Origin of the sequence: Pseudomonas hefeiensis (genome assembly GCF_030687835.1) — a bacterium.
GTDB lineage: Bacteria > Pseudomonadota > Gammaproteobacteria > Pseudomonadales > Pseudomonadaceae > Aquipseudomonas > Aquipseudomonas hefeiensis.
The window spans coordinates 4,418,930-4,476,600 of the sequence record NZ_CP117449.1; the positions used below are offsets into that span (position 1 = coordinate 4,418,930).

The window sequence follows — 57,671 nt, forward strand, 5'->3', positions numbered from 1 at the left end:
CCATGTTGCCGATCCTGGCCGGGGTGGTGGTGGGCAGCGGCGCGGGGCCGCGGCGTGGATTGGCATTGGCCATCAGCTACGTGATCAGCATGGCCCTGGTGTATGCCGCCATGGGCGTAATCGCCGCGCTGCTGGGGGCCAACCTTCAAGCGCTGCTGCAGCAACCGTGGCTGCTGGGTACTTTCGCGGCGATATTCGTCGTGCTGGCGCTACCCATGTTCGGCTTCTTCGAACTGCAACTGCCCGCCGCCCTGCGCGACCGCCTGGAAAGCGCCGGACGCCAGCGCCGCGGCGGCAGTCTGGTGGGCGCCGGCATTCTCGGAGCGCTGTCCGGCCTGTTGGTGGGCCCGTGCATGACCGCCCCGCTGGCCGGTGCGCTGCTGTACATCGCCCAGAGTGGCAATGCGGTGCACGGCGGGCTGATCCTGTTCGCCATGGGCATCGGCATTGGCCTGCCGCTGTTGCTATTGGTGACCGTGGGCAATCGTTTCCTGCCCAAACCTGGCGCCTGGATGAATGTGCTCAAGGGCGTGTTCGGTTTCCTGTTCCTGGGCACCGCGATTCTGATGATTCGCCCGGTCATTGACGGCTCGCTGTGGATCGCTCTGTGGGGCACGCTGCTGCTAATTGCCGCCTATAGCGCCTGGCGTCAGACCGAAGGTTTCGGTCGCACAGCCTATGTGTGCGGCAGCGCGTCGCTGCTGTTCGGCGTGTGGGGCAGCCTGCTGGTGATCGGCGCGGCGGGCGGTGGCGATGATTTCTTCCAGCCCCTGAAGGTCTATGCCGGCACCTCGGAAAGCTCGGCCGTCAGCGCCCACGATGCCTTTATCACGGTCAGCGAGCCTGCCGCGCTGCAACGGGAACTGGATGCGGCCAAGGCCCAGGGCCAATGGGTCCTGCTGGATTACTACGCCGACTGGTGCGTGTCCTGCAAGATCATGGAAAAACAGGTGTTCGGCCGCGCCGAAGTGCTGGACGCCTTGAAAGACGTACGTCTGGTGCGTCTGGATGTCACCGCCGACAATGCCGCCAGTCGTGAACTGCTGGGCCGCTATCAAGTGCCGGGACCACCCAGCCTGCTGTGGATTGGCGCCGACGGTCAGGAGCGGCGCAGCCAGCGGATCACCGGGGAAGTCAATGCCAAGGAATTCCTGGAGCGCTGGAACATCACCCGGGATGCGCGCTGATGCTGACGTTCACCCTGGGCACTTTTGCCATTGCGCTTAACCATCTGTTGCTGATCAGCGCGCTGGCCCTGGCCACCTTTGTCGGCTGGCGAGTAGCCAAGCGCGGGGGCGAGAACCCCGAATCGGTACTGTTCGTACTGTTCTTGCTAGGGATTCTGGCCGCGCGGATCGGGTTTGTCGCCGCCTATTGGAATCATTACCAGGATGACCTGTGGCAGATCGTCGACCTGCGCGACGGCGGTTTCCTGGCCTGGCCGGGTATCGTCGCGCTGGTGATTGGCGCGTTGCTGTGGACCCGGCACCGACCGGCCTTGCGTCGGCCGTTGGGTTTCGGCGTTGGCAGCGGCCTGCTGTTCTGGCTGGTGGCGACGATGTCATTGACGATCTATGAACAAGGCACCCGAATGCCGGAAATCAACCTGCGCAACGCCGACGGCGAGACGGTGAAACTCACCGACTACCAGGGCGGCCCTCTGGTGATCAACCTCTGGGCCACCTGGTGCCCGCCCTGCCGGCGCGAAATGCCCGTACTGGAAGAGGCCCAGCAGCAGCGCCCGGACCTGACGTTCCTGTTCGTCAACCAGGCCGAAAGCATGCAAAGCGTCAGCACTTTCCTCGCCACCCAGGGTTTGAGCCTGGACAACGTACTGTTTGATGGCAGTGGTCGCCTCGGTCAAGCCGTTGGTTCAATGGCCCTGCCCACGACGCTGTTCTACAGTGCAGACGGCCGCCTGCTGGGCAGTCACCTGGGCGAATTGTCGGAAGCGAGCCTGGCCCGCGCCCTGGAAAACTTTGAAACGCCGGGTTCGACCACGGCGTCCCACCCCGCCACAAGGAAATCGCCATGTCCCGCCTCCGCCACCTGCTGACCCTGGCCGTCGTCGCCGCGCTGTCGCAGGCACCGTTGCTGCAGGCCGAAGAACTGCCTGCGGCCATCAAGAAGATCGAAGCGAAAGGCGCGAAAATCGTCGGCACGTTCGAAGCCCCGGACGGGTTGCGTGGTTATGCGGCGCAATACCAGAACCGTGGGATGGCGCTGTACCTGACACCCGATGGCCAGCACGTTTTACTGGGCAACCTGTACGACGCCGACGGCAAGGACCTGAGCGCCGAACCGCTGCAAAAGCTGGTCTATGCACCGATGGCCAAAGCCATCTGGGGGAAGATGGAAACAAGTAACTGGATCGCCGACGGCAGCAAGGACGCGCCGCGCACCGTCTACCTGTTCAGTGACCCGAACTGCCCGTACTGCAACATGTTCTGGGAACAGGCACGGCCATGGGTCAAGGCCGGCAAGGTGCAGTTGCGCCACATCATGGTGGGCATCATTCGCGAAGACAGCCCAGGAAAATCCGCCGCCTTACTGGCGGCCAAGGACCCTGAGAAAGCCTTGGAAAACCACGAGAAGGCCGGCAAGGGCAGCGCGCTCAAACCCCTCAAAAACATACCGCCGGCCATCCAGACAAAACTGGACGCCAACCTGCAGTTGATGGAAGAGCTGGAACTGTCCGCCACCCCGGCGATTTTCTACCTGGATGACAAGGGCGAACTGCAACAGCAGCAAGGCGCACCGTCGCCGGACAAGCTGGTGAAGATTCTCGGGCCGAAGTGACTGGCCCCCACAACAGGTCCCCCTGTGGGAGCGGGCTTGCTCGCGAATGCGCAGGACCAGTTAATACAGCTGTAACTGACCCACCGCATTCGCGAGCAAGCCCGCTCCCACCGTTTTAGGTCAGTTGCGCAGAAACTCCAGCAAGGCCCGGGTGACGAATTCCGGGTTTTCCAGGTTGGAAATATGCCCCGCCTCTGGAATCAGCAGATGCGGGCACCCGATCAGCTCAGCCATTTCCAGTGCCTCGGACGGTGGTCGCGGTTTGTCCTGGTCGCCGCACATCACCAGCGTGCGCCTGGCATTGAGCTCAGGCAGGCGCGGCAGGATATCGTCCCGACCAAAAATGATTCGCCCCAACGGCACGATGCTGTCGCGCAGCCGCTCGGCCGGCAGTGCGGCCAGTGTGGCGCGAAACTGCTGGTAGAGCGGTGACTGCGGGTCAATGCCCGGCCGGAAAAAAATCGGCACGACAATGTCCAGCAACGGCTCGGGGATGCTGCCGCTGGCTTGGATTGTGTCGAACAACGAGAAGTAATACTGGCGAGTCGGCTCAGGCTCGACCCCCACGTAAGTGTCCATCAGCACCAACGCCTCGAGCCGCTTGGGCGCCATCAGCGCCAGCCGTGCGCCCCACATCCCGCCCACCGAAAGCCCAACCAGACTGAAGCAATCGACCTCCAGATGATCCATCAACGCCAGTGCCTGGCGGGCCAGGTCGTCCAGGGACGTCATGCCCTCAGGCAAACGCCCGGACTGGCCGTGGCCCCACAAATCCAGGGCGATCACCCGGTAATGCCGGGACAATGCCTCGATCTGCGGCGCCCACATGGTGTGATCCCACAGGTAGCTGCTGCCCAGCAGCACCACCGGGCCCTGGCCTTGGTCCAGATAGTGGAAGGGTTGTCCGTCAAGGGTTACAAAAGGCATTGGCGACCTCTTTGATTGAGTGGGAAAAAAAGCCTTGGGGAGACTGAGCCGTGCAGGGCGAGGCGTCAATCTTGGGCTTTGCGGTGTTTAGTAATGACGCCATCGCGGGCAAGCCTTGCTCCCACAGGTTTTTTGCTCTTGCACAGATGCGCTGTTCATAGCTGATCCCTGTGGGAGCAAGGCTTGCCCGCGATGAGGCCTCTTATAGACGCCGCAGAACTACAATCCTTCCAACTGCGCCATCAAATCATTCAACCGATCCACCTTCTCCTCGGTGATTTCACTCGCCGCCAGCCCGTCGATGTAGTCGGCCAGCTCCTGCACCGTGCTGCACTCGAACATCGCCCGCAGCGGCACGTTGCGTTGCAGGACCTTTTGCACCCGTGAGGCGATTTGCGTCGCCAGTAACGAGTGGCCGCCCAGTTCGAAGAAATTGTCGCGCACCCCCACTCGCTCGACCTTGAGTACCTGAGCCCAGATGTCCGCCAGGGTCTGCTCCAGCTCATTGCCTGGCGCCTGGTAGTCCTGGCTTTGCAATTGACCAATTTCCAGGGCCGGCAAGGCCTTGCGGTCGAGTTTGCCGTTGGCATTGAGGGGTAAGCGGTCTAGCCACAGCCAATGCAGCGGCACCATGTACTCCGGCAGTTCGGCCCGCAGGCGTTGCTTGATGCGCTCCAGGCGCTCGGTCGGCTTCAGTACCGAGTCGGCCGCGACCAGATAACCCACCAGATGCTTGCCGTTGGCGCCTTCCTGCACCCCAACCGCCCCATCGCGCACCTCGGGCTGTTCATGCAACCGCGCTTCGATTTCCCCCAGTTCGATGCGATAACCACGAATCTTCACCTGATGATCGATGCGTCCGACGTACTCCAGCACGCCGTCGCGGCGACGCCGCGCCAGGTCGCCAGTGCGGTACAAGCGCTCCCCTGACGCACCAAACGGGTTGGGCACAAATACCGGAGCTGTGCGCAAGGGGTCACTGACATAACCGCGCCCTACCCCGGTGCCCGCCACGCACAGTTCCCCCACGGCCCCCAGCGGCACCAGGTCCAGCGCACCATCGAGCAAGTACAAACGGTTGTTGTCGGTGGGCGTACCAATCGGCAGGTAGCTGCCACCGGTCGAGGCCATGTCGACCCGGAAGAACGCCACGTCATCGGAGCATTCGGCCGGGCCATAGGCATTTACCAGGCCAATGTCCGGGTAACGCAATAACCATTGGTGCGCCAGCTGCGGTGGCATCGCTTCACCGGTGGGCAGCATCCAGCGCAGGCCGTCCAGGCCGATGCGTTCCTGGGCGAGCATGCCCTGGATCAGTGACGGCACGCTTTCCAGTACCGTGATTGCCTGGCGTTGCACATGCTCGAGCAGCCCTTGCGGGTCGTGGGCGATGCCGTTGGGCACGATGTCCACCCGAGCGCCGAACAACGGCGCGGCGAGGAACTGCCACACGGAAATGTCGAAACTCTGGGAGGCGGTCTGGGCGATCACGTCAGTCTCACTCAAGGCCAGGTACGGCACCTTGCTAAGCTGGTTGTTGAGCATGCCGCGTTGTTCCACCATGACGCCTTTGGGCAACCCGGTGGAGCCCGAGGTGTAGATCACGTACGCCAGGTTGTCCGGGGCGCTGTAGATGCCGGGGTTGTGCAGCGAAACATCGCTGGCCTGGATGCTTTCCCACACCAGCAACTTCGGCCGCCCGGAACAGGCGAACTCGTCCAGCAGCGCCAGCGCCTGGGCATGACAGGCCTGGGTGCAGACCAGCAGCGGCGTGCGGCTCAGCTCAATGATGCGGCTCAGACGCTGCCTCGGCAGCCCCGGGTCCAGCGGCAGGTAACCGGCACCGGCCTTGAAGCTGCCGATGATCATGCCCAGCAGGTCCAGGTCGCGCTCGGCCAGCAACGCCACCGGTTGATCGAGGCCGACGCCGGAGGCGATCAAGGCATGGCCGAGGCGGTTGCTGCATGCATTCAACTCGGCATAGCTGTACGTCCTGTCCAGGCAGGTGGCGGCCACCCGTTGCGGATGGGCTGCGACCCGGGCCTCGAACAGCTCGACGTAACTTTGCTCCAGCGCATGAGCACGCTCACTCTGGTTGCAACCTTCGGTCAGGAAGCCCTGTTCCTCGGCCCCCAGCAGCGGCAGCTCGGCCATGTCACCGTGCAGACCTTCCATCAGCGCCAACAGCAAGCGCTTGAACTCACCCAGCAAGCCCTGAACGGTGGATTCATCGAAGTAGCGCTGGTCGTAGGACAGATGCAGCCCCAGGTCATCCCCCGGGTAGCAGACCGCCGTGAGCGGGAAGTTGGTGTGGGTGCGGCCCGAGTCCGAGGTGGCGTTGAGGCTTTGGGCGCGATCGAGCACCGAAACTTCCACCGGCGCGTTCTCAAACACGAACAGACTGTCGAACAACGGTTGGCCCTTGGGCAGTTCGCTGACTTCCTGGAGGCTCACCAACGGCAGGTATTCGTACTCGCGCAGTTGCATGTTGCTGTCGAGCAATTCACTGAGCCATTGGCGCACACTGCAACGCTGATGATCGTCGGGCATCCGCACTCGCAAGGCGATGCTGTTGATGAACAGGCCAACGGTACGTTGCATTTGCGGCAGTTCCACCGGGCGCCCGGCCACGGTAACGCCGAACAGCACGTCCCGATCGCCGCTCACCCGCCGCAGCACCAGCGCCCATGCGGCCTGGGCGAAGGTGTTGACCGTCAGTTGATGAGCCTGGGCCAGTTCCCGCAGCCGGGCACCGTCGCGAACATCGAGGCGGGTGTAGCAGTCGCCGACAATCATGCCGCCGCTGTCACCGGCGTGTTCACGCAGCAACGGCCGGTCGGCGGGAATCGGCGTGGTCCGTTCGAAACCTTGCAGGTTGCGCGTCCACCACTGCCGCGCTTCGGCCAGGCTCTGGTGTTGCAACCAGCCGATGTAGTCGCGATAGCGCGGCGGCACGGCCAGTCGCGGTTCGCGGTGTTCGCCAAGGGCGGTGTAGATCTCGAAGAAATCCTCCATCAGCAACGAACGGCACCAGGCATCGATCAGGATGTGGTGGTTGCTCATCATGAACCAGTAACGCGCCGTGCCAACCCGGATCAGCCGCAAGTGGAACGGGGCCTGGTTCAACAGATCGAAACCGGCCTCGCGCTCGTGCTTGAGCAACCCCTGGAGTTTGGCGTCCTGCTGGTCTTCGGGCACTTCACACCAGTCCAGATAATCCACTGGCGTGCTGCCTGGCTTGTGGATGATTTGCAGCATCTCTTCGCCGACATTCCAGCAGAACGACGCGCGCAAGGCTTCGTGACGCGCGATCACGGCTTGCCAGGCTTGAGCGAAACGTTGCGGATCCAGTTCACTGTTGATGCGGTAGCGGTCCTGCATGTAGTACAGGCCCGTGCCCGGCTCCAGCAATGTGTGCAGCAGCATGCCCTCCTGCATCGGCGTCAGCGGGTAGACGTCTTCGATCTGCGCGGCCGGCACCGGCAAGCTGTCGAGCTGGGCCTGGGTCAGTTTCGCCAAGGGGAAGTCCGAGGGCGTCAGGCCGCCCGCCGTGTCCGTCAGGCAATGTTCGATCAGGCCCTGCAGCTCATCGAGGTAGGCATCGGCCAGCGCAGCGATGGCCTGGCGGTCGTGCCGCTCACTGCTGAACGTCCAGCGCAGCACCAACTCACCGCCGCTGACCTGACTGTCGACACTCAGCTCATTGGGCAGCGGCGCGTCGGGGTCGTGGATCGCGCCCAGGGCAGCGTCCAGCGGCTGGAACAGCGCGTCGTGGCCCAGGGTCTGATCGAGCTGCCCCAGGTAGTTGAAAGTGATGGCCGCTTGCGGCAGGTCAGCCATCGCCTGACGCGTCGCGGCGTCAGCCAGGTAGCGCAGCACGCCGTAACCGAGGCCCTTGTGGGGCACCGCGCGCAGTTGCTCCTTGATGGCCTTGATCGAGGAGCTGAAGTCCTCACCCGACGGGCTCAGGCGCAGCGGATAAACGCTGGTGAACCAACCCACCGTACGGGTCAGGTCGATGTCATCGAACAGCGCCTCGCGGCCGTGCCCTTCGAGCTGGATCAGCGCCGACGCATGGCCGCTCCAGCGACACAGCACCCGGACCAGGGCGGTGAGCAGCAGGTCGTTGACCTGGGTGCGGTACGCGCGCGGTGCCTGTTGCAGCAGTTGCCCGGTGCGCTCGGCATCCAGGCGCACGCTGACGGTTTCGGCGTGACGCTCCTCAAGCCCGCCGTCAGGACGGGCGCAGGGCAGCGCCACCTCCGGGCCGCCCAACCGCGCTTGCCACCAACTCAGTTCTTCGCGCAGGGACTCGCTGCCGGCGTAGGCTTGCAAGCGCGCGGCCCAATCCTGGAACGGACTGGTCTTGGCCGGCAGGTGTGCGGTTTGCCCGGCGCTGATCTGGCGGTAAACCGTTTGCAGGTCATCCATCAACACCCGCCACGACACGCCATCGACGACCAGATGATGGGTCACGATCAGCAGTCGTTGTCGGCCATCGGGCAACTGCGCCAGCACCGCGCGCAACAAAGGCCCGCTCGACAGATTCAGGCTGCGTTGCGTCTGGGCAAACACCGTTTCACAGGCCTGCTCACTCTCCACGTTCACCTGCCGTAACAGCGCCGCGCCGGACAATGGTCGGTGCTCGGCGCGCCAGTGCCCGGCGGTTTCGGCAAAGCCCAGGCGTAACGCATCGTGCTGCTGGAAAACGCTGCGCAGTGCCTGTTCCAGCGCTTGCGGTTGCAGGGTGATGGCCGGTTCCAGCAACAACGCCTGGTTCCAGTGGTGACGGTTGGCAATCTTGGTATCGAAGAACCAATGCTGGATCGGCGTCAGCGCCGACTCACCGTCGAGCAGCCCCTGCTCGGCGCTCACTGGCTGACTGTGGCTGGCAACACTGGCCAGAGCCTGCACGGTCTGGTGCTGGAACAGGTCGCGGGGCGTGAAGTGAATGCCCTGTTGCCGGGCACGGCTGACGACCTGGATGGACAGGATCGAGTCGCCACCCAGCTCGAAGAAGTTGTCGTTCAGGCCGACCTGCTTCACGTTGAGCACATCGCACCAGATCGCCGCCAGGCTCTGCTCCAGGGCACTGCTCGGTGCCAGGTAATGCTGGCGATTGAGTTCCGGATCCGGCATCGGCAAGGCACGCCGGTCGAGCTTGCCATTGGCGGTCAGCGGCATGCTCGCCAGCAGGATCAGTTGGGTGGGCACCATGTAGTCCGGCAGTTGGGCTTTGAGGTGACTCTTCAGCGCTTCGCGCAGGGTCGCTTGTTGCTGGGCGTCCTGTTCGACGACGTTGGTCACCAGATAGCCGGCCAGTTGCTTGCCGCCTGGCATATCGAGAGCCAGTACCACCGCCTCGCGCACGGCGTCATGTTCCAGCAGGCGGGTTTCGATTTCCCCCAGTTCGATGCGGAAACCGCGGACCTTCACCTGATGGTCGGCCCGTCCCAAATACTCCACCTGACCATCGACGCGCTGGCGCACCAGGTCGCCGGTGCGGTACAGCCGTCCGCCATCGACGGCAAACGGATCGGCGACGAAACGTTCGGCGGTCATGCCCGGACGCTGGTGATAGCCCTGGGCCAATCCCGCGCCGCCGACGTATAACTCCCCGGTGGCGCCTTGGGGCACCAGGGCCAGGTCGGCATCGAGAATGTAGGCCACCCGGGCGCCGATCACGCTGCCAATCGGCACACTGGCCGCACCCTCTTCCAGTTGCTCAGGGGCCAGGCTCGCCAACGGCATGACCACGGTTTCGGTCGGGCCATAGGCGTTGAAGAACAGACTCGGTTTGAACGCCGCCCGGATACGTTGCAAATGCTCGCCGGTCAGGGCTTCGCCACCGGTGATGCACATGCGCACCGGCAAGGTTTGCCCCTGGGTCGCCAGCCATTGCGCCAACTGGCTGCCGTAGCTGGGAGTGAGGCCGAGGATGTTGATGCGCTGCTCGCGAATCAGCCCGCAGATCTGTTCGGCGTCCCACTGCCCTTGTGCGCGCAGCACCACCCGGGCGCCGCTGAGCAGCGGCACCAGCAGGCGCTCGGTGGCGGCGTCGAAGTTGATGGAATAGAAATGCAGCTCGCAATCGTCCGGGCGCATGCCAAAACGCTGGATCACTGCCTGGCAGTGCATGGCGATTTCACCGTGGGACACCACCACACCCTTGGGCTTGCCGGTGGAGCCAGAGGTGTAGATCAGGTAGGCCTGATGCTGCGGCAGGTTGATCGGCGGCGGTGCCTGATCCGGGTAGCCGGCCAGGGCCGCGCTATCGTCTTCCAGGCACCAGCCCCACACACCGGCCGGCAATGGGCCCAAGGCCTGGAACATCGCCCGGTCGCTGAGCAGCAGACCGAGGCCACTGTCTTGGATCATGTAACGCAAACGGTCCAGCGGGTATTCCGGGTCCAGCGGCACGTAGGCGCCGCCGGCCTTGAGGATCGCCAACAGGCCAACGACCATCTCCAGCGACCGCTCCAGGGCCAGGCCCACCCGCACCTGCGGGCCGACGCCGCGCTCGCGCAGCATCCAGGCCAGGCGGTTGGCACGGCGTTCGAGTTCGGCGTAAGTCAGGGTCTGCCCGGCAAAGGTCAGGGCCGGTGCGCCGGGGCGGGCCAGAGCCTGTTCGCTGAACAGTTGATGGATGCATTGATCCAGGCGGTGTTCGCCAGGTTCGACGCCCAGGCTGTCGAGCATCTGTTGCTGCTCGCGGACATCCAGCAACGGCAACTCGCTTAGCCGCTGGGTCGGATCGGCCAGCAGTGCCTCCAGCAGATTGCGCCAGTGCCCGGCCATGCGGGCGATGCGCGGTTCGTCGAACAGGTCGGTGCTGTAGGTCAGGCAGCAACCCAGGCGATGGTCCAGGTCGGTGACTTCCAGATTCAGGTCGAACTTGGTGGCCCGGGCGTCGTTGGCCAGATATTCGACGCTCATCCCGGCCAGCGTGCGGCTCTGCTGGAACTCCCAGCGCTGCACATTGCACATCACCTGGAACAGCGGGTTGTACGCGGCACTGCGCGGTGGTTGCAGGGCTTCGACCAGATGATCGAACGGCAAGTCCTGATGGGACTGGCCTTCGATCACCGTATGACGCACCTGCTCAAACAACTCAGCCACTGACATTTGCCCGTCGAGCTGGCAGCGCAGTACCTGGGTATTGAGGAACGCACCGATCAACCCTTCGCTCTCCGGACGGATGCGGTTGGCCACTGGCGCGCCGATGCGCAGATCGGTCTGGCCGCTGTAGCGATAAAGCAGCACGGCCAGGGCGGCGGTCATGGTCATGAACAGGGTCAAGCCCTGTTGCGCGTTGAAGGTGCGGACCCGGGCGGCCAGCTCGTCACTGAGGTCGAATCGGAACAATTCACCGCGATGGCTTTGCACCGGCGGACGCGGACGGTCGCCCGGCATTTCCAGCAACGGGTGTTCGCGGCCCAGTTGCGCGGTCCAGTAGTCCAGTTGCCGTTGGCGCTCGCCAGACTCCAGCCACTGGCGCTGCCAGACGCTGTAGTCCAGGTATTGCACCGGCAAGGGTTCCAGTGGCGATTCGCGGTCGTCGATAAAAGCTTCGTACAGCGCGCTCAGTTCCCGGGCAAAAATATCCATTGCCCAGCCTTCGGTGACGATGTGGTGCAGGGTCAGCACCAGGTAATGTTCCTGCTCGGCGGTCTTGACCAGACAAACCCGCAGCAAAGGCCCGGTCTCCAGGTCGAAGGGTTTGTGGGCTTCGCTGTCGGCCAACTGCTGCACCCGCTGTTGGCGAATATCGACAGCCAGCCTTGAGAAATCTTGCCAGCCCATGCGCAGACCGGTGCAGGCATGCACCTGTTGCCGGGGCACGCCGTCGACACTGGGGAAGGTGGTGCGCAGGGTTTCATGACGCAGGACCAACGCCTGCAGTGCCGCTTCGAAACGCCCGACGTCCAGCACCCCGCGCAACCGCGCCATGCCGCCGACGTTGTAGGCCGGGCTGCCGGGCTCCATTTGCCAGAGGAACCACATACGCTGCTGGGAATAAGACAACGGCACCGGTTGGCTGCGATCGACTTTCTCGATCGGCGGTTGCCGGTTGGTCTGGCCGCTGGCCTTTATCAAGCGCACCTGTTCGGCGAACGTGCCCAGCTCACTGGCCTCGAACAAGGTGCGCAACGGCAGCTCGATGTCGCAGGCCTGGCGGGTGCGGGAAATGATCTGGGTCGCCAGCAGCGAATGGCCGCCCAGGGCAAAAAAATCGTCTCGCAGACCGATGCGGTCGAGCCCCAGCACGTCACGCCAGATGCCTGCGACCTGTTGCTCAAGGGCACTGACTGGCTCGATGTGTTCACGCACTTGCCATTGCGGTTCGGGCAAGGCACGACGGTCGAGTTTGCCGCTGGGGCTCAGCGGCATGGCGTCCAGGCGCAGCAACTGCGCGGGTACCATATAGTCCGGCAGTTCTGCGGCCAGGGCAGCGTGGAGTCGGGCGTTTTGGCGGTCCTGATCTTGCGCAACATCGCAAGCGGTGTAGTAGCCGATCAGTTGCGGGCCAGCCGAGGTCTCGCGTACCAGCACCGCCACTTGCGCCACGCCGTCCTGGGCCAGGAGCCGCGCTTCGATTTCCTGCGGTTCGACCCTGAAGCCGCGCAGCTTGATCTGTTGGTCGAGACGGCCGAGGTATTCGATCACGCCATCGGCGCTCCAGCGCGCCCGGTCACCGGTGCGATACAACCGCGTGCCCGCCACGCCCAGCGGGTCGGCGATAAAGCGCTCGGCGCTCAAACCCGGACGTGCGAGGTAACCCCGAGCCAGCCCCAGGCCGCCGATGCACAATTCACCCGGCACACCGGCGGGCACCGGATTGAGTTCACTGTCGAGCACGCGGCACACCACATTGCCCAGCGGCCGACCAATGGGCGAGCGCTCGCCGTCGGCGACGCTGCAATGCCAGTGGGTGACGTTGATGGCGGTTTCGGTCGGGCCATAACGGTTGTGCAATTGCGCCGACGGCAGCTGCGCCAGCACGCGGTTGCGCAGTTCGGCCGACAAGGCCTCACCGCCGCAGAATACCCGGCGCAAGCTGGTGCAGCGGGCGCTCAGGGGTTCGTCGATAAACAGGCTGAGCAGCGGCGGCACGAAGTGCAGTGTGGTCACGCCAAATTGTTCGACCAACTGCGCGATGCGGTGCGGGTCTCGGTGTTCGCCGGGGCCAGCCAGGACCAGTTGGCTGCCGGTGATCAGCGGCCAGAAACACTCCCACACCGACACGTCGAAACTGATCGGTGCCTTTTGCATCAGCACATCGGTTTCGTCCAGCCCGTAAGTGTCCTGCATCCATTGCAGGCGCTCGGCCAGAGCGGCATGGGTGTTGCCGACGCCTTTGGGTTGGCCGGTGGAGCCGGACGTGTAAATCACGTAGGCCAGGTGATCGCCATCCAGGTGCAAGCCCGGCGGGTTGCTCGGCCATTGCTCCAGGTGCAACGCATCCATGGCGATGACGCTGACGCCCTCGCAGAGGGGCAAGCGTTCAAGCAATGCAGTTTGGCTCAGCAACAGATCGACGCCGCTGTCCTTGAGCATGTAGGTCAGGCGCTCGGCCGGGTAATCGGCATCCAGCGGCACGTAGGCGCCACCGGCCTTGAGGATCGCCAGCACACCGATGAGCAACTGCGGCGAACGCTCGGCGGCAATCGCCACGCACACGTCCGGGCCGACACCTTTATCGCGCAGGTAATGGGCCAGGCGGTTGGCCTGGGCGTGCAACTCGGCGTAGTCCATGCGGCCGTCGTCCCACAGCAGCGCAGTGCGTTGCGGCGTGCGCCGGGCCTGCTCGTTCAACCGCTCCGGCAGCCACTGCGTGGCCGGCGCGCAGGGCGCCGCGCTCCACTGCTGCTGTTGCGCGTACTCATCGACGCTCAGCAACGGTACATCGCCGATGGCTTGTTGCGGATTGGCGCAGACGGCTCGCAGCAGGTTGCACAAATGCTCGGCCAACCGGGCAATGGTCGCCGCCTCGAACAGTTCGTCGGCATAGTCGAACGACAGCGTCAGGCGCCCGTTGCGGTCTTCTTCGCTATGCAGTTGCAGGTCGAACTTGGCGGCGCGGCTGTGCCACGGCAACTCGTCAGCCAACAACCCCGGCAAACGACGCAAGGCGCTCAGGTCTCGCTGCTGATGGTTGAACATCACCTGGAACAGACCTTGCTCGCGAGCCTGAGGGAACGCTTCGAGCAACTGTTCGAACGGCAGGTCCTGATGGGCCTGGGCACCCAGCGTGGTTTCCCGGGCCTGGGCCAGCAACGCGGCGAACGACTGGCGCGAATCGACCTGCCCGCGCAGCACCTGGGTATTGATGAAAAAGCCGATCAGTCCCTGGGTCTCCAGGCGTGGACGGTTGGCGTTGGGCACGCCGATGCGGATGTCGGACTGGCCGGTGTAGCGCTGCAACAGCGCCTGGAAGGCCGCCAGCAACAGCATGAATGGGGTGGCGTCGTGGGCCTGGGCCACTTGGCGCAAAGCATCGCCGAGGCCTTTGTCCAGACGCAGACTATGGCGTGCGGCGCTGCGCTGGTGCTGCGCGCTACGGGGATGGTCCGTGCTCAGGGCCAGGGTCGGATGTTCGTCGCCCAGTTGCTGTTTCCAGTACGTCAGTTGCCGCTCGGCCTCCCCTTGAGCCAACCACTGGCGCTGCCAGCTGCCGTAGTCGGCGTACTGCAACGGCAACGGCGCCAGTGCGGCGACCTGCCCTTGGCATGCAGCAGCGTACAACCGCGAGAACTCATCAATTAGCACGCTCATCGACCAGCCGTCGGCGATGATGTGGTGCAGCGTGACCAACAATTGATGGTCACCCTCATCGAGACGCAACAAGGTGACCCGCCACAGCGGGCCCTTCTGCAAATCGAACAGCATCGCCGCTTCGTCGTCTCGAATCTGCCGCGCCTGGGCTTCGCGCTGGTCGGCGGGCAGGTCGCTGAGGTCGATCACTCGCAGCTTGAGCTCACCTGCCGGATCGATCTGTTGCAGCGCGACACCATCGCGCTCCAGAAATCGTGTGCGCAGGGCTTCGTGGCGTTCGAGCAGTTGCTGGAAACTGGCCCTTAGTGCGTCTTCGTCCAACTCACCGCGCAGGTGCAAGGCGCCAGGGATGGTGTAGGCGCGGCTCGCCGGATCCAGTTGCCAGGTGATCCACAAACGATTCTGGGCAAGGGATTGCGGCAGCGCTTCGTGGCGCGGCAATGGGCTGATCACGCCTTGGGCCTCGGCACCTGCTTGCTGCTGATTGCTCACCGCGGCCGTGAACGCTGCGAGGGTCGGGGCTTCAAACAACAAGCGCAGATTCAGCGCCAGCCCCAGCCTTTCTTGCAGGCGCGCGACCACTTGAGTGGCGGCGATGGAGTTACCGCCCAGCAGGAAGAAATGATCGTCGCCATGGACCTGTTCAATCTGCAACTGCTCGCACCAGACCTGGCCGATCAATGTTTGCAACGGCGATGACGAGCGGGCTTCAGGGCCTGCGTCAACCTCGATTGACGGGAACAGCGCATAACTGTCGAGACTGCCGTCGACCAATCGGGTCCGGCACGCCGAGCGTTGCAACTTGCCGCTGGAAGTCTTGGGCAGTGCGCCCGGATTGAGCAACACCACCACACTCGGCGCTTGCTGACAGGCTTCGGCCACCGCCTGACGAATGGCTTTGATCAACGCTTCAGGTGGCAGGATCTTCTGCACGCTGCGGCTGATTTCCGCCGCGATGCCGATGCCTTCCTCGCCGCCATCGTTGACCGCGAACGCCGCCACTCGGCCTTTGCGCACTACCTCCACTTCCCGCTCGATGGTTTGCTCGATGTCCTGGGGGTAGAGGTTATGACCGCGCACAATCAACAGGTCCTTCAGGCGGCCGGTAATGAACAGCTCATCGTCACGCAGGAAACCCAAGTCGCCAGTGCGCAGCCAAGTGCGGCCAGCGTGCTGGACGAATGTCTTGGCGCTGGCCTCAGGGTTGCGCCAGTAGCCATGCGCAATGCTCGGCCCGCTGGCCCAGACTTCGCCGACCCGGTTGTCGGTCAGCGGCTGCAAGGTGTTGGGCTCGACGATCAGCACCGTATGCCCGGGCTGGCTCACGCCGCAACTCATCACCGTACTGCCCTGCCCTGGCTCGGCACGGTGGTGTGCCAGTGCCGTGTCGTCCATCCGCAACGACGGGATACCTTGACTGCGCGGCGTGCCAGCGACGAACAAGGTGGCTTCGGCCAGGCCATAGGACGCCATGAAACTGTCTGGCGTGAAGCCGCACGGCGCGAATTTCTCCGCAAAGCGTTCCAGGCTGTCGAGACGGATCGGCTCGGAGCCTGAATACGCCACGCGCCAGCCGCTCAGGTCGAGGCGCTTGAGCGCCGAATCACTGACCCGCTCGCTGCACAGCCGATAGGCGAAGTCTGGGCCGCCACTGATGGTGCCACCGTGTTCGCTGATCGCTTCCAGCCAGCGCAACGGCCGGGCCAGGAAGTACGCGGGCGACATCAGCACGCAGGGCACACCGCTGAAAACCGGCTGCAACAGGCCGCCGATCAGGCCCATGTCGTGGTACAGCGGCAACCAACTGACGATGACATCGTCAGGGTTCAGATCGATGCCGAAGCCTTGGCGAATCAATAATTCGTTGGCCACCAGGTTGCCATGGCTGACTTGCACGCCCTTGGGCAATGCGGTGGAGCCGGAGGTGTACTGCAGGAAAGCGATGTCATGGTCCTGCAGGTTCGGCTGCAGCCACTGCCCGGCGCGGACCGGATCAAGGGTATCGACGCACAGCACCGGCGGAGCCGATTCGATCGCTTGCAGCGGCTCGCGCAGATCGCTGCGGGTGAGCAGCAGGCGCGGCTCGGCATCGGCAATGATCGACAGCAGGCGCTCCTGGTGGTGGCGACGGGCGGACTCCGGCGGATAGGCCGGCACGGCGATCACACCGGCGTAAAGGCAGCCAAAAAACGCCGCGACGTAGTCCGGGCCACTGGGAAACAGCAATACCGCACGGTCGCCGAACGCCGCTTCGGCCTGCAAGGCGGCGGCAATGGTCCGGGCACGCAGGTCCAGGTCGCGATAACTCAACACCACACTTTGCTCCGGGGTATCGGCAAGGAAGCGCAAGGCCACACGGTCCGGCGACAACGCGGCGCGGCGCTGAAGGGCATGAGCCAGGGTGCTGGGGAGTTCGAACGCGTCGGTCATGAGGTTTCCTGCCTGAAATTCGGCTTGCTAGTGGTATCTGGTGGCCTGCGGAATGCGGTGCGGCATCGGAACTGCCGCCCTAAACCTTCATCCCTGAGAACGGATACCACCGACAAATAATTAGTCAGCGCCCTCTTGTTCCAGGCCCCCCGGAGGGCAAACCACCGCGGCAACGGGTCGCAGTTCTCACTCTGGACTTCTCATCATCAATAATTCTTCTTCTCAATTGACAATCATTATCATTCAGCCTAATTTGTCGCTCGATATGCAGGACGAGTCAGGCAAATCCGTCGTCCTGCTAACTTTTTGCAGCAAGGTGAATTCCATGACGGAACAAGTATCCACAAGCAGGTGCGACTCACCGTTACTTCAGGCATTCGTCGACAACCGGATGATCCTGGTCAAGATCGCAGCACGAATCACCGGTTGCCGGTCCCGGGCAGAAGACGTGGTGCAGGATGCGTTTTTCCGGCTGCAATCGGCGCCCCAGATCACCTCGTCCTTCAAGGCTCAGCTCAGTTACCTGTTTCAGATCGTGCGCAACCTGGCAATCGACCATTACCGCAAGCAGGCGCTGGAACAGAAATACTCGGGGCCGGAAGAGGAAGGGTTGAATGTGGTGATCCAGGGTGCTTCGCCAGAAACGTCACACATCAATTTCTCGACGCTGGAGCATATCGCCGACGCGCTCACCGAACTGCCCAGCCGCACCCGCTATGCCTTCGAGATGTACCGCCTGCACGGCGTGCCACAGAAGGATATCGCCAAGGAGCTGGGCGTCTCGCCGACCCTGGTGAACTTCATGATCCGCGACGCCCTGGTGCATTGCCGCAAGGTCTCGGGGGTTCGCGGGGATACGTTCGCCCGGCGCTGATGTGGGGTGTCAGTTTCGGCCTCATCGCGGGCAAGCCTTGCTCCCACAGGTTTTCCTGACCGGCACAATTTTGTGAAGCCTGGAAAACCTGTGGGAGCAAGGCTTGCCCGCGATGGCAACCTGATGATCGCCACCTGACCCGGGCCAGACCTCACATCAACGCACACCGGTCAAAAAACCGCTCACGCCCCAGAATCATCAGCGCCGCGCGCTTGTGGGGGAAATCGAATTCCTTTTCGCAGTGGAAACACTGGTTGTGCAGATGACCGATCATCCGGGCGTTGTCGGCCCGGGGTTCGGCCACCACGCGCTGAGTGCGCGGGTCGTCAAGAAACAGGTAATGCACCAGCGCCGACAGCCAACTCGCCACCTTGTGCGGGCCGCGGTGTTGCTCTTCGCCCACCAGCATGTGAATGCCGCGATCATAATTGTGCACGTCATAGAACGGCGCGAGCCGATCTTCCTTGGCCCAATAGGCTTCGAAATAGGCGAAAGGCTGGTCGTCGAAACAACCGATCAAGGTCAGTACCCGGGGCTCGCGCTGCAGATTGCTCAGATACTCGCGATGCTGTTCCAGGCTGCCCTCCTCCTGCCAGAAACTCGCCACCCGAGGACTGTTCTGCCAGCGGTTGAAGCGCGTCAGGTCCTGTTCGATTTCCAGGGTGCGCAAGGACACCCAGGCCCCCAGGCGCGCATCGAAGCGCCGATATACCTCGCCTCGTGGCTTCATGGGCCGGCGCGGATGACGCTTGCCATCGGTGATGATCATCTGTTGCGGATAGCTGCCGTTGAACGACTCCCCCAGCCAGGGTTGCGGCAGTTGCCAGAACATAGTGCGCTCGCAGATATACTCGTCGGCATACTCGCTGGGCGTCAGCAGGCCGCTGAGCAACGCTTCACCGGGGCGCTCGGTCAGATGCCAGGTCAAGCGCCGGCATTCAGGGTCGCGGGCGAACAGCCAATAGCAGGCCGCCCAAAGCGCCGGACCAACGGGCCGATCGTTGATTTCCTGCAAATGCACATGCAGCTCGGTGCCACGCTCCAGGCGTAGCCGGATCAGCGGCGCGCCCTCAAGCATCAGGCTCAGGTGGCGTTCGGTTTCATCGGCGCCGAGACGGCCACCGCCGGGTAAAGGCAGCGTCGTCGGGTGCTTGAAGTTGGACATGGGCAGGGCTCACGTAGTCGTCGGTAGTCAACGTGTGACGTGAGTCAGGCAGGGAAATTTAGTGCCCCGATCAATGATTGTGCGTTGGCACCAGTTGGATCTGGTAGGGCTTGAAAATCGCCAGCATCTGACCGTCGTCCCGCAGCGCTTGCAGCAGTCGCGCGAACGCTTCACCGGAGATCGGCGCTTGGGGCCGGATCAGCGCGAAATGGTGGTAGATCTGATCGATACGTTCGGAGATCAGCAGTTGGGGATCGACTTCAGGATTGCGCAGCACGTAATCGATGAGATACGAACGGGTCACCAACGCGATGTCCGCACGCCCGCGCAATACCATCAGCAGGTTGCTGTCATGGGAGTACGTCAGCGTGGCGTTGTATTGGCCGGTCAGGAACTTGGGGTCGGCGTTGAATTCGGCAAAGGCGTAGTGATAGCCGTTGAACAGGGCCAGGCGCTTGCCCCTCAGATCAGAGAAATAATCTTGGTGACGACCCGGTTGAGGCTGGGCAACGAAAATTTCCGCATCCTCCAGGCCCATGTCTACCGCGGTATGAGGCACATCCTTCCAGCCCCAGTCCGGGTTCTCGAAAATGGCCATATCGACCCGGCCTTGCTTGAAATCATTGAAACGGCGCGGAATCGACGTCGGAACCAGCACGAATTGATAGTCGCTTTGGGACCGGTTCAAGGCTTCTACCAACTGCGGCAGCAAACCGGTATCCGCACCAGTTTCGGGGCGTATGGTGTAGGGCGGAAAATGCGCTGCGCCAATACGGACCAGTTGCGCAGCCGCGGCCGGTAATGCGAACACTGCAATAAACGCAGCCAGTAAGACGCGCGAGGCGATCCCCATCGTTGGAAACGTCAAGAACCTCACTCCCCAGAAAATTAATCATCAGTGAATCAAACCAGGCATCTCAATGCACATCACGCAGGGAACGCAGGGCGACCACTCAGCGGCATTGCTGCCTCTTTTTATTTTTCTTCAAGCACCAGAATCAAGGCTTGCTCGGCCAACTCGTCGAGACTCAGGCTGCCCTCGGCGCGAAACCAGGTGGTGGTCCAGGACAAGGCGCCAGTCAGGAAGCGACGGGTGATGAACACGTCGCCCCGAATATACCCCGCGTCCTTGGCCTGCCCAAGAACCTCAAGCCACAGGGCCTCATAAATATCACGCAAAGCCAGCACCTGTCTTTGTCCTTGCTCGGACAACGAGCGCCATTCGTAGACCAGTACCGCCATCGCCTCGCCGCTGCCGCCCATGATCGACTGCAATTCGCAGCGGATCAGCGCCAGGACCCGCTCGCGTACGCTATCGGCCTCAGTCAGCGCCGCACGCATCAACGCCGTGTTGTAGCGAATGGTCTCTTCCATTACCGCCCGCAGGATCTCGTCCTTGCTTTTGAAGTGATGAAAGATACTGCCCGACTGGATGCCCACCGCGCTCGCCAGGTCGCGCACCGTGGTGCGCTCGAACCCCTTGTTGCGAAACAGGTGGGCGGCGGTCTGGAGCAGTTTGCCGCGAGCGCTATCAGGATCGGTCAGTTGCCCGTTATCGACCAGCTCACGCATCACGTTCAGGGCTTTTTGCTCATCCACCCATTCTCTCCTACAGTCGATCAATCAACGTGGGGCCACGCTTGCGGAACCGGCGAGGTGGCGCGGGCAATTTAAGCTGGCCGGGGCACCCAAGCAAGCGCTCGGATCGAAGAACTGGCGGCCGTTTACAAACCAAGCGCTTGCTTGGTAGTCTCGGGCGACGTGGGCCGGAGGGAGCACCATGCCAAAAACGATTCGTATCGGTTGCGCCAGCGCCTTCTGGGGCGATACCTGTACCGCTGCGGCGCAACTGGTTGAAGGCGCTGAACTGGACTACCTGGTGTTCGATTACCTGGCCGAGGTCACGATGTCGATCATGGCCGGGGCGCGCATGAAAGACCCTCGGGGCGGCTATGCCCCGGACTTTATCGAAGTGCTCACTCCGCTGCTTCATCGTTTACATGAACGCAGGATCCGCGTCATCAGCAATGCCGGCGGGATCAACCCCCAGGCCTGCGCGGCCGCTCTGCAAGCGGCCTGCGACAAGGCCGGCGTGCCCTTGAAGATCGCGGTGCTGCTGGGAGACGACCTGCAACCGCAATTGGAACAACTCGCCCGCCAGGGCATTGCCGAGATGTTCAGCGGCGCGCCCTTGCCGGCGGCGTGTGTGTCCACCAACGCTTACCTGGGTGCCCCTGGCATTGTCGAGGCCTTGCGTCTGGGAGCCGACATCGTGATCACCGGCCGGGTGGTCGACAGCGCCGTGGTCAGCGCGGCTCTGGTGCATGAGTTTGGCTGGGCCTGGCACGACTACGACAAACTGGCCCAGGCCGCATTGGCCGGGCACCTCATTGAGTGTGGGGCCCAATGCACGGGCGGTAATTTCACCGACTGGCGGGAAGTACCGGATTACGAGCACATCGGTTTTCCCATCGTTGAAATCAGCGCCGACGGCCAATTCATCGTCACCAAGGCCGAAGGCACCGGCGGACTGGTCACGCCGCTGACGGTCGGGGAACAACTGCTCTATGAAATCGGCGACCCCCAAGGCTATCTCTTGCCGGACGTGATCTGCGACTTCAGCCAGGTCAGGTTGATCCAGCAAGGCAAGCACGCCGTGCGCGTCCAAGGCGCCAAGGGCTTGCCGCCCTCCGATCAATACAAGGTCTGCGCCACCTGGGCCGATGGCTTTCGTTGCACCGCCCTGTGCCTGATCGCCGGCATCGATGCGGTGGCCAAGGCCGAACGGGTCAGCCAGGCGATCATCGTCAGGACTTCGCAGATGTTCAGCCTGCGCGGCTGGACGCCCTACAGCGAGGTGAACGTCGAGCTTCTGGGCAGCGAAGCCACTTACGGCCAGCATGGCCGGCGCCAGGACAGCCGCGAAGTGGTGATCAAACTGGCGGTGCGCCACCCCGACAAACAGCCGCTGGTGCTGTTCTCCAGGGAGATCGCCCCGGCCGCCACCGGTATGGTGCCGGGGCTGACCGGCCTGATGGGTGGCCGCCCGACCGTGTATCCACTGATTCGCGTGTTCTCGTTCCTCATCGACAAGTCCGCTTGCCGACTCGAAATCGAATTCGACGGGCAGCGGCATCCTTGCCTGCTGCCTGCCGTCGAGCCGCTGCAAACCCGCGACTTCCCGGTCGCTCCCGACTTGCCCAGACCCCAGGGCCGGGCTGACGCCAGCGTGCCATTGGTCAAACTGGCGGTGGCGCGCTCCGGCGACAAGGGCAACCACAGCAACATCGGTGTGATCGCCCGGACCCCCGAATACTTGCCGTGGATCGCCGAGGCGCTGACGCCCCAGGTGCTGGTCGACTGGATGAGCCATGTGCTCGACCCACTGCTGGGGCGCGTCGAACGCTGGTATCTGCCGGGTACCCACAGCCTGAACTTCGTGCTGGAACATGCCCTCGGCGGTGGCGGTGCCGCCAGCCTGCGCATTGATCCACAAGGCAAGGCGTTCGCTCAGCAGTTGCTGGAGATCCAGATACCGGTGCCACAGCGCATCGCCGATCAGGTCAACTAAAGGACGATCGCCATGGCGTTCGGATCGAGCACAAGGAACATCCATGCCAGTCATCGAATCGCACCTTGACACTCACAGCGCCGATTTCGCCCGCAACCGCGTGGCCATGCTGGCTGGCGTGGCACACCTGCGCCAGATCGAACAGGCGGTGCTGGAGAAAGCCGCCCTGGCCCAGGCCAGGTTCGAGCAACGCGGCCAACTGCTGCCGCGCGAACGTCTGAACCTGCTGCTGGACCCCGGCGCACCGTTCCTGGAACTGGCGAGCCTGGCCGGCTACAAACTCCATGACGACAAGGACGGCAGCCAGGCCGGTGGCGGCTTGATCGCGGGAATCGGCTATGTGTCCGGCGCGCGGGTGTTAGTGGTGGCGAACAACAGCGCAATCAAAGGCGGGACCATCTCCCCCAGCGGCTTGAACAAGACCCTGCGTCTGCAACAGATCGCCATGGAGAACAAACTGCCGGTCATCACCTTGGCCGAAAGCGGCGGCGCCAACCTCAATTATGCCGCGCAGATTTTTGTCGAAGGTGCGCGCAGCTTCGCCAATCAGGCACGGATGTCGGCCATGGGCTTGCCGCAGATTACCGTGGTGCATGGCTCGGCCACCGCGGGCGGCGCCTACCAGCCGGGGCTCTCGGACTACGTGGTGGTGGTGCGCGACAAGGCACGGCTGTTTCTGGCCGGACCTCCGCTGCTCAAGGCCGCCACGGGCGAAGTCGCCACCGAAGAGGAACTGGGTGGTGCGCAAATGCATGCGCAGGTGGCGGGCACCGCTGAATATCTGGCCGAGAATGACGCCGATGGGATACGCCTGGCCCGGGAGATCGTCAGTCTGTTGCCTTGGAACGAACAACGGCCACCCCAGCCTGAGCGGAGCTGGAAAGAGCCGCGCTACCCGGCCGATGAGTTGCTGGGGTTGATCCCCGACGATCCGAAGAAACCCTATGACGTGCGGGAAATCATCGCCCGTATCGCCGACGGTTCGGACTTCCTGGAGTTCAAAAGCGAGTTCGATCAACAGACGATTTGTGGCCACCTGCGCATTCGTGGCCAGGCCTGCGGCCTGATTGGCAACAATGGCCCGATCACGCCCAAGGGTGCGAGCAAAGCCGCGCAGTTCATCCAGCTATGCGACCAGAGCCGCACACCGCTGCTATTCCTGCACAACACCACCGGATTCATGGTCGGCACCGAGTCGGAACAACAAGGCGTGATCAAACACGGGGCGAAGATGATCCAGGCCGTCGCCAACGCCCGTGTGCCCAAGCTGACGGTCGTGGTGGGCGGCTCCTACGGCGCCGGCAATTACGCCATGTGCGGTCGGGGGCTGGACCCACGCTTCATTTTCGCCTGGCCCAACAGCCATACGGCGGTGATGGGCGGTGCCCAGGCCGGCAAGGTTCTGCGCATCATCACGCAGGCCACGCAGATCAAAAACGGCCTCACCCCCGACCCGAAGATGCTGGACCAGCTCGAACAAACCACCGCACAGAAACTCGACAGTCAGTCCACTGCCCTATACGGCAGCGCCAACCTGTGGGATGACGGCCTCATCGACCCGCGGGACACCCGCACGTTGCTAGGCTACCTGCTGGACATCTGCCACGCGGCTGAGCTTCGGCCGCTGCAAGCCAACAGCTTCGGTGTGGCCCGTTTTTGAACGTGTGAAGGACTTTTGACCGCTGCCCACAGGAGAACAATAAAAATGATCTTCACCCCGGAACACGAAGCTCTGCGGCGCACCGTTCGCCAGTTTGTCGACTACCACATCAACCCCTACGTCGACGAATGGGAGAAGGCCGGACGGTTTCCCATCCACGAGGTGTTCCGCAAGGCTGGTGAACTGGGATTGCTGGGTATTTCCAAACCGGAACAATTCGGCGGCATGGGTCTGGACTACAGCTATTCGATCGCCGCCGCCGAGGAGTTCGGCACTATTCATTGCGGCGGCGTACCGATGTCCATCGGCGTACAGACCGACATGTGCACCCCGGCCCTGGCGCGGTTTGGCTCCGATGAACTGCGTGAAGCGTTCTTGCGCCCGGCCATCAGCGGTGAGCAGGTAGGTTGCATCGGCGTCTCGGAAGTCGGGGCCGGCTCCGATGTCGCCGGGCTCAAGACCACGGCCCGCAAAGATGGCGACGACTACATTATCAACGGCAGCAAGATGTGGATCACCAATTCACCGAGCGCCGATTTCATGTGCCTGCTGGCCAACACTTCGGACGACAAGCCCCACATCAACAAATCACTGATCATCGTGCCGATGAACAGCCCTGGTATCAGCCTCGGCGGGCACCTGGACAAACTCGGCATGCGCAGTTCGGAAACCGCCCAGGTGTTCTTTGACGACGTACGGGTGCCGCAACGCAATCGCGTTGGCCAGGAAGGCGCCGGCTTCATGATGCAGATGTTGCAGTTCCAGGAGGAACGACTGTTCGGCGCCGCGAACATGCTCAAGGGCATGGAGCACTGCATCGACAGCACCATCGCGTACTGCAAGGAGCGCAAGACCTTCGGCACCGCCCTGATCGACAACCAGGTGATCCACTTTCGCCTGGCGGAACTGGCCAGCGAAATCGAATGCCTGCGGGCGCTGGTCTACCAGGCGACCGAGCAGTACATCAACGGCCAGGATGTGACGCGGCTGGCGTCCATGGCCAAGCTCAAGGCCGGGCGCCTGGCCCGGGAAGTCACCGACAGTTGCCTGCAATATTGGGGCGGCATGGGTTTCATGTGGGACAACCCGGTGGCACGGGCGTATCGCGACGTGCGACTGGTGTCCATCGGCGCTGGTGCGGACGAGATCATGCTGGGCATCATCTGCAAACTCATGGGCATTTTGCCGGGCAAGAAAAAATGAATACATCGCCTGCCAGGCCGCCATCGCGAGCAAGCTTTGCTCCCACAGTGGAGTTGCAACACATTCACCTGTGGGAGCAAAGCTTGCTCGCGATGAGGCCCTGACAGCCACCGGAAAAACCCAGGAATGACCACCATGCCCACCTTCCAAATTTAACTGTGTTCACGCCCCATTGTGGGAGCAAAGCTTGCTCGCGATGAGGCACTGACAGCCACCGGAAAAACCCAGGAATGACTACCATGCCCACCTTCCAAATTTGACTGTGTTCACCCTCCATTGTGGGAGCAAAGCTTGCTCGCGATGAGGCCCTGACAGCCACCGGAAAACCCAGGAATGACCACCATGCTGCCTTCCAAATTTGACTGTGTTCACCCTCCATTGTGGGAGCAAAGCTTGCTCGCGATGAGGCCCTGACAGCCACCGGAAAACCCCAGGAATGACCACCATGCCCGCTTTCCAAATTTGACTGTGTTCACCCTCCATTGTGGGAGCAAAGCATGCTCGCGATGAGGCACTGACAGCCACCGGAAAAACCCAGGAATGACCACCATGCCCGCTTTCCAAATTTGGCTGTGTTCACCCTCCATTGTGGGAGCAAAGCTTGCTCGCGATGAGGCCCTGACAGCCACCGGAAAAACCCAGGAATGACCACCATGCCCGCTTTCCAAATTTGACTGTGTTCACCCCCCATTGTGGGAGCAAAGCTTGCTCGCGATGAAGCCCTGACAGCCACCGGAAAACCCAGGAATGACCACCATGCCCACCTTCCAAATTTAACTGTGTTCACGCCCCATTGTGGGAGCAAAGCTTGCTCGCGATGAGGCACTGACAGCCACCGGAAAAACCCAGGAATGACTACCATGCCCACCTTCCAAATTTGACTGTGTTCACGCCCCATTGTGGGAGCAAAGCTTGCTCGCGATGAGGCCCTGACAGCCACCGGAAAACCCAGGAATGACCACCATGCTGCCTTCCAAATTTGACTGTGTTCACCCTCCATTGTGGGAGCAAAGCTTGCTCGCGATGAGGCACTGACAGCCACCGGAAAAACCCAGGAATGACCACCATGCCCGCTTTCCAAATTTGGCTGTGTTCACCCTCCATTGTGGGAGCAAAGCTTGCTCGCGATGAGGCCCTGACAGCCACCGGAAAAACCCAGGAATGACCACCATGCCCGCTTTCCAAATTTGACTGTGTTCACCCCCCATTGTGGGAGCAAAGCTTGCTCGCGATGAGGCACTGACAGCCACCGGAAAAACCCAGGAATGACTACCATGCCCGCCTTCAGCAAGATCCTCATCGCCAACCGCGGTGAAATCGCCTGCCGGATCCAGCGCACCGCCCAGGCCCTGGGCTATCGCACCGTGGCGGTGTTCAGCGAAGCCGACGCTGACGCGCTGCATGTGCGCATGGCCGATGAGGCGGTACTCATCGGCGCGGCACCGGTGCCGCAGTCCTACCTCAATCAGCCGGCCATCCTCGATGCGGCCCGGCGCACTGGCGCCGATGCGATCCACCCCGGCTACGGTTTCCTCTCGGAAAACGCCGGGTTCGCCAAGGCCTGCGAAGAGGCCGGTATCGTGTTCATCGGCCCCAGCCCCGACGCCATCGACCTGATGGGCAGCAAACGCCGTGCGAAAGTCGCCATGATTGCCGCGGGCGTACCGTGCATCGCCGGTTACGAAGGCACGGATCAGGACGACGACACCTTGCGCCTTGAAGCCGAGCACATCGGCTATCCGTTGATGATCAAGGCCAGCGCCGGCGGTGGTGGCCGAGGAATGCGTCTGGTTTGGCGGGCTGAAGACCTGCTGGAACAGTTGCGCACCGCGCGCTCCGAGGCGCTGCATGGTTTTGGCAGCGATGAGCTGATCCTCGAACAGGCCTTGATCAATCCGCGGCATGTGGAAGTCCAGATTTTCGGTGATCACCACGGCAATCTTGTTCATTTGGGCGAACGGGACTGCTCGATCCAGCGACGCCACCAGAAGATCATTGAAGAAGCGCCCTGCCCGGTCATGACCGCCGATCTGCGCCAGGCCATGGGTGACGCAGCGCTCAAGGCTGGCCGCGCGGTCAACTATGTGGGCGCCGGGACCGTGGAGTTTTTGCTCGCCCCGAACGGCGGTTTTTACTTTCTGGAGATGAACACGCGCCTGCAAGTCGAACATCCGGTCACCGAGATGATCACCGGCCTGGACCTGGTGGCCTGGCAACTGGATGTAGCCGCCGGTCTGCCGCTGCCCCTGCGCCAGGACCAAATACAGCTCAACGGTCACGCCATGCAGGCGCGGCTTTACGCCGAAGACCCTGCCGAGGATTTTTTGCCTCAGAGCGGACGGTTGATCGGCTGGGAACCGCCCACCCGGGACAGCCTGCGAATCGACCACGGTCTGCTGGAAGGCCAGACCATCACCCCTTTCTACGACCCGATGCTGGGCAAAGTCATTGCCCACGGCTCCACCCGTGAACAAGCCCGACGCAAATTGTTGCGCGCGGTAGAGGATTGCGTGCTGCTCGGCGTCCAGAGCAATCAGCGATTGTTGGCGGGGTTACTCGCTCATCCGCGATTCATTGGCGGTGATTTCGATACCGGGCTTATCGGACAGGACTTCGCCAATCATGCTGCGCTGCAAATCCATGCCCCCTCGGCTGAGCAGCTCGCCATCGCCGCGGCCTCGTTCTATCAGGCTATGCATGCAAGCCATGCACCCGGGCTGGCGGGGTGGAGCAACAATACCGGCGCGGCGCGGCGCTATCGCATCGGTCTGGGCGAGCGCGACTGGACACTGAGCCTGGCCGCCGAAGCTGGCGGCACGCTGCGCATCCGGATCGCCGAGCGTGTGATCGAGCTGCAGTGGCTGGAGTCTGATCAGTGCGGCGCAACACTGATGATCGACGGTATTCGCCAACATCATGCCTGGCGCCGCGAAGGTAATGACCTGTGGCTGTTCACTCGCCCCGGCGGCCTGCATTTGCAAGATCGGACCCAGGTACCCATCACAGCCAAGGCCAACGCCAGCGACGGCACCCTCAAAGCGCCGATGGACGGCGCTATCGTCGAGGTACTGGTCAGCGAAGGCAGCGCAGTGCGCCAAGGACAGCTGTTGATGGTGCTGGAGGCGATGAAAATGGAACATCCACTCAAAGCGGGCATCGATGGGGTGGTCAGCACATTGCAAGTCAAGCAAGGCGATCAGGTGAAAAACCGACAGGTTTTGTTGCAGGTTGAAACAGCGCACTAGGCGGATGCGCCGGGTTTGACTACGCTCAAACCCATCAGCACGCCGATACCGGGAACCCTGCGATGCCTCACTGGCTGGTGATTGATCTGGAGGCCACCACCGATGAAGGTGGTTGGCCGGTTACCGAAATGGAAATTATCGAAATCGGCGCCACGCTGGTGAATCGGGACGGCCGCGAGCTGGACCATTTCCAGCGGTTTGTAAGGCCCTTGAGGCGTCCCTTGCTCACTCCTTTTTGTCGCGAGCTGACCCACATCACCCAGGCCAATATCGACAGCGCCGCACCCTTGACCGAGGTCTGGCCGGCGTTCGAACGCTGGCTGGCACCGTATCACGCGAACCTGGAGAGCTGGGTCAGTTGGGGTGATTACGACCGTCAGCAATTGCTTCAGGAATGGCAACACCAGCCACTGCACAGTTTCCTCGGCCAGGTGCCGCACATGAACCTCAAGCAGCGCTTCGCCAAGGCCCGCCGGCTGGAGCGACCGCTGGGGCTTAACGGCGCGCTGCAACTGGCCGGCCTGCAATTCTGCGGTCAACAGCACCGGGCCCTGGAGGATGCGCGCAATACAGCGCGGTTATTACCCCTGGTACTCCCAGGCTGAACGCGAGCCATGACTGCGGCGCGGCAGATGACGAACGTTGAAGCCTTGTGCATACTGGCCGGCCTTTTTCAGCCCCTTTTTTCGAGGAATCGCCCATGTTTAAAGTCAACGAGTACTTCGACGGCACCGTCAAGTCGATCGCTTTCGGCACTGCCGAAGGCCCTGCGACCATCGGCGTCATGGCTCCGGGCGAATATGAATTCGGCACGGCCCAGCGGGAAATCATGCACGTCGTCTCCGGCGCCCTGACCGTGAAGCTGCCCGACAGCACCGACTGGGAAACCTTCGAGGCCGGCAACCAGTTCAATGTACCGGCCAACAGCAAGTTCCAGCTCAAAGTCGCCGTCGATACCGCCTACCTGTGTGAATACCGCGGCTGAGCCTGTGGCGAGGGGCGGTGCGACGTTTCGCTAAATCCCCTCGCCACAAAAACCCCGGCGTTGCATCGGGGTAACAAAAAATGCCCGTGTCCAGTGGACACGGGCATTGCTTTTTCAAATGCGGTGTTTATTCGAGCACTTCAACCGGCATACCCACTTCAAGCCAACCATTGCTGTCATTGACCAGATTCTGGCCGAACATTGCGCCGTCCGGTGTCGAACGGTACTGCTGCAACGTGGCGAAGGGTTCGCGGTTCGGATCGCGTTCGCCGGTTTGCGGATCGACCGTGGTCATGATGCAACGCGAGCAGGGCTTGACGACCCGGAACTCCACATCGCCGATACGAATGCGCTTCCAGCCATCCTCGGCAAACGCCTCACTGCCTTCGACCACCAGATTGGGACGAAAGCGCAGCATTTCCAAGGGGCGACCGACCCGATCGGACACGTCCTGCAAGGAGGCCTGGCCGATCAGCAGCAATGGGAAGCCGTCCGCGAAGGCAACCTTGTCGTCATCCTTGCCGTAACCGGAGGCGGTGGTTCGCGCCAGTTCCACCGGCACATGCACCAGCCGAGTGGGTTTGCCGATGAACTCGCTGACCCAGGCTGACGCCTCGTCACCGGCATCCGGTACGCGCAAGGTATCGCGCCAAATGATCACGCCGCGCCGCTGCTCTTCGTCAGCAGGCGGTAGCGGTACATCAAGGGTGCCGAAACCCGGCGCGCTGAGCGTCAGACCACCGGCCTCGTTCCACAATGCCGAGAGCTGGCTCATCTTCGCCACCGCACGCTGGGTCAGGAAACGCCCGGTGCCCTCGTCCACCAGCATCCAGCGCCGGTCACCGTCCAGGCCGAGCTTGTCCAGGCCTATGCTTTGCAGGAACTGGCCCTTGCCGGATTTCAACGGATAACGATACAGCGCGCTCAGCCGCAACATGGTCGACTTTCCTGGTGACGAAAAAATGCCACCTTATACGAGCCGGCCATTGAAGCAAACCATGATCGGCCTCAGTCGAGCATCAGTCGCTGGCGCACTACATCAACCAACTTGTCCGGCTGGAATTTGGAGAGGAAGTTGTCGCAGCCGACCTTCTTGACCATCGAATCGTTGAAGCTGCCCGACAGCGAGGTATGCAGCACCACGTAAAGCCCACGCAGACGCGGGTCGTTGCGGATCTCGGTAGTCAGGCGATAGCCGTCCATCTCCGGCATTTCCGCGTCAGTGAAGATCATCAGCAATTTGTCGGTCATCACTACGCCGGAATCGGCCCAGGCCTTGAGCATGTTCAGGGCTTTCAAGCCGTCGCTGGCAACGTGCATTTTCACCCCCAACTGCCCCAGGGTGTCGCGCAGTTGCGAAAGCGCGACGTTGGAATCGTCCACCAGCAACACTTCGCGTCCGCGGGCGCGCTCCAGCACCGGGTCTTCGAGTTTGTCTCTGGAAACCTTGGCGTTGTACGGCACGATTTCAGCCAGGACTTTTTCCACGTCGATGATTTCCACCAACTGATCGTCCACTTTGCTGATGGCCGTCAGGTAGTGTTCGCGTCCGGCGCTGGTTGGGGGCGGCAAGATCGCCTCCCAGTTCATGTTGACGATGCGGTCCACACCGCCCACCAGAAACGCCTGAACCGAACGGTTGTATTCAGTGACGATGATGGTGCTGTTGGGGCCCGGCACCAGCGGACGCATCCCGATGGCCTGGGACAGGTCGATCACCGGCAACGTCTGGCCCCGCAGATTGACCACGCCGCACACAAATGGATGGCGCTGCGGCATCAACGTCAGCTTCGGCAGTTGCAGCACTTCCTGGACCTTGAATACGTTAATGGCGAACAACTGCCGCCCCGCCAGGCGAAACATGAGAATTTCCAGGCGATTCTCACCCACCAGTTGGGTTCGTTGATCTACTGTGTCGAGAATGCCGGCCATCGATGACTCCTGGGCTTGTTCGGATGAATCCATAAAGGAGATATCGGCCGTGCAGGCCGGATCTTGACCCCTGTATAAAATGTCGCGCAGGGCATTGATGTCACATTAACATCATGCTTTACTGGCTTCACGGATTTCATCCGTCCACTCTCCGCGCACCGAGACCTCGATTTGCGCACAAAGTTCCCTCGCGTAAGGGTTTCCCCTAGGAACAATCAGGACCAACCTGATATTCCCGCTATCCAATAGCCATTAATGTGACGCCATTCTCATTGCTGAATGGAGTCAGGCTTTTGTGCGCGACCGCAGGACACCGGACTTCCAGCCTTGTGGCCGATTCTGCCAGTGCAATCGTTTGCGAGCGCGCTTTTGCCCAAGAGCAAGGATGTGTCCGCGCGTCTTCGTTAGTTGCCGGCCGTGAGGTCCAGCCGTTCGCCACACGCGATTTTATTTCGCCTGACATGATGTTGTGGAGATAAGCATGCCGAACGATCGTAAGAACTGGAGTCAGCGTCTTCCCGAATTTCTGATCGAGGCCGAAACACTTTTGGCCAAGTCAGAGGAATGCCTGAGCCATCTGCAATTGATCAACAACGACAAGGACGCCATCGATTGCATGCTCAGCACCTTGCTGAAGCTGGCAAACAAGGCCGATGCCCTGGCGCTGGAAGCCGTTTCGGAATTTTCACTGCATATCCATGGTTTGCTGAGCCATGCGCAGAGTCATATTGAATTGCATGATCAGGCCCTGGGCGCTCTGAAGGACTGTTTCACGCTGATGGCCTGGCAACTGGAACTGGTCGATCACACCACCGGACAACTAGGCCTGGACAGCAGCGAACAGACGTCGTTGATCGAAGCCTTTGCCTTCCAGGTTGGCCAGAGCCCCGACCAGGCATTGCCTGCTTCGCGCCCCCTGGGTTTGGTGCCCTACTCGCAAAAACAGGCCTGATGCCGATGAGTGCGGTTCAACCCTATGCGGCTGACACTGGGCCCTTTCACGCCACCATGCTGAACGCGACCAACGAAATATGAAATGGTACTATCTCCCGCGTCAGTGGCTTCAAGATAGTGGCATTAAGCCGCCAACTGAGGCTGCCTTCGACCTGAAACGTTTATCCGTCCCGGCCTGTCAGATACGCTGACCGGCCTGCCCGCAGCGAACATTTATTGGCTCCATCCGTTATGTACGCCAGCCTCAAGTCAATCATTACCTGGCCACCCTCCCGAGAAAATGCCCGCCGGTTCACGTTATTGTTGTGCATCTGCTCGGCCCTCGGCGGCCTGTTGGCCTACCTGTTCGCCCATACCGTACCGTTGAGCCTGCTGGCGCTGAATATCGCCGCCATGTCCTGTGTCTGGATCCAGCATCGCCTGTCACGCAAATCCATCAAGTTCCAGCCTCAGGAACTGGCCGATCGGTTGCTCGAGGTCCAGGAAAACGAGCGCCATCGGCTCAGCCGCGAATTGCACGACGATATCGGCCAGTTATTGACCGCGGCAAAACTGCAAAGCGAATGGCTCAAGCGGCGGATGCCTGAAGAACTGCACGGCCAATGCACGACTCTTTGCGAGACACTGGACGAAACCCTCAATAAGGTTCGCGACGTATCAGCCATCCTTAACCCAAGACAACTGACCAGCCTGGGGCTTGAAGCCAGCCTGCGTGCGCACCTGCTCAAGACGCTGGCGAACACCCAGGTGAAATGGAGTCTCGACTGCCAGCAACGCATGGCCGGTATCCCGGAGGAAATGACGGTTGCCGCGTTTCGAATCACCCAGGAAGCCGTGACCAATATCTTGCGTCATGCCCAGGCGAAAAACCTGCTGGTGCGCCTGCAGCGGCTACCCGAAGGCCTGACACTGTTGATCAGCGACGATGGCTGTGGATTTGTCCCGGCCTCCCACCCCGCTCGCGAAGGACAACGTGGCATGGCCGGCATGTCGGAGCGGGTCGAACAATTGGGCGGCACCTTGAAAGTCATCAGCGAGGCCGGCAAAGGCACGCACATCGAAGCAAGCTTTCCCTGGGCACCTCGTGCCCTGGAACGGGCCAGTAAGAATAAGGTTCTCCATTGACTTGTAATTTGCTTCTGGTAGATGACCACTCGCTGATCAGGGCCGGCGTGCGCGCCCTCGTGATGGATCTTCCCGGCTATGCGGTCGTCGGCGAAGCCAGCGACGGCGCACAATTGCTGGAGCTGGTAGAACGCCTGGCGCCAGATATCGTCTTGCTCGACATCTCCATGAAAGACACCTGCGGCCTGGATGCGTTGCAGCAGCTCAAACGCGTACGCCCCCATAGCAAAGTGCTGATTCTGTCGATGCACACCGATCCGGCGTTGATCATGCAGGCGCTGGAATCGGGGGCCCACGGCTATCTGCTCAAGGACACCACCGCCACCGAGCTGGAACACGCGCTGGAGGCGCTGCGCAACAACGAACGCTACCTGAGCCCAGCCATCGCCCATACCGTGATCAACCAGGCATTGACCCGCGTCCAGAAGCCGCAACCCGATCCGGCTCAGACCCACAACCTGACGGCACGCCAGTTGGAGATCCTGCGACTGATTGTGCGCGGAAAGTCCACTCGGGAAATCGCCATCGGCCTGAGCCTGAGCATCAAGACCATTGAAACCCATCGAGCGCAAATCATGAAGCGCCTGCAGATCCATGATGTCGCCGGGCTGGTGCTGTTCGCCGTGCGCGAGCAGATCATCAGCCTGGACGATTGAGCGCCGCCGAACCGCCCAGCAGAGGCGAACCCGATGGCAGATGCACACGCAGCGCCTTCGCACAGACGGTGAAACGCAAACTGTCGACCTGCAACGGTTCGCCATCAAGATTGATGTCCAGGCCTTGGGCGACCTTGATTTCCACCCATGGCAAGCGGGCGCGCACAAACATGTTGTCGATACCCAGGCCACCCGCCAGCAGGTCCTTCAAGGTGCCGACCACTTCCTGAGGCGCCGGCAGGATGCTGATGTCCAGCAAACCATCATCGGCCAGTGCCTCTGGACACAGCACATGGCCACCTCCTGCCTGCCGGCCATTGCCGATGCCCAGCGCCAGCAAATCGCCCCGCCACTGGAAATCGGGGCCCTGTAACTCACCATAGGCCGTACTCAGCTCACTGAAACGCGACAAACCAGTGAACAGGTAAGCAGCCCCCCCCAAGACCTTTTTAAGGTCCTCGGAGGTATTGGCCGTCACCTGACTGCCGAAACCACCCGTAGCCATGTTCAGGAAGATCCGGCCGCCGACTTCACCCAGGTCAATGGCCTGGGGCGCGACATCCAGCAGGTCCAGAGCCTGGGCCGGCTCCAGCGGGATTCCCGCTGCCCGGGCAAAATCATTGGCCGTGCCCAGCGGTAACAACACCAGGCTGACGTCGCTCGACTTGCGCGCGATCGCCTCGGCGATATCACGCAAGGTCCCATCACCGCCACCGGCGATCAGCTTCGTGTAACCGGCATCCAGCGCCTCATCGACGCATCGCCGGGCATCGCCGGCCTCCCAGGTCAGCCGGACCGCCAGATCCCAGCCCTGCTTGCGCTTGAGCATCACGGCGGCGCGAACCTCTTCGTTGAGCGCTTGCTTGCCATGCAAAATCAACAGCGCCTTGCCTTTGCTCATCGTCATCTCCATCGTTGAACGGTACAGGGAATGGGACCACTCACACGGCCGAAAAAGCCCAGGCTGACTCAATTTAAATAAAAGACGCGCCGCCCATGAGGGAAGAACAGCCAAGCAGCTTGCCCCACTCCACACTTCTCAATTCGAAGAATTTTCTTACAAGAACTGGCGAATCTGCTCAATTGACCCTCCATCAGTATTGAGACACCTTGGCACTCTGTTGTGCTGGATCGTTAAAACGCTCATTACACAAGGATGTCCTAACCCATGGATGGATACGTCACGGCCCGCAAGGGCCGGAACAGTGGTTCGAACAGTTATGGCCAAAGGGATAAAAACGCCCATGCATAGCCATAAATACAAGCTGTCGCCGCGGCAGCTCGCATCGTTTGGAAGCGAGCAGGCCGACGCTCAAAACGAATGCAAAAGTTGCAGTAATTTCGCTGGAGGAATTGATTTGGAACCGCGCGTCGTTGAACTGGAAACCCACCTTAAGTACATCCGCAAAGACATGGATGAAATCCGTACCGATGTGAAGGTGATACGTCACAGGCTCGCCTATTCGACCGGCGCGGCGGCGGTGGTCATCGGCCTGCTGGGCTGGGTTGCGAACAGTCGATTTGATCAACTGGTCATGCTGCTCTCGCGATGAATTGGCTGGATATAGACGCCCGAGAATCAACTCGGGCAGAAAACATCCGCTGCCGCAGCGCTAGCCCAGGACCTCGCTCAAGGGAATAAACCCCACTTCGTCACCCTCGACAAGGGTCCGCTCTTCGAGCACTTCGACCAGACCTTCAGCCCAGGCCGCGCTACGCAGCACGCCAGAGCTTTGATTCCGGTAGATGATCGCCCGACCGTCCTCGATGCGGCCTCGCAAGTATTCTCGGCGACTGCCTGCCTTCGGCCAGACGAAACCGGCCGGCACCTTGAACTTGAGCGGCGTCACGGACTTAACACCCTGACGTCGTAGCAAGTACGGCCGAGCCAGCAGTGCGAATGTCACCAGTGTCGAGGCCGGGTTTCCAGGCAGGCCAATCACGGGCACGCCACGGAAATGCCCGAACGTCAGCGGCTTGCCAGGTTTGATGGCGAGCTTCCAAAGAGCCAGCTCGCCCTCTTCACGCAACGCAACACCCAGGAAGTCGGCCTCCCCCACCGAGACACCACCAGTGGACAGGATCAGGTCGACATCCGACAGCTGCCCCAAACGCTGGCGGGTGGCTGGCAAGTCATCGGGCAGAATACCCGCGTCAACCACTTCACAGCCCAGTCGCCGCAGCCAGCCACAGAGCAGCACGCGGTTACTGTTATAGATCTGACCAGGCCCTAGCGCCTGGCCTGGCTCAACCAGCTCATCACCGGTGGAGAGGACCGCAACACGCACCTTGCGCACCACTTCCAGTGACGCACAACCCAGGGATGCCGCCAGCCCCAGCTCAATCGGTCCCAGGCGAGTGCCGCAAGAGAGAACCTGCTCCCCGATCGTTGTTTCCTGGCCCTGAGGGCGGATGTTTTGTCCGCTGACCATGGGTCGGGTGAACCGTATCCGCTGGTCAGCTTCAACCACGGCGTTTTCCTGCATTTCGACGCAATCGGCGCCGGCAGGAACTGGCGCTCCCGTGAAGATCCGTGCACAAGTCCCGGCGGCTAGTGGTTGCGGGGCCTGCCCGGCGAAAATCCGCTGGCTGACCACCAGCGGCTCACCCTCGCAGTCAGCCAGCCGCAAGGCGTAGCCGTCCATGGCGCTGTTGGGCCATGGCGGTAAATCGAGGGTTGAGACCACATCCTCTGCAAGCACCCGGCCTTGTGCCGCGGCCAAAGGCAAACGCTCGCGCTGGGTAATCGGCGTGGCCGCCGCCATCTCAAGCAAACGCTCCAACGCCACATCCACGGCCATCAAGGCACCGGCCTTGCCCGGTTTACCCACGGGATTCACAAGGCGCCGCCTTTTTCAGATGGGCCACGAAGTTACACGGACGATGCCGCACATCCAGTTGTTCGGCCAGGATCCCGTCCCAACCGGTGCGAACCGCGTTGGTAGAGCCAGGCAGACAGCAAACCAGCGTGCCATTGGCCAGGCCTGCCAACGCCCGCGACTGAACAGTGGAAGTGCCGATGTCCGCCACCGATATCTGTCGAAACAACTCACCGAAGCCGTCGACCTGCTTGTCCAGCAGGCACGCGACGGCTTCCGGAGTGCTGTCGCGTCCGGTGAACCCGGTGCCGCCAGTAATCAGTACCACTTGCACCACGTCCTCGGCGATCCAGTTCGCGACTTGCGCCCGGATCTTGTACAAATCATCTTTGAGCAGAACCCGCGCCGCCAGGTTGTGACCGGCCGCCGTGAGCCGATCGACAAAGACCTGCCCGGAAGTATCGGTTTCAAGGGTGCGGGTATCACTGACTGTCAGCACCGCGATATTGAGCGGTACGAAAGGTACATCAGCCTTGGCTTTCATAGGCTCGTCCAGTTGTAGAGGAAACAGCCCGGTGTTATATCACAGCGCTTCATTTTTTCGCCCGTGCGGAGATACACCATGACCTCGAACACTTCCCCGCCATCATGCTCCATCCTGCTGCTGGCGGGTGGACGCGGACAACGCATGGGCGGGCAGGACAAAGGCCTGCTGGAGTGGCAGGGCGAACCGTTGATCGCTCATTTGCATAGACGGACCCGAGCGCTGAGCGACGACTTGATTATCTCCTGCAACCGCAACCCGGAACGCTATGCGCTGTATGCCGATCAATTGGTGCATGACGATGAAGAGGGCTTCCCCGGCCCGTTGGCAGGCATCCGGGCGGGCCTCAAGGTGGCACGATACCCAACGCTGTTGGTGCTGCCGTGTGATGTACCGCAAATCGACTCCAGCCTGCTTGACAGCATGCTCAGCGAGGCGAGCCAGCATCCCGACAAACCGCTGATGATACGTCATGGTGAACATTGGGAACCGCTGCTGTGCGTCATTCCTGTGGCTCTGGCACCGGCCTTCGAACAGGCCTGGAGCGAAGGCGAACGCAGCCCGGGACGCATCATGCGGGCACTGCATGCGATTGCCCTGCAATGCCCTGCCAACGATATTCGCCTGGCAAATCTGAACACGCCGGAGCTGCTCAACGGCCACAAAGGTGTGTCAGATTGACACTAGCCAGGAACTTGCGCGCGATGTATACGTCTGAAGGTCAGTAACTTGAAGAATCCTATTTCGGAGAAACACCATGACTCAACGGACCCTCGCCACTTTCATGCTCGCACTGGGCCTCGCCACTCTCGCCGGGTGTGCATCGCCAACAGTGATTACCTTGAATGACGGTCGCGAAATCCAGGCCGTCGATACCCCCGAGTACGATGAAGACACTGGCTTCTACGAATTCGAGCAACTGGACGGTAAAGAGACTCGCGTGAACAAGGATCAGGTTCGTACCGTTAAAGATTTGTAATCTTCAACGCCACAGCCAGATAGAGAAAAGCCCGCGATATTAGCGGGCTTTTTGATGCCTGCTCGAAAGTCGGCGCGATTACCACTGCAAGCTGATATCGCTTTGGAAAACACGTTCCTGACCGGTGACAGGGTCGATAAAACTCAACCCCTGGGCCAGCAACTTGAGCGGGTTGGCGTAATCGTCCGCCACGTCCCGCAGCACATCGGGGTAGAACGGATCGTTACAGATACCCGCCCCGAGGGCATGCATATGTACTCGTAACTGGTGCTTCTTGCCCGTGACCGGATACAAGCCGTAGCGCCACAACTCACCGTTTTTTTCCAGGACTTCGATGGCCGTTTCGGTATTGGGCTCGCCCGGCCCTTCCTGCATCCGGAAGAATGGTTCGCCATCGATCATTCGGCTTTTGTGTACTCGAGGAAAGATCAACTCGGGCAACGCAGGGGCTATGGCCTGATAGCGTTTCTCGATTTGCCGCGTTGGAAACAGCGACTGATAAGCCGAACGGCTCTGTGGGTTGGCTGAAAACAGCACCAGCCCGGCCGTATGCCGGTCGATACGGTGCAGGGGCACCAAATGGGGATTGTCCAGACGTCGGATCAGGCGGCGCAACAGGGTTTGCTCGACATACTCGCCCGCCGGAGTGACAGGCAGAAAATGCGGCTTGTCTGCCACCACCAGATGTTCGTCGGCATACAGAATCGATTCCACGACCGGGATCGGCTTCTCGTCGGGCACCTCACGAAAATAGTGGATGCGCAGGCCCTCCCGGTACGGCAGGCCGGCAGCAATGGCCTTGCCCTCGCCGTCCAATACCCGGCCCCGGGCAATCCGGTCCAGCCACTGCTCGCGACTGATGGTGCTGAAATGCTCGCACAGGCACTCCAGCACCGTCTGCCAGGAGCCGGGCGGAAGATACAAGGTGCTGGCCTGATGGTGTGCGGCGCAAAACGATGACCGGGACATTGGAAACTCTAATCTTTTGGCAGGGTGGCATTATCCGCCAGCCGCGCATGCCAGCCCAGCAATGATTGCTTCACGCCGGGATCGACGTCGTCTTTGCTGCCGCTTCGGTGAACTCTTTCAACCAGCGCAGCACCTCCACCGCCTCCCAGCGACCCGGATCGTACAATGCATACAACAGGCCCTGATAACCCACCACATCCAGTTGCTTGTGGTAGCCGGCACGCTGGAACAATGCCTCGATCTCGGCGAAGCAGGTGTTGAAATGCAGCTTGTTGAAGGGCGTCTTGCCTTCGGTTACCAGCCCGTCCAGGCGCAGCTCCTGGACCGCCTCGCGCACAACGTCCACGGACATCCGGTTCACGCTGTTTTTCAGTTGTTCGACATTGACCAAGGGACGCACTCCAGATAGCTGTATGTGCATACAGTAACCGAAGAAGGGGATTTTCGCCAATGGCAGTGCCCGGACTCGACGTATGGCAGGGTTCAACTCAGGAAAGCGGCCACCTGATCAGCATCATCGAAAGGCCAATCCAGTTCCGCGCCGGTATCGATCCGGCGCAGGACCGGGATTCGTAGCCCATAACGCTCGAATAAAGCCTCGCTCTCGGCAATATCCACCAGTTCCACCAATAATCCATGCTCAACGAAAGACATCAACACACCTTCGGCAACTTCGCAAAGATGACAACCCAGGGTGCCGAACAACTGGCATTCAGGAGGCATGGCAGGTAGACCCATCAAAGAGAGACGGTCATTCTAGGCCCACCCTGCGAAACCGTCGAGCCAGGTCGAACATCTGACGGCGCTTCGGTAAAACGCTGATGCAAATCATTGAGCGCCAATGCTTTTCCGGCAATGCTTGGTGCTTTTTTTCCTTCTACGCTGTGTGACGCGAACCTTGAAACGGAGTACCCCTTGTTTGCCAATCTGTTGATCATTCTTGCCTCGTCCCTGGTGGTCATCGCGCTGTTCAGGCGACTGCGCCTGCCACCGGTACTGGGCTATCTCTGTGTCGGCCTGGCGATCGGCCCCACCGCCCTGGACTGGGTGAACGACAGCGAAGAACTGCCAGACCTGGCTGAGCTCGGGGTAGTTTTCCTGTTGTTCTCGTTGGGGCTCGAGTTCTCCCTGGCGAAGATGATCGAACTGCGCAGGGTCGTGTTCGGCCTTGGCAGCCTGCAAGTGCTGTGCTCAGGGATACTGCTGGGCGGCTTGTTACTCCTCGCCGGCGCGCCCCCTATCGCGGCAATACTGCTCGGTGCCGGGCTGGCCTTGTCATCCACCGCTATTGTCAGCAAGGAGCTGACCAGCCTGGGGGAAATATTCAGTAGCCATGGCCAGAACGCAATCGGTGTGCTGCTGTTTCAGGATGTTGTCGCGGTGTTGCTGTTGACCCTCGTCCCCGTGTTCGCCGGCAGCAGCGAACAACCATGGTATTGGGCGTTGCCACTGACCTTGGGCAAGACCCTGGTGCTGTTCGGCGGCTTACTGCTGGCCAGTCGTCTGCTGCTGCCACGGCTGTTCCATGAAGTGGCCGAATCCCGGTCCGCTGAGCTGTTCGTGCTGCTGGCCCTGGTGATCGTATTGCTGACGGCGTGGCTGACGCATCTGCTGGGTCTGTCACCGGCCCTTGGGGCGTTTCTGGCGGGCATGTTGTTGGGGGAAAGCCATTACCGACATCAGATCGAGGCAGACATACGGCCGTTCCGCGACATTCTGCTGGGGCTGTTTTTCGTCAGCATCGGCATGTTGATCGATCTGCAATTGTTTGTGGAGGACGGCTTGCTGATCCTCGGGTTGACCTTGGGATTGATGCTCATCAAGGGCTGCGTGGTCGCCGTGCTGGTGAAATGGCAAGGGGACGACGGCGAAACCTCCTGGCGCAGTGGCCTGGCCCTGGCCCAGGGCGGCGAATTCTGTTTTGCCCTGATGGCCCTGATGCAGCAGAACCGCCTCATGCCCGCCGACATCAGCGGTCTGCTGCTGGCAGCGACCTTCTGCTCGATGCTGCTGACGCCACTGCTGCTGCGAGCCGCGCCGCGTATCGCCGCTCGCCTGCACCGCAAACCCAACGAAGAGGCGCAACTGGACCAGATAAGCGCGCTCAATGCCGACTTATCAGGTCATGTGGTCATTTGCGGATATGGTCGCGTCGGCCAGTCAATCGGAAGGTTTCTACGCCGGGAAAACCAGGCGTTCGTCGCCCTGGATGACGACCCGGTCATCATTCAGGAAGCCAGCGTCGGGGAACGCTGCGTGCACTATGGAGATTCACGCCGGGGCGACCTGCTGGCCGCCGTCGGGCTGAGTCGCGCCAAGCTGTTGGTGATCGCCGTGGACAAAACAGATATCGCCATCAGCGTGCTCAAGGAAGCCCGCCGGCTCAATCCGCAGGTGCCGATTCTGGTGCGCACCCGCGATGACAGCCAATTGGCGGAGTTGCAGGCTGCCGGGGCCAGCGAAGTGGTCCCGGAACTGCTGGAGTCAAGCCTGATGCTGGCCTCCCACGCGCTGATCATGCTCGGGCTGCCGAACCAACAGGTCCAGCAGCATGTAGATCAGGTCCGCCACGACCGCTATCGCTTGCTACACGGTTTTTACCCTGGGAATCAGGACAAAGAGCCGTAGGATCAGTCCTGACTGACTGCGCCGATCTTGTGGATCGAAAGGTCGGCGCCGTAATACTCCTGTTCCTGGGTCAGCCGCAGCCCCAACACAACCTTGATCGCGCCATACACCGCGAACCCGCCGCACAGGGCAACGACAATACCCAGCGTGGTGCCGATCAGTTGGCTGATCAAACTGACCCCGCCCAAGCCGCCCAGAGCGCTCTGGCCGAAGATGCCGCAAGCAATGCCGCCCCAGACACCGCACAGCCCGTGGAGCGGCCAGACACCGAGCACATCGTCGATCTTCCACTTGCCCTGGGCCGCGGTGAAACACCAGACAAACAAGGCACCCGCGATAGCGCCGGTCACGAGTGCGCCAATCGGGTGCATCAGGTCCGAACCGGCACAGATCGCGACCAGCCCGGCCAACGGACCGTTGTGCAAAAAACCGGGGTCGTTGCGCCCGACGACCAACGCCGCCACGGTCCCGCCGACCATGGCCATCAATGAATTGATCGCCACCAACCCGCTCACCGCCGGCAGCGTCTGGGCGCTCATCACGTTGAAGCCGAACCAGCCGACAATCAGAATCCACGACCCCAAGGCCAGGAAAGGAATGCTCGAAGGCGCGAACGCGACCAAGCGACCGTCCCGGTAGCGGCCGTTACGCGGCCCTAGCAAGAGCACAGCGGCCAGCGCCAGCCATCCGCCCATGGCATGCACGACCACGGAGCCTGCAAAATCATGAAAGCCCGCGCCGAACCGGGCTTGCAACCAGGCTTGCAGGCCGAAATTGCCGTTCCAGACCACGCCTTCGAAAAACGGATAAACAAACGCCACGATCAATACCGTGGCGCACAATTGAAGCGAAAATCGGGCACGCTCGGCAATACCGCCGGAAATGATCGCCGGGATCGCGGCGGCAAATGTCAACAGGAAGAAAAATTTCACCAGGCTGTAACCATGATCGACGTTGAGCGCCGCAGCAGGTTGCAGAAAGGTCACGCCGTAGGAAATCCAGTAGCCTACGAAGAAATAGGCCAGGGTCGAGACAGCGAAATCGCTGAGAATTTTCGACAGTGCGTTAACCTGGTTCTTCTGCCGTACCGTCCCCACTTCAAGGAACGCGAAACCGGCATGCATCGCCAGAACCATGACTGCACCCAGCAGAATGAACAGCGTGTTGGAGCTATGGACCAGATTGTCCACGGCGCTTTGCATATTTTCCATGGTGTTGGCAGACCTGAAAAGTTGAAAAAAGCACCAAATCGGTTCGCTCGCCCTGCCGGCGCACCAAGTCGAAACATCTCGTCTAGCTGCCGAAAAGCCGATGAACCGAATGAGTGCACAAAAACCGACAACGCGGTGCTCCCCTTGGAGTGCTTCGCGGGTTTTGATTTTTTGGGTTAAGGTTTCTCGGGCTTACGCCCAGCTTCAGCGCATGGGCGAAGGGTGTCGCACCAGTACATGGCACAACCCCGAGCAAAAGTTGTACCAGTCAGTTTCACTGAACCTTCCGGCAAGGCTCATACTCGAACGCTTCAGACGTCACTTACGGAGATCCACCCATGGCCAGAACCCAAGCAAAGACTGCTCAAGAAATCCTGATGGAGGATTTTCAGACGCTGGTCAGCGACACCGAACGGCTGTTGGATCACACCGCGACACTGGCCGGCGACCAGGCCGATGAGCTGCGCAGTCAGATCCACGAAACCCTCCTGCGCGCCCGCGACACCCTCAAGTTGACCGAAGACTCGGTGCGTGAGCGTGGCCAGGCTGCGGTGATTGCTACCGAGGAATACGTACAGGCCAATCCTTGGCAATCCGTCGGCATCGCAGCGGGCGTGGGCTTTCTGATCGGCCTGCTGGCGACACGGCGCTAATGATGGGCGTTGACGAATCCGGCTCGTCCGAAGCGGGCACACAACCTACGGCGCGCCGCCTGGGCGCAGCGTTCCTCGGGTTGCTGCACAGCCACGTCGAATTGTTCGGCATTGAACTTCAGGAACAGAAGGCGCGCACCGTCAGCCTGCTGTTATTCGCAGGGCTGGCGCTTGTTTTCGCGTTGCTGCTGCTGGTTGGGCTGTCGGCGCTGGTACTGATCCTGGTGTGGGATACCTATCGTCTGGCCGGAATTATCGGCCTGTGCCTGTTTTATCTGCTGGCGGCGTTGTTCTGTGGCCTGCGGCTCAAGGCAGCCATCTATGACGAGTCCTCACCCTTCCATGCCACTTTGGAAGAACTGGCCAACGACCGGGAGCGCCTGTTGCCATGAGCCTGCCTGATATCCCTCAAGCCCGGACACGCCAGGAAATGCGCAAGGCGCTGGTACGTCTGCGCATGGAAATGCACCGACAGGAAATCCGCCAGGAAACCCGTCAACTGCTGCAACCGCTGCAACGGGTGCGCGGCTTTACCCAGAGTTGGCACGAAGGCTTCGGGATCAAGCACGCGCCGCTTTGGGGCGTGGCAGCGGTGTCCTTGCTCGGTTTTCTCACCGGCAAACGGACCCGCAGCGGCCGCACCAGCAGCCTGACGGGACTGATCCGGCTGGCAACGACCCTGCTGCCGCTCATCAAGCTGGCCAAAAGTGTGCGCAAACCCTGACGTAGCAATAGCCTATAGGCCTTGCGAGGTGCCCCGCGAACCGCGAAGCTAGGACATCGACCTTATCAAACGGAGCAACCAGCCTTGGATTGGCACACCCTGCTGACTCGCGAGCGCCTCGGGAAAACGCTGCATAGCCCGGAAGAGTTGGGCCGCAGCCCGTTCCATAAAGACCATGACCGCATCATTTTTTCCGGCGCGTTCCGGCGCCTCGGACGCAAGACGCAAGTGCATCCGGTCTCCAGCAACGACCACATCCACACACGCCTGACCCATTCGCTGGAAGTCAGTTGCGTGGGGCGCTCCCTGGGCATGCGCGTGGGAGAAACCATCCGCAACGTGCTGCCTGACTGGTGTGAGCCAAGCGACTTGGGCATGGTGGTGCAATCGGCCTGTCTGGCCCATGACATCGGCAACCCGCCATTTGGTCATTCCGGTGAAGACGCCATACGCTATTGGTTCCAGCAGGCTGCCGGTCGCGGTTGGCTGGACGCCATGAGCGAGGCCGAGCGCAATGACTTTCTCAATTTCGAAGGCAACGCCCAAGGGTTCCGGGTGCTCACGCAGCTTGAATACCACCAGTTCGACGGCGGTACGCGGCTGACTTACGCCACCCTCGGCACCTACCTGAAATACCCCTGGACCGCTCGTCACGCAGACTCCCTGGGCTACAAGAAGCACAAGTTCGGCTGCTACCAGAGCGAACTGCCATTGCTGGAGCAGATCGCCCACAAACTCGGCCTGCCTCAGCTCGAAGACCAACGCTGGGCACGGCATCCACTCGTTTACCTGATGGAAGCCGCCGATGACATCTGCTATGCGCTGATCGACCTGGAAGATGGCGTGGAAATGGAGCTGCTGGAATACTCGCAAGTAGAGTCGCTGCTTCTGGACCTGGTGGGCGACGATCTCCCGGACACTTACCGTCAGCTTGGGCCGCTGGACTCCCGACGACGCAAACTGGCGATCCTGCGGGGCAAGGCCATCGAACACCTGACCAACGCCGCGGCCAGGGCTTTCGTCGAGCAGCAGCAAGCGTTGCTGGCCGGCACGCTGCCAGGGGACCTGGTGGAGCACATGCATGGCCCAGCCAAACGCTGCGTACTGAATGCCAAGGACATGGCGCGCAAGAAAATATTCCAGGATAAGCGCAAGACCCTGCACGAGATCGGCGCTTACACCACGTTGGAAATCCTCCTCAACGGATTTTGCGGCGCCGCCCTGGAGCAGCATGGCGGTCGTACGCCGTCGTTCAAGAATCGCCGCATTCTGGATCTACTGGGCAACAACGCGCCCGATCCGAACGGCTCTTTGCATGGTGCGTTCTTGCGAATGATCGATTTTATCGCCGGGATGACCGACAGTTACGCCAGCGAAATGGCCCAGGAGATGACGGGCCGTACCCGCCAGTGACAACTGACGTCGGCCACCACCGCCAGCCGACGCCATGCCTTCATCAAAGTGGAACGAGCCTGCTATCGCGCGCAGGCTCGCTCACAACGGCTCGTCGCGAAAGTTGTACATAAAAGGACGGGGAAACATTCTAATAAATCACCTCTCCCGACTTACTTTAACAAATGACTTCTCCAAAGAAACACCCGGCCATCCATAACTTTGCAATATAAAACTGACGCAACTCTTCCTGCCTGCCTACCGCACCCCTTATTACCCCGTAGTACCACACCTCTTTTTTTGTAGGAAACTTCTGAAATTGAAGATGTACGCCTGTCGCCTCATACGACCTCGGCTTTAACTGGGCTAAGGTGCGCGCTTTATAAGCTCGTAGGGACTTTATTCATGAACTCCGTTTTCATTGTCGACGACCATCCAGTCATCCGCCTCGCCGTGCGCATGCTCCTGGAGCATGAAGGCTATAAAGTCGTAGGGGAAACTGACAACGGCGTCGATGCGATGCAAATGGTGCGCGAATGCATGCCGGACCTGGTCATCCTGGACATCAGCATACCCAAACTTGACGGGCTGGAAATCCTCTCGCGCTTCAACGCCATGACCACTCCGCTTAAAACCTTGGTGCTCACGGCCCAATCCCCAACGCTCTTCGGCATTCGATGCATGCAATCCGGCGCCTCCGGATACGTTTGTAAACAGGAAGACCTCAGCGAGTTGGTTAGCGCGATCAAAGCCGTGCTGTCAGGCTACAACTATTTCCCCAGCCAAGCGCTGAACCCTGTCCGTCATGATGATCCGCGCAGTATGGAGTTGGAACTTTTCAAGAGTGTCAATGACCGTGAGCTGATGGTGCTGCAACTTTTTGCTCAAGGCCGTACCAACAAGGAAATAGCCAAAGGCATGTTTCTAAGCAACAAGACCGTTAGCACTTACAAAAAAAGGCTGATGCAGAAACTCAAAGTCAAATCCCTGGTAGAGCTGATTGAAATGGCAAAGCGCAACGCGCTGGTGTGAGAAAAAACAGGATGCTCAAATGCATAAAAAAATACCTCCTGCCGTTAATCGCGGGGTTATATGCGCAGGTCCTCATGGCGACGCCGGGAGTGCCCGAGCCCTACACGCTCATGGGACGTTCGACTGCGGCTCATATCGAAGTCCTGCTCGATAACGCCCACCGTGGCCGGTTGCAGGACCGGCAGGAATTGGTCCTGGGAACGTCCGCGCCGGATTATCCGCCTTTCGATCTTTCCACCAGCGGGCGCGACTACGAGGGCATGACCGCCGATTACGCCGGTGTTATCGCCAGGGCGATCGGGCTGCCAATGCGGGTCTTGCGATTCGGTTCCCGGGACGAGGCCATTTGGGCGCTCAAGCATGGAAAAATCGACATGCTCGGCACCGCCAACGGTTTCGAAGCCCGCACCCCCGGCATTGTGCTGTCGACGCCTTATGCAGTGGACCAGCCCGTTCTCGTCACCCGGACGAATGAAAGCCGTTCCCTGACTGAAGATCTCAAGGGGCTGCGGCTAAGCATGGTCTATCACTACCTGCCGCTGCGAGAAATTGAAAAGCTTTATCCCAAGGCGATTATCACCACCTACCCTTCTTACCAAAATGCCATAAACGCCGTGGCTTTCGGCCAGGCCGATGTCTTCCTCGGCGATACCATTTCCACCCACTACATGATCAGCAAGGGGTATTTGAGCAATATCCGCATGGCCAGCTTCGGCAAGCATGAGTCCTACGGATTCGGTTTCGCAGTCCGAAGTAACGATACCCGGCTGCTGGAGGCTATCAACGCCACGCTGAACCAGATTTCCATCGCCGAACAAGCAGCCATCTCCAAACGCTGGAGCGCAGGCAGCGACTTGTATCTGACTGAACACAAAATACAACTGACCGCCCGGGAGAAACGCTGGCTGGCAAGGCACCCGGTGGTTCGAGTCGTCGTGAATGAAACGGCGGCCCCCTTCACTTTTTTCGACTCCGATGGCGATTTTCGCGGCATCAGTGCCGACCTGCTGGAACTGATCCGGTTGCGCACCGGCATACGCCTGGAGATCCAGCGCAGTCAGAGCGACAGCGAAATGATTGCCGCGGTGCTGAACGGTCAGGCCGACATGATTGCTGCGCTGTTGCCCAGCAGCGAACGACAACAACAATTGAAGTTCAGCCGCCCCTATGTCGACAGCTCATTCGTGCTGCTGACCCGTAAACAGTCTGACACCCCGGCAACCCTCGACCAGTTCGGAGACCGAAGCCTGGCAATCACCAAAGGCAATCCGGTCATTGAATGGCTGCGCAGCCAGTATCCCAGCATCAGGATCATCGAAACCGTCGACCCCCTGCATGCCGTGGAAATGCTCGCCCACGGTCAGGTCGACGGCGGTGTGAATTCTCTGGTCATGGCCAACTACTTCATTTCATCCCACTCGCTGCGGGACACGTTGCAAATCAGCAGCACCGTAGGCACCCAGCAGGCCATGTTCTCGCTGGCCACGGCTAAAAATACCCCAGAGCTGAACGCCATTCTCGACAAAGCCTTGACCAGTATCGACCCCGACGAACTGGGCGTGATCAACAACCGTTGGCGGGGTTACGTTTCGGCATCGGAACACGCTTGGCGCACTTATAACCGCCTGTTTTTCCAGATTGTCGCCGCCGTCGGTCTCTTGTTACTGCTGTCTCTGGCATGGAATGCCTATATGCAGCGGCAGATCAGGCAACGTCAACGGGCGGAGCTGGCCCTCAATGACCAGCTTGAGTTCATGCATTCGCTGCTCAATGGCACCCCCCACCCCATCTATGTCAGAGATCGCAACGGTTTCTTGCAAAGCTGCAATGACAGTTATCTGCAGACGTTCAACGTCAAACGCGAAGAGGTCATCGGCAAGAACGTCATGCCCGGTTCCATGAGCAATGCCTTCGAAGCGCGAGAGTACCAAGCGGACTATCAGCGGGTCATGGCCGAAGGCACCCCACTGCTCATGGATCGCCCGTTGCATATCGGGGATAACAAACTGACCATCTACCATTGGATTCTCCCCTATCGCAACTCCAGCGCCGAAGTACAGGGCATCATCGGCGGCTGGATCGACATCAGCGAACGACGCCAGCTGTTCGATGAACTGCGAGCCGCCAAGGAGCGGGCCGATGATGCGAACCGCGCCAAAAGCACGTTCCTGGCGACCATGAGCCATGAAATCCGCACCCCCATGAACGCAGTGATCGGCATGCTTGAACTGGCCTTGAAACATGCCGACAAGGGTCATCTGGACCGCTCGACAATAGAAGTCGCGTACGAATCGGCTTCCGGCATGCTGGAGCTGATAGGCGACATCCTGGACATTGCACGTATCGAATCAGGTCATCTGAGCCTGGCACCTGAACGGGTCAACCTCAGGGCCATGCTGCAATCGGTCATACGGGTTTTCGAAGGCATAGCCCGGCAGAAGAACCTGGAATTGTCGCTGCTGTTCGACCCAGTCGAAGGCAACCCGGACGTCCTGATAGACCCCTTGCGATTCAAACAGGTGCTCTCGAACCTGATCAGCAATGCCCTCAAATTTACCGAAGAGGGCCAGGTACAGATCAAAGTCCAACTGTCACGAGTCGCCCGGGATGATGCCCTGCACATGCAACTGGAGGTCAGCGACAGCGGCATCGGCATCCGTCCGGCAGACCTGCAGCGCCTCTTCGAGCCTTTTTCCCAGGTCGACAATACCGGCCGGATGGCGCGAACGGGTGCGGGGCTTGGCCTGGTGATCAGTCGCAACCTGTGTCAGATGATGGGCGGCAGCCTGCACATGAGCAGCCAGCCGGGCATTGGTACCCAGGTCCAGGTTTCCCTGCAACTGACCACCCTGCCAAAGACAGCAGTCGGCACGCCCCCTGAGCCTGTCATTGATACAGCCGCGGCCGCCTTGAGTGTTCTCGTCGTGGATGATCATCCGGCCAATCGGTTGTTGATGTCGCAGCAACTGGAATACCTGGGTCATCACTACCATGTCGCCCATGATGGCGCGCAAGGGCTCAAGGCCTGGCGTGAAGGGGATTTCGATCTGGTCATTGCCGACTGCAACATGCCCATCATGGATGGTTACGAACTGGCCAGATCGATTCGTCGCCATGAGCGCGAACGAGCACTGCCGCGCTGCACCATCCTAGGGTTTACCGCCAATGCGCAACCGGAGGAAAAACCACGCTGCCAGGAGGCCGGAATGGACGACTGCCTGTTCAAACCCATCAGCCTGAGCGCCCTGAGCCAATGGATGAAAACGGTGAGATCCGCCGGCCGGCCAGGGGTTTTCAATGTGCAGAGCCTGCAGGCATTGACCGGTGGCAACCCCTTGTCCATCCGGCGCCTGTTGGAAGAACTGCTCAACAGCAATCGTTCGGACCGTCAGGAATTGCTCGACGTCGCCCGCGGTGGGAACCGGCAGGCACTGACCGAAACGGCGCACAAAATAAAAGGCGTCGCCCGAATTGTGCAGGCGACCTCGCTGATTCAGCGATGCGAAGCGCTGGAACACGCCTGTCATAAGGCTCAGGGGCCTGAACCCATTGGCGAATATACCAAGGCCCTCGATCACGCCCTGATTGACCTGGAGCGGGCCCTGGAAACCGAGATCGCCAAGGCAAAATAATCCAGTGTTTACTATGCTGTTCGCTCAGCAGTGCGCACCAGGGGGCGTTCTCAGTTGGTATCCCCCGGCGCGGCAGGAAATCAGTTGGGAACGCCCCTAACACTTGGAGTGACTGCAATGCCCAGCGCACCGCGTCCGCAACAACGCCGGTTTCCCTTGCACGTACACATCAGCGTGATGTTTACGTTGCTCTTGCTGCTGACCGGTGTGGTGCTAGGGATTTTCAACTACCGCCAAACCACGCAAATCATCCTGTCCAGCAGTGAGAAACTGTTCAACCGCATTGAGCAGGACGTGCGCCTGGACTTATATGACACCTATGAACCCATTCGCCACCTGCTGGGCCTGCTGGCCGATTACCCGGCGACACGCGAACCCCGGATAGCTCAGCGCCTGGCCCTGCTCGCCCCCTTCAGCCAGGCGCTGCGGGACAACCCGAACCTGGCGTCGTTGTACCTGGCCGACAGCAATGGCGACTTCCTGATGGTCCGTCCCTTACGCACCGAAGCCCTGAAAAACGCGCTGAAAGCGCCGGCCAACGCCGCCTACCAGGTCTGGACCGTGGACCGGACAGAGACCGCCGGCCAGGTTCACGCCCAGTCGCTGTTCTACGACCAGACCCTGGCGCTCATTGATCATCAGGACATTGCCGACGAATCCTATGATCCACGCAACCGAGGCTGGTTTCGCAGCGCACTGGGCAGCGCCGAGCAAATTACCACCGAACCCTACGTCTTCTTCTCCACCCAAAACCTGGGCACTACCCTCGCCCGGCGCAGCGGTGAACAAGCAGTCATCGCTGCCGACCTGACCCTGGCGTCCCTGTCCCAGACCCTGGCCAAGCACAGGGTGACCGCCGGCACCGAAATCGTGCTGCTCGACCCCCAAGGCAATACGGTCGCCTACCCCGACAGTCAACGACTGATCACCGACACTCAGTCGGCACGCCTGATCAAGGCACGCGACCTCAGCCCGGCCATCGCCGCCGCACTCGACGACGACACTGACACCCCACGCCTGGAAGTTGGCGGACGCCAATGGATCGTTTCGCGCAGCCACATGCAGGAAGGCGGACCGCAAGGCCTGGAACTGGCGTTGCTGGTCCCTGAAGATGAGTTGCTGGCCGATGCCTACCGCATGCGCTGGCAAGGCGCGCTGATCACCCTCGCCACCCTGCTGCTGTGCCTGCCCCTGGGCTGGTTGACCTCCAGGATTCTGGTCAAGCCCCTGCGCGCACTGGTGCAGGAGGCCGATGCCATTCGCAGCTTTGATTTCAACTACCCGGTGTCCCGTCGCTCCCCCGTGCTGGAGGTCGATCAGTTGAGCGTCTCGATGGCGCGGATGAAGGAGACCCTGGCGAGCTTCTTCGAAATCACCGCCAGCCTGCGCGCCGAAACCCGCTTTGCCCCGTTGCTGGAGCGGGTGTTGTTCGAGACGGTGAAAATCGGCCAGGCCCAGGCTGGCCTGATTTACCTGCGCGAGAACGATGATGATCGGGTCAGGCCATACGGGTTGGTCATCGATGGAACGCCTCGGGACCTTGCAGCCTTCGAGTTGCAAGGTTATGCGCTCAAGGCAGACAACAGCCCGCCTTGGCTGCAGCAACTGAACGCTTCGGACAATCTCGTCACCTCACTGGGCTTCGAACAAGCCGCCGACCTCAAGAGTGTCTTGCTGGCACTGGACGCTCCACGGGTCCACCTGATCGGTATCCGCCTACGTAATCGTCACCAGGAAACCGTCGGGGTCCTGGTGCTGCTGATGACCGACAGTGGCACCGATGCCGACCTGGAAAAGCTGCAGCCGGACCGCATCGCCTTCCTGCAGGCTGTGTCCGGCGCCGCCACCGTTAGCATTGAGGGCCAGCGCCTACAAGCCCGGCAAAAACAATTGCTCGATTCGTTCATCCAACTGCTGGCCGGAGCGATCGATGCCAAGAGCCCCTACACGGGCGGTCATTGCCAGCGGGTCCCAGCCTTGACGCTGATGCTCGCCCAGGCCGCCGCTGCCAGCCAGGCGCCAGCGTTCCAGGCCTACCGACCCACGGAAGATGAGTGGGAAGCACTGCACATCGCCTCCTGGCTGCACGATTGCGGCAAGGTCACCACACCCGAATACGTGGTGGACAAAGCCACCAAACTGGAAACCCTGAACGACCGGATCCACGAGATCCGTACTCGCTTCGAGGTGCTCAAGCGCGACGCCTGGGTCGATTACTGGAAGGCCCTGGCAGCGGGCGGCGAGTCGTCATCCCTGGCCCCGCAGCGCGACGCGATACTGGCCAGCCTCGATGACGACTTTGCCTTTGTCGCCCACTGCAACCTGGGCTCCGAGGCCATGGCCGACGCCGACCTGCAACGCTTGCAACGTATCGCTCAACGTCCGTGGACCCGGACTCTGGATGATCGCCTGGGGGTTTCCTGGGAAGAGAACCGCCGCCAGGCACGCACGCCCAAGCCAACGCTTCCAGTCACTGAACAGTTGCTGACGGACAAGCCCGAGCACTTGGTGCAGAGGCATGAAGCCGAACTGATCCCGACGGACAACCCATGGGGTTTCCAGCTCGATGTGCCGCCCTGGAAATACAATCGCGGCGAGCTCTACAACCTCAGCATCACCCGGGGCACGCTGACGCGAGAGGAGCGCTATGTCATCAATCATCACATGGTGCAAACAATCCTGATGCTCAGCCAGTTGCCCTTCCCCAGCCATTTGGACAACGTGGCGGAGATCGCCGGGGGGCACCACGAGAAAATGGACGGTACGGGATATCCCAAGCGGCTCAAACGCGAGGAAATGAGTCTGCCTGCACGCATGATGGCGATTGCGGACATTTTCGAAGCGCTGACGGCGGCCGACCGACCTTACAAGAAAGCCAAGAAACTCAGTGAAGCCCTGGGCATCATGGCCACCATGTGCCGTGACGCCCACATCGATCCAGAGCTGTTCGGGCTGTTCATCGATGAAAAGATTTACCTGAGCTACGCCAGCCAGTTTCTCGACCCGCGTCAGATCGATGAAGTCGACCCGGACAGCCTGCTGGCCAAAGCGGGGTTGCAGGCATGAAAGCTGTCCCTGTAGGCACTGCAGAGCGAAGCGAGGCTGCGATCTTTCTCCCGACGCTTGAATCTCAAGCGAAAGATCAAAAGATCGTCCGAACGCGGCCCGAGCCTTCGCCAGCGCCTACGGCAAGCGGATCAGCAGTCTGTCAGGCGCAGGAAGATATCGGCCAGTTGCTCGATACCGGCCCGGTCATGCTCGGTAAAACGCGCCAGTTTCGGACTGTCCAGATCGAGCACGCCAATCAGGCGCCCGCCCTTGACCAGCGGCACCACCAGTTCGCTGTTCGACGCGCTGTCGCAGGCGATATGACCGGCGAAGGCATGGACATCTTCGACGCGCTGGGTCTGGCGGGTCGCCGCCGCCGTACCGCACACGCCACGGCCAAAGGGAATCCGCACACAGGCGATCTGCCCCTGGAATGGGCCCAGCACCAGTTCTTCGTTGCGATTGAGGTAGAAGCCGGCCCAGTTCAAGTCGTCCATCTGACTGAACAGGAAAGCCGAAAACTGCGCTGCATTGGCGATGAAATCCCGCTCATCGGCCAACAAGGACTCAAGCTGTGCCGCTAACAAGCCGTAGCCGTCGAGACCTTCGCCTGTGCCTTTCAAATCGATCATGCCTTATTCTCCAGAAGTTTGAGGCCCACCCAATACCGGGCAAACTGATAGGCGCACCGTCCGTTGCGGTTGCCGCGTCCAGTGGCCCAACGCACCGCCTGCACATCCAGCGCCTCATCGCGCTGCCAGGCCAGCCCGGCCTTGGCCGCCAGCTCGCCGATCCAGTGTTCCACCACGTCGAGGAAATGCTCCTGGGTAAACGGATAAAACGACAGCCACAACCCGAAACGGTCAGACAACGCGATCTTGTCCTCCACGGCTTCGCTGGGGTGCAACTCGCCGTCGACGCGCTTCCAGTTCTCATTGTCGCTTTCCTTTTCCGGCACCAGGTGGCGACGGTTGGAGGTGGCGTACAACAACACGTTGTCCGGCGCCTGCTCGAGCGATCCATCCAGCACGCTTTTAAGAACGCGGTAATCGCCCTCCCCGGATTCGAACGACAGGTCATCGCAAAACAGTACGAAGCGCTGCGCCAGCTTTGCGATTTGTTCGACCACCCGCGGCAGATCGGCCAGGTGATCGCGCTCGATCTCGATCAACCGCAGGCCATGCTGGGCATGTTCGGCCAGCAACGCGCGCACCAGAGACGACTTGCCAGTGCCACGCGAGCCCCACAGCAACGCATGGTTGGCCGGCATGCCATCGATGAACTGCCGGGTGTTGCGTCCCAGCTGTTCTACCTGACGATCCACGCCAATCAGGTCCGACAGGCGCATGTCGAGGCTGACTTCAAGCGGCAGCAGGTAGCCACTGCGCCCGTCGCGCTGCCAGCGGGCCGCCAGGGTCCTGGTCCAGTCGATAGTGGGCCGGGGAGCAGGCAACAAAGGCTCTATACGGGCCAGCACCGCATCGGCGCGCTCAAGAAAAGCATTCAATCGAGAGTCCACGTCTTCTCCTCGGACAGGTTCACAGTGATGATGGAGTTACAGCAACGAAACGCCGTACCCAATGGCGGGTCTATCCCCCACAACATATACCGGTTGCACCGGTATTCAGAGATGATCAGCTATGCTTGAGCGGCGAAGGGAAACGTAGTGGTTCATCATTCCATGGACATCAGATTCACCCAACGGCTGTCCTACAAGCAGGCCCGGCTGACCGTTCTGGTGGGTTTCGCGCTGGGCACTCTGCTCAGCCTGATGCAGATCGGCATCGATTATGCCAGCGAAGACGCGTCTATCAACCGTGAAATCCTGTCGTTGCTGGAAATCAGCCACAATCCGGCTTCGCGCATCGCCTATAACATTGATGCCGAACTCGCCCAGGAGCTGGCCCTGGGCCTGTTGCGCTCACCGGCCATCATCGGCGCCGAGGTGATCGACAACAACAATACGGTGCTGGCCAGCGTCAAACGCCCCGAACTCCAAAGCAGTAACCGTTTTATCAGCGACTTTCTGTTCGGCGCGCGGCGTCAGTTCGAAGACCGCCTCTACCTGGACCATTTGCCCGCAGAGTCTTTGGGGGTGCTGCGACTGGACGTCGACACCTATGCATTCGGCAGCCGCTTCCTGCGCCGGGCCGAAGTGACGCTGCTCAACGGTTTTGCCCGCAGCCTGATCCTGACCGGTCTGCTGCTGGCGTTGTTTTATGTGATGCTGACCAAGCCCCTGGTGCGGGTCATCCGCGAACTGAGCAGCCGCGATCCCAGTAGCGGCGAGCAGAGTCGCCTGGAATGCCCCTCCGGCCACCAGCACGACGAGATCGGCGTACTGGTCTCGGTGGCCAACCAGCAGTTCGACAATATCGCCACCGAGATTCAGCAGCGGCGCACGGCGGAAAATCGCCTCACCGATTATCTGGCGCAGTTGGAAAACATTGTCTCGGCCCGTACCGCCGAACTCAAAGCCATCAATGCCCGCCTCAGCCAGTCCAACGAGGAGTTGGAAGTGGCCCGGCGCACGGCCCTGGACATGGCAGAAGCGCGCTCTGTCTTTCTGGCCAACATGAGCCATGAAATCCGTACGCCGCTCAATGGTCTGTTGGGAATGATCGCGCTGTCACTGGATGGCCCCCTGACGGCCGAACAACAGCAACAGCTATCGATCGCCCATGACTCAGGCAAGGTTCTGGTTGAACTGCTCAACGACATCCTCGATCTGTCGAAATTCGACGCCGGTCAACTGGAACTCGAACACATCCCGTTCGACCTAGGCTCCCTGGTCGAAGACACCGCCAACCTGCTTTCCCAGAACGCCGCCCCCAGTGTCGAGCTGGCCTGCCTGATCGATCCGGCGTTCCCGGCGCAGGTACTGGGTGACCCGACCCGGGTGCGCCAGATCGTCAGCAACCTGTTGTCCAATGCGCTGAAATTCACGCGCTTCGGCCGGGTCGATGTACGCCTGAGCCCACGCCAAGACGGTGTGCGAATCGCGATCTGTGACACCGGCATCGGCATCCCCCAGGAAGCCCAGGCACGAATTCTCCAGCCGTTCACCCAGGCCGGTGTTGGCATTACCCGCCAGTTCGGTGGCACCGGGCTGGGCCTGGCGCTGACCTACAACCTCTGCGAAGCCATGCAAGGCCAGTTGACGATCACCTCCGAAGCCGGTTTCGGCAGCCAGTTCTGCGCTGACCTGCCCCTGCCCCGCCATACCGCCGCGACGCCTGTCGAGCCCTTGCGCGGCAATGTCGTGGCCATCACCGACCGCAGCAGCGGCCTGGCAGAGTTGCTGAACATGCTATTGCCCGGCTGGGGGCTGGACTACGAAAGACGTTCGGTGGATGACGGATTGCTGGGCCTCAAGCCTGATGTCCTGATTACCGACTGCCCGGAATGCCTGTTCAATATGCGTCCCACGTTCGACGCGCCCATCCTGCTGGTCACCGCGTATGGCAGTTTTCTGCCCAGTGAAGAAGCCGCCGCCCTCGCCCCCTTGTTACAACAGGCCCGCCCCCTGGCGCGCCATGCCCTTTATCAGATCCTGCGTCGCGCCTTGCAGAGCGACGCCACCACCATCAATGACGCTCAAATCGAAACCCTGGCGCCTTCCAAACGCGGGCGCGTCTTGCTGGTGGAAGACAACCCGGTCAATCAACTGGTGGCCAAGGGCATGCTGGTGAAGCTGGGCTGCGAAGTCATCGTCGCGGCCCATGGCGCCGAAGCCCT

The 57,671-nt window shown here is 61.0% G+C and carries 41 protein-coding genes (2 of these 41 running past the window's edge); 25 read left to right on the forward strand and 16 right to left on the reverse strand.

Annotated elements, in window-relative coordinates; all coding sequences use genetic code 11:
- The 3 genes in view from dsbD to dsbG are tightly spaced (each overlapping or abutting the next) and all read left to right on the forward strand, a layout consistent with a single transcriptional unit that may run on beyond the window.
- On the forward strand, positions 1–1,187 hold the 3' portion of the coding sequence (dsbD, locus tag PSH57_RS19830; RefSeq protein ID WP_305385011.1) for a protein-disulfide reductase DsbD. 541 nt of this gene lie to the left of the window's left edge; only the last 1,187 of its 1,728 coding nucleotides appear in the window; its start codon lies beyond the left edge, outside the window; it ends in the stop codon at positions 1,185–1,187.
- A complete protein-coding gene (locus tag PSH57_RS19835; RefSeq protein WP_305385012.1) occupies positions 1,187–2,056 on the forward strand; it encodes a TlpA disulfide reductase family protein in 870 nt (289 codons plus the stop codon). The genes dsbD and PSH57_RS19835 overlap by 1 nt, the downstream gene beginning before the upstream one ends.
- Entirely contained in the window at positions 2,032–2,799 is a 768-nt protein-coding gene (gene dsbG, locus PSH57_RS19840) for a thiol:disulfide interchange protein DsbG (RefSeq protein WP_305385013.1), read from the forward strand. The genes PSH57_RS19835 and dsbG overlap by 25 nt, the downstream gene beginning before the upstream one ends.
- Before the next feature lie 120 nt (positions 2,800–2,919).
- Here dsbG and PSH57_RS19845 read toward each other — a convergent pair whose 3' ends face one another.
- On the reverse strand, positions 2,920–3,726 hold the full coding sequence (locus PSH57_RS19845; RefSeq protein ID WP_305385015.1) for an alpha/beta fold hydrolase: 807 nt from the start codon (positions 3,724–3,726) through the stop codon (positions 2,920–2,922).
- 219 nt (positions 3,727–3,945) lie between these two features.
- Complete coding sequence (locus tag PSH57_RS19850; protein ID WP_305444714.1) at positions 3,946–16,932, reverse strand: non-ribosomal peptide synthetase; 12,987 nt, start codon at positions 16,930–16,932, stop codon at positions 3,946–3,948.
- A gap of 325 nt (positions 16,933–17,257) precedes the next feature.
- On the opposite strand from PSH57_RS19850, the gene PSH57_RS19855 reads away from it, so the two are divergent.
- Positions 17,258–17,806, forward strand: coding sequence for an RNA polymerase factor sigma-70 (locus tag PSH57_RS19855; protein ID WP_025212663.1), 549 nt, complete (start codon positions 17,258–17,260; stop codon positions 17,804–17,806).
- Positions 17,807–17,957: 151 nt separating this feature from the next.
- Here the strand turns inward: PSH57_RS19855 and PSH57_RS19860 are convergent, their stop codons facing one another.
- From PSH57_RS19860 to PSH57_RS19870, 3 genes are all read right to left on the reverse strand, one after another.
- Entirely contained in the window at positions 17,958–18,971 is a 1,014-nt protein-coding gene (locus PSH57_RS19860) for a GNAT family N-acetyltransferase (protein WP_305385022.1), read from the reverse strand.
- Positions 18,972–19,041: 70 nt separating this feature from the next.
- Entirely contained in the window at positions 19,042–19,824 is a 783-nt protein-coding gene (locus tag PSH57_RS19865) for a substrate-binding periplasmic protein (protein WP_422766108.1), read from the reverse strand.
- 122 nt (positions 19,825–19,946) lie between these two features.
- Positions 19,947–20,570, reverse strand: coding sequence for a TetR/AcrR family transcriptional regulator (locus tag PSH57_RS19870; RefSeq protein WP_305385024.1), 624 nt, complete (start codon positions 20,568–20,570; stop codon positions 19,947–19,949).
- Positions 20,571–20,751: 181 nt separating this feature from the next.
- Between PSH57_RS19870 and PSH57_RS19875 the strand changes: the two genes are divergently transcribed.
- The 6 genes from PSH57_RS19875 to ppnP all read left to right on the forward strand — a co-directional run bounded on the left by PSH57_RS19875 (position 20,752) and on the right by ppnP (position 29,635).
- Complete coding sequence (locus PSH57_RS19875; protein WP_305385025.1) at positions 20,752–22,542, forward strand: acyclic terpene utilization AtuA family protein; 1,791 nt, start codon at positions 20,752–20,754, stop codon at positions 22,540–22,542.
- Between the two features lie 43 nt (positions 22,543–22,585).
- The gene (atuC, locus tag PSH57_RS19880) at positions 22,586–24,202 is read left to right on the forward strand and encodes a geranyl-CoA carboxylase subunit beta (RefSeq protein ID WP_305385027.1); all 1,617 of its coding nucleotides are present in this window, start codon (positions 22,586–22,588) and stop codon (positions 24,200–24,202) included.
- A 45-nt stretch (positions 24,203–24,247) separates the two neighbouring features.
- Entirely contained in the window at positions 24,248–25,405 is a 1,158-nt protein-coding gene (gene atuD, locus PSH57_RS19885; RefSeq protein WP_305385029.1) for a citronellyl-CoA dehydrogenase, read from the forward strand.
- 1,274 nt (positions 25,406–26,679) lie between these two features.
- Positions 26,680–28,650, forward strand: coding sequence for an acetyl/propionyl/methylcrotonyl-CoA carboxylase subunit alpha (locus PSH57_RS19890; RefSeq protein WP_305385030.1), 1,971 nt, complete (start codon positions 26,680–26,682; stop codon positions 28,648–28,650).
- A 62-nt stretch (positions 28,651–28,712) separates the two neighbouring features.
- On the forward strand, positions 28,713–29,255 hold the full coding sequence (locus PSH57_RS19895; protein WP_305385031.1) for a 3'-5' exonuclease: 543 nt from the start codon (positions 28,713–28,715) through the stop codon (positions 29,253–29,255).
- 95 nt (positions 29,256–29,350) lie between these two features.
- Positions 29,351–29,635: a pyrimidine/purine nucleoside phosphorylase gene (gene ppnP / locus PSH57_RS19900; protein WP_256230290.1), complete on the forward strand. Its 285-nt coding sequence runs from the start codon at positions 29,351–29,353 to the stop codon at positions 29,633–29,635.
- 127 nt (positions 29,636–29,762) lie between these two features.
- On the opposite strand, the gene PSH57_RS19905 is transcribed toward ppnP, so the two are convergent.
- Both PSH57_RS19905 and PSH57_RS19910 read right to left on the reverse strand, forming a co-directional pair.
- Positions 29,763–30,572, reverse strand: a complete 810-nt coding sequence (locus PSH57_RS19905) for an MOSC domain-containing protein (protein ID WP_305385032.1) — start codon at positions 30,570–30,572, stop codon at positions 29,763–29,765.
- A gap of 71 nt (positions 30,573–30,643) precedes the next feature.
- The gene (locus PSH57_RS19910; RefSeq protein ID WP_305385034.1) at positions 30,644–31,567 is read right to left on the reverse strand and encodes a chemotaxis protein CheV; all 924 of its coding nucleotides are present in this window, start codon (positions 31,565–31,567) and stop codon (positions 30,644–30,646) included.
- Positions 31,568–32,048: 481 nt separating this feature from the next.
- Between PSH57_RS19910 and PSH57_RS19915 the strand changes: the two genes are divergently transcribed.
- The 3 genes from PSH57_RS19915 to PSH57_RS19925 all read left to right on the forward strand — a co-directional run bounded on the left by PSH57_RS19915 (position 32,049) and on the right by PSH57_RS19925 (position 34,302).
- Positions 32,049–32,519: a hypothetical protein gene (locus tag PSH57_RS19915; protein ID WP_305385036.1), complete on the forward strand. Its 471-nt coding sequence runs from the start codon at positions 32,049–32,051 to the stop codon at positions 32,517–32,519.
- Between the two features lie 233 nt (positions 32,520–32,752).
- Positions 32,753–33,646, forward strand: a complete 894-nt coding sequence (locus PSH57_RS19920; protein WP_305390433.1) for a sensor histidine kinase — start codon at positions 32,753–32,755, stop codon at positions 33,644–33,646.
- A complete protein-coding gene (locus PSH57_RS19925) occupies positions 33,643–34,302 on the forward strand; it encodes a response regulator (RefSeq protein WP_305385037.1) in 660 nt (219 codons plus the stop codon). Before PSH57_RS19920 ends, PSH57_RS19925 begins: the two co-directional genes overlap by 4 nt.
- Here PSH57_RS19925 and yegS read toward each other — a convergent pair.
- Positions 34,286–35,203 carry a lipid kinase YegS gene (gene yegS / locus PSH57_RS19930; protein ID WP_305385039.1) on the reverse strand — a complete coding sequence of 306 codons (918 nt, stop codon included), beginning with the start codon at positions 35,201–35,203 and terminating at the stop codon, positions 34,286–34,288. The two genes, PSH57_RS19925 and yegS, sit on opposite strands and share 17 nt — an antisense overlap.
- A gap of 343 nt (positions 35,204–35,546) precedes the next feature.
- Here yegS and PSH57_RS19935 point away from each other — a divergent pair, with 343 nt between their 5' ends.
- Complete coding sequence (locus tag PSH57_RS19935; RefSeq protein ID WP_305385040.1) at positions 35,547–35,855, forward strand: hypothetical protein; 309 nt, start codon at positions 35,547–35,549, stop codon at positions 35,853–35,855.
- A gap of 60 nt (positions 35,856–35,915) precedes the next feature.
- Here the strand turns inward: PSH57_RS19935 and PSH57_RS19940 are convergent, their stop codons facing one another.
- On the reverse strand, positions 35,916–37,142 hold the full coding sequence (locus tag PSH57_RS19940; RefSeq protein ID WP_305385041.1) for a molybdopterin molybdotransferase MoeA: 1,227 nt from the start codon (positions 37,140–37,142) through the stop codon (positions 35,916–35,918).
- Positions 37,126–37,665 carry a molybdenum cofactor biosynthesis protein B gene (gene moaB, locus PSH57_RS19945; RefSeq protein WP_305385042.1) on the reverse strand — a complete coding sequence of 180 codons (540 nt, stop codon included), beginning with the start codon at positions 37,663–37,665 and terminating at the stop codon, positions 37,126–37,128. The genes PSH57_RS19940 and moaB overlap by 17 nt, the downstream gene beginning before the upstream one ends.
- Positions 37,666–37,743: 78 nt before the next feature.
- Here moaB and mobA point away from each other — a divergent pair, with 78 nt between their 5' ends.
- Together mobA and PSH57_RS19955 are read left to right on the forward strand one after the other, a co-directional pair.
- A complete protein-coding gene (gene mobA, locus PSH57_RS19950) occupies positions 37,744–38,346 on the forward strand; it encodes a molybdenum cofactor guanylyltransferase MobA (protein WP_305385044.1) in 603 nt (200 codons plus the stop codon).
- Positions 38,347–38,422: 76 nt separating this feature from the next.
- Entirely contained in the window at positions 38,423–38,644 is a 222-nt protein-coding gene (locus PSH57_RS19955; protein WP_047226391.1) for a YgdI/YgdR family lipoprotein, read from the forward strand.
- A 78-nt stretch (positions 38,645–38,722) separates the two neighbouring features.
- Here the strand turns inward: PSH57_RS19955 and PSH57_RS19960 are convergent, their stop codons facing one another.
- The 3 genes from PSH57_RS19960 to PSH57_RS19970 form a co-directional block, all read right to left on the reverse strand.
- Positions 38,723–39,613, reverse strand: a complete 891-nt coding sequence (locus tag PSH57_RS19960) for a pseudouridine synthase (protein ID WP_305385046.1) — start codon at positions 39,611–39,613, stop codon at positions 38,723–38,725.
- Positions 39,614–39,683: 70 nt separating this feature from the next.
- Positions 39,684–40,004 (reverse strand): transcriptional regulator, encoded by a 321-nt coding sequence (locus tag PSH57_RS19965; protein WP_047226389.1) that lies wholly within the window; start codon positions 40,002–40,004, stop codon positions 39,684–39,686.
- Positions 40,005–40,096: 92 nt separating this feature from the next.
- Entirely contained in the window at positions 40,097–40,336 is a 240-nt protein-coding gene (locus PSH57_RS19970) for a glutaredoxin family protein (protein WP_256231385.1), read from the reverse strand.
- Between the two features lie 192 nt (positions 40,337–40,528).
- Here PSH57_RS19970 and PSH57_RS19975 point away from each other — a divergent pair, with 192 nt between their 5' ends.
- Positions 40,529–42,241 (forward strand): cation:proton antiporter, encoded by a 1,713-nt coding sequence (locus PSH57_RS19975; RefSeq protein WP_305385048.1) that lies wholly within the window; start codon positions 40,529–40,531, stop codon positions 42,239–42,241.
- A gap of 2 nt (positions 42,242–42,243) precedes the next feature.
- On the opposite strand, the gene PSH57_RS19980 is transcribed toward PSH57_RS19975, so the two are convergent.
- The gene (locus PSH57_RS19980; RefSeq protein WP_305385050.1) at positions 42,244–43,452 is read right to left on the reverse strand and encodes an ammonium transporter; all 1,209 of its coding nucleotides are present in this window, start codon (positions 43,450–43,452) and stop codon (positions 42,244–42,246) included.
- 338 nt (positions 43,453–43,790) lie between these two features.
- On the opposite strand from PSH57_RS19980, the gene PSH57_RS19985 reads away from it, so the two are divergent.
- The 7 genes from PSH57_RS19985 to PSH57_RS20015 all read left to right on the forward strand — a co-directional run bounded on the left by PSH57_RS19985 (position 43,791) and on the right by PSH57_RS20015 (position 53,951).
- Entirely contained in the window at positions 43,791–44,105 is a 315-nt protein-coding gene (locus PSH57_RS19985) for an ElaB/YgaM/YqjD family protein (RefSeq protein ID WP_305385051.1), read from the forward strand.
- 2 nt (positions 44,106–44,107) lie between these two features.
- Positions 44,108–44,497, forward strand: a complete 390-nt coding sequence (locus tag PSH57_RS19990; RefSeq protein ID WP_256231389.1) for a phage holin family protein — start codon at positions 44,108–44,110, stop codon at positions 44,495–44,497.
- On the forward strand, positions 44,494–44,829 hold the full coding sequence (locus tag PSH57_RS19995; RefSeq protein WP_047226383.1) for a hypothetical protein: 336 nt from the start codon (positions 44,494–44,496) through the stop codon (positions 44,827–44,829). The genes PSH57_RS19990 and PSH57_RS19995 overlap by 4 nt, the downstream gene beginning before the upstream one ends.
- An 84-nt stretch (positions 44,830–44,913) precedes the next feature.
- Positions 44,914–46,242, forward strand: coding sequence for a deoxyguanosinetriphosphate triphosphohydrolase (locus tag PSH57_RS20000; protein ID WP_305385052.1), 1,329 nt, complete (start codon positions 44,914–44,916; stop codon positions 46,240–46,242).
- Positions 46,243–46,626: 384 nt separating this feature from the next.
- Positions 46,627–47,253: a response regulator transcription factor gene (locus tag PSH57_RS20005; RefSeq protein WP_256231392.1), complete on the forward strand. Its 627-nt coding sequence runs from the start codon at positions 46,627–46,629 to the stop codon at positions 47,251–47,253.
- Between the two features lie 74 nt (positions 47,254–47,327).
- A complete protein-coding gene (locus PSH57_RS20010) occupies positions 47,328–50,885 on the forward strand; it encodes a transporter substrate-binding domain-containing protein (RefSeq protein WP_422766046.1) in 3,558 nt (1,185 codons plus the stop codon).
- 117 nt (positions 50,886–51,002) lie between these two features.
- Positions 51,003–53,951: an HD domain-containing phosphohydrolase gene (locus tag PSH57_RS20015; protein WP_305385055.1), complete on the forward strand. Its 2,949-nt coding sequence runs from the start codon at positions 51,003–51,005 to the stop codon at positions 53,949–53,951.
- 131 nt (positions 53,952–54,082) lie between these two features.
- Here PSH57_RS20015 and PSH57_RS20020 read toward each other — a convergent pair whose 3' ends face one another.
- Together PSH57_RS20020 and PSH57_RS20025 are read right to left on the reverse strand one after the other, a co-directional pair.
- Complete coding sequence (locus PSH57_RS20020; RefSeq protein ID WP_305385056.1) at positions 54,083–54,565, reverse strand: GAF domain-containing protein; 483 nt, start codon at positions 54,563–54,565, stop codon at positions 54,083–54,085.
- Positions 54,562–55,452: an ATP-binding protein gene (locus PSH57_RS20025; RefSeq protein ID WP_305385057.1), complete on the reverse strand. Its 891-nt coding sequence runs from the start codon at positions 55,450–55,452 to the stop codon at positions 54,562–54,564. The genes PSH57_RS20020 and PSH57_RS20025 overlap by 4 nt, the downstream gene beginning before the upstream one ends.
- Positions 55,453–55,614: 162 nt before the next feature.
- On the opposite strand from PSH57_RS20025, the gene PSH57_RS20030 reads away from it, so the two are divergent.
- On the forward strand, positions 55,615–57,671 hold the 5' portion of the coding sequence (locus tag PSH57_RS20030) for a hybrid sensor histidine kinase/response regulator (protein WP_305385059.1). It continues 265 nt past the right edge of the window; only the first 2,057 of its 2,322 coding nucleotides appear in the window; it begins with the start codon at positions 55,615–55,617; its stop codon lies off the right edge, out of view.

What these genes read in the sequence shown, in the direction of transcription:
- PSH57_RS19835 (WP_305385012.1), top strand. Translation starts at nt 1,187, where the DNA reads ATGCTGACGTTCACCCTGGGCACTTTTGCCATTGCGCTTAACCATCTG.
- dsbG (WP_305385013.1), top strand. Translation starts at nt 2,032, where the DNA reads ATGTCCCGCCTCCGCCACCTGCTGACCCTGGCCGTCGTCGCCGCGCTG.
- PSH57_RS19845 (WP_305385015.1), bottom strand. Translation starts at nt 3,726, where the DNA reads ATGCCTTTTGTAACCCTTGACGGACAACCCTTCCACTATCTGGACCAA.
- PSH57_RS19850 (WP_305444714.1), bottom strand. Translation starts at nt 16,932, where the DNA reads ATGACCGACGCGTTCGAACTCCCCAGCACCCTGGCTCATGCCCTTCAG.
- PSH57_RS19855 (WP_025212663.1), top strand. Translation starts at nt 17,258, where the DNA reads ATGACGGAACAAGTATCCACAAGCAGGTGCGACTCACCGTTACTTCAG.
- PSH57_RS19860 (WP_305385022.1), bottom strand. Translation starts at nt 18,971, where the DNA reads ATGTCCAACTTCAAGCACCCGACGACGCTGCCTTTACCCGGCGGTGGC.
- PSH57_RS19865 (WP_422766108.1), bottom strand. Translation starts at nt 19,824, where the DNA reads ATGGGGATCGCCTCGCGCGTCTTACTGGCTGCGTTTATTGCAGTGTTC.
- PSH57_RS19875 (WP_305385025.1), top strand. Translation starts at nt 20,752, where the DNA reads ATGCCAAAAACGATTCGTATCGGTTGCGCCAGCGCCTTCTGGGGCGAT.
- atuC (WP_305385027.1), top strand. Translation starts at nt 22,586, where the DNA reads ATGCCAGTCATCGAATCGCACCTTGACACTCACAGCGCCGATTTCGCC.
- atuD (WP_305385029.1), top strand. Translation starts at nt 24,248, where the DNA reads ATGATCTTCACCCCGGAACACGAAGCTCTGCGGCGCACCGTTCGCCAG.
- PSH57_RS19890 (WP_305385030.1), top strand. Translation starts at nt 26,680, where the DNA reads ATGCCCGCCTTCAGCAAGATCCTCATCGCCAACCGCGGTGAAATCGCC.
- PSH57_RS19895 (WP_305385031.1), top strand. Translation starts at nt 28,713, where the DNA reads ATGCCTCACTGGCTGGTGATTGATCTGGAGGCCACCACCGATGAAGGT.
- ppnP (WP_256230290.1), top strand. Translation starts at nt 29,351, where the DNA reads ATGTTTAAAGTCAACGAGTACTTCGACGGCACCGTCAAGTCGATCGCT.
- PSH57_RS19905 (WP_305385032.1), bottom strand. Translation starts at nt 30,572, where the DNA reads ATGTTGCGGCTGAGCGCGCTGTATCGTTATCCGTTGAAATCCGGCAAG.
- PSH57_RS19910 (WP_305385034.1), bottom strand. Translation starts at nt 31,567, where the DNA reads ATGGCCGGCATTCTCGACACAGTAGATCAACGAACCCAACTGGTGGGT.
- PSH57_RS19915 (WP_305385036.1), top strand. Translation starts at nt 32,049, where the DNA reads ATGCCGAACGATCGTAAGAACTGGAGTCAGCGTCTTCCCGAATTTCTG.
- PSH57_RS19920 (WP_305390433.1), top strand. Translation starts at nt 32,753, where the DNA reads ATGTACGCCAGCCTCAAGTCAATCATTACCTGGCCACCCTCCCGAGAA.
- yegS (WP_305385039.1), bottom strand. Translation starts at nt 35,203, where the DNA reads ATGAGCAAAGGCAAGGCGCTGTTGATTTTGCATGGCAAGCAAGCGCTC.
- PSH57_RS19935 (WP_305385040.1), top strand. Translation starts at nt 35,547, where the DNA reads ATGCATAGCCATAAATACAAGCTGTCGCCGCGGCAGCTCGCATCGTTT.
- moaB (WP_305385042.1), bottom strand. Translation starts at nt 37,665, where the DNA reads ATGAAAGCCAAGGCTGATGTACCTTTCGTACCGCTCAATATCGCGGTG.
- mobA (WP_305385044.1), top strand. Translation starts at nt 37,744, where the DNA reads ATGACCTCGAACACTTCCCCGCCATCATGCTCCATCCTGCTGCTGGCG.
- PSH57_RS19955 (WP_047226391.1), top strand. Translation starts at nt 38,423, where the DNA reads ATGACTCAACGGACCCTCGCCACTTTCATGCTCGCACTGGGCCTCGCC.
- PSH57_RS19960 (WP_305385046.1), bottom strand. Translation starts at nt 39,613, where the DNA reads ATGTCCCGGTCATCGTTTTGCGCCGCACACCATCAGGCCAGCACCTTG.
- PSH57_RS19970 (WP_256231385.1), bottom strand. Translation starts at nt 40,336, where the DNA reads ATGCCTCCTGAATGCCAGTTGTTCGGCACCCTGGGTTGTCATCTTTGC.
- PSH57_RS19980 (WP_305385050.1), bottom strand. Translation starts at nt 43,452, where the DNA reads ATGGAAAATATGCAAAGCGCCGTGGACAATCTGGTCCATAGCTCCAAC.
- PSH57_RS19985 (WP_305385051.1), top strand. Translation starts at nt 43,791, where the DNA reads ATGGCCAGAACCCAAGCAAAGACTGCTCAAGAAATCCTGATGGAGGAT.
- PSH57_RS19990 (WP_256231389.1), top strand. Translation starts at nt 44,108, where the DNA reads ATGGGCGTTGACGAATCCGGCTCGTCCGAAGCGGGCACACAACCTACG.
- PSH57_RS19995 (WP_047226383.1), top strand. Translation starts at nt 44,494, where the DNA reads ATGAGCCTGCCTGATATCCCTCAAGCCCGGACACGCCAGGAAATGCGC.
- PSH57_RS20005 (WP_256231392.1), top strand. Translation starts at nt 46,627, where the DNA reads ATGAACTCCGTTTTCATTGTCGACGACCATCCAGTCATCCGCCTCGCC.
- PSH57_RS20010 (WP_422766046.1), top strand. Translation starts at nt 47,328, where the DNA reads ATGGCGACGCCGGGAGTGCCCGAGCCCTACACGCTCATGGGACGTTCG.
- PSH57_RS20015 (WP_305385055.1), top strand. Translation starts at nt 51,003, where the DNA reads ATGCCCAGCGCACCGCGTCCGCAACAACGCCGGTTTCCCTTGCACGTA.
- PSH57_RS20020 (WP_305385056.1), bottom strand. Translation starts at nt 54,565, where the DNA reads ATGATCGATTTGAAAGGCACAGGCGAAGGTCTCGACGGCTACGGCTTG.